This window comes from Mycobacterium dioxanotrophicus (genome assembly GCF_002157835.1).
GTDB classification, from domain to species: Bacteria; Actinomycetota; Actinomycetes; order Mycobacteriales; family Mycobacteriaceae; genus Mycobacterium; species Mycobacterium dioxanotrophicus.
This window is the reverse complement of sequence record NZ_CP020809.1, coordinates 5,815,157-5,872,827: the sequence shown is the minus strand read 5'-3', so window position 1 is coordinate 5,872,827 and position 57,671 is coordinate 5,815,157. Positions and strand designations below refer to the sequence as shown.

Below are 57,671 nucleotides of genomic sequence, written 5' to 3'. Positions count from 1 at the left end.
CGGCACGGTGTTCTTCCCGGCCGGCGACTACGCGCTGTCCGGTTCGATCGGCGACGGCGCGGACGGTTTCGCGCGGATCTGCCTGCTCGGCGCGGGTGAGCGGGCTGCGCGACTTCGCGTTACGAGCGACGTCGCGCCCATCAGCGGGCGCTGGACGGAATGCCGCATCGAAAACCTCAGGGTTGACGCGGACTTTCGCGGGTCACCGGCGTTCGATGTGGAGCTCGACAAGAGCTATGTCAGGCACTGCTGGCTCAGCGGCTGGACCGGGTACGGCATGCGGGTCAATGCCACCACCGACGGGCTGCTGAACTGGATCGACGACAACTTCATCGAACAGTGCAGCGGCTACGGCATCTACACCACTTATCACTTCTACGACTCCTGGATCGTCAACAACAACATCGGGTCGACGGGTCCCAACTTGTCGATCGAGGCAGGTCCGGTCCGCATCATCGCCAACCACCTCAACGGCGCGCCGCAGAACAACATTGAGCTTCGTGGCAACAAGCAGCTGACCATCATCGGCAACATCTGCGAAGGTGCGCGGCACGAGGCGATAGTTTTCACCATGCCGCCGTGGCTGGAATCGGACAACGAGCAGGTGGCCATCGTCGGCAACAACATCACCAACGGCGGCAAGGGTGCGACGAATGTCTTTCCGGCGATCGGGATCTACTCGGTTGACGCCGATCACCGCACCATGGGATTCAACGTCACCGGCAACTTCATCGCCAACGTGGACGACGGTGCCGGATGGAGCTACGCGGTCGACGCGCAATATGTCGACAACATCGCGATATGCGGAAATCAGTGGGACAACAACGGTTACAGTGTGGCTCCCGTCCGTGCCGACGGCAGCAACGTCGGCGTCGCGGGTAACACGTCGGGGAATCGGACGGTACCGCGACGCTCGGTCCTCACGTTGACCCGCGATCACCCGTTCGATGCGGTGCCGGGCACCGATTACGTCTATGTGCTCGCCACCGGCGTCTCGACAGTCACTTTGCCGACGGCCGTAGACAACACGTGCCGCTACACCGTCAAGAACGCCACCGGCAGCACAGTGACACTTCGCGCCGCGGCGGGACAATCCATCGACGGTGCAGCCGATTTCGTGCTGGCCACCGGTGCGGCGGTCGACGTGGTCTCCGACGGGGTGAATTGGTGGCTCATATGACGCGTACCGGCAACGTGATCTTTGTTTGCCCAGCTGGGTATCGCCCAAAATGGGTGAGGCCGACGCAATTTCACCCAACGGAATTCTCGCCGTGCGCCCCGCGATTTGAATGGAATTGCCCGGCGCAATCGGCATAATCCGTTTGTATGAGTCGACATCCGAACGTGCAGGACCAGAGTGGGGAAAACCGTGCGCGGCTGCCGCGGCGCAAGGTGCTGGGGGGACTGGCGGCCGCGGGGGTCGCCTCCACTCTGGTGGCGGCCTGCAACGACAAGACCGGGGGCAACACCTCGTCGGGCGGCGGCGGGGGCGGACAGATCACCACCGACAACACCGTCAAAGGTGCCACGGAGGCAACCAAGGCGGCCAACAAGAAGGTGATGGATTCGCTGCCGTTCAACGAGCGCAGTGATTTCGAGGACGCCAAACGCGGCATGATCGCGCGACCGGACACCCTGACGATCAAGGACGCGAACGGCAACGTCGTGTGGGATCTGGAGGAGTACAAGAAGTACATCGCCGACGACAAGCCCGCGCCCGACACCGTCAACCCGAGTCTGTGGCGCAATGCCCAACTGTGCATGGAATACGGGCTCTTCGAGGTCGTTCCCGACAAGATCTACCAGGTACGTGGTTACGACTTGTCCAACATCACCTTCATCAAGGGCGACACGGGATGGATCGCCTACGACACCTTGATCTCACCCGAAACGGCGAAGGCTGCACTCGATCTGGTGAACGACAAGCTGGGTGGCCGGCCCATCGTCGCTGTCATCCACAGTCATTCCCACGTCGACCACTATGGCGGTGTGCGTGGCATCATCAACCAGGCCGACGTCGACTCCGGCAAGGTGAAAGTCATTGCACCGCAGGCCTTCGTCGAAGATGCGGTGAGCGAGAACGTGATCGCGGGCAATGCCATGTCGCGGCGTGCCGTCTACATGTACGGCGCACTGCTACCGCGCAATGTGCAGGGCGGGGTGAACGGCGGCCTCGGCATGACGGTGTCCACCGGTGTGCCCAGCTTGATCATCCCCACCGACATCATCACCACCACCGGTCAGAAGATGACCATCGACGGTGTCGACATGGAGTTCCAGATGACGCCCGGCACCGAGGCGCCCACCGAGATGAACACGTTCTTCCCGCAGTTCAAAGCCATGTGGATGGCGGAGAACACCACCAACACCATGCACAATCTGCTGACCCTGCGTGGCGCGCAGGTGCGCGATGCCCGTATCTGGGCGAAGTTCCTCGACGACACGATCCGGGTCTACGGTCCCAACACCGAGGTGAAGTTCCAGAGCCACCACTGGCCCATGTGGGGCCACGACAAAATCATCGACTACTGGAAACGCCAGCGCGACATGTACAAATACATGCACGACCAGTCGGTGCGGTTGATGAACGAGGGACTCGTCGGATCCGAGATCGCCGAGGAGATGCAGTTTCCGCCCGAGCTCAACAACTTCTGGCCCGACCGCGGCTATTACGGCACGCTCAAACACAACACGAGAGCGGTCTATCAGCGGTATATGGGCTGGTACGACGGTAATCCGTCAGACCTCGACGATCTACCTCCGCAAGCGGCCGCCAAGAAGTACGTCGAGTACATGGGCGGTGAGGACGCCATCCTGGAGAAGGCCAAGAAGGACTTCGACGACGGCAACTACCGCTGGACGGCGATGGTGCTCAAGCAGGTGGTGTTTGCCAACCCGGACAGCGTGAACGGAAAGAACCTGCTGGCCGACAGCTACGAGCAGATGGGCTATCAGGCCGAGTCGGGGCCGTGGCGCTCGGTATACCTGCAGGGCGCATACGAGTTGCGCAACGGGGTGCCGACCGCCGGTGGTACCGACACCGCAAGCCCCGACACCATCGATGCCATGCCGCCGGAGATGATGTTCGACTACCTTGCGGTTCGGCTCAACGGTCCCAAGGCCGCGGGGAAGAAGATCGCGCTCAACGTCGATTTCACCGACCTCAAGAAGCAGTACGGCCTCACGGTGGAAAACGGCGTGCTGAACTACTCGGACGGGTTCCTGCCGCAATCGGATGCCACGCTGAAGCTGACCAAGGCCACGATGAACGATATCCAGCTCGGCAAGGTGACGCTCGCCGATGCCATATCGGCGAACAACGTGGCGCTCGAGGGCAACCGGCAGTCGGTGGACGATTTCGTCGGCCTGCTCGACACATTCAATCTCTGGTTCAACATCGTGACGCCGTGAGCCGTTACTAACGGCCGTGAAAATAGCCCTTATACTTCACAGCCGTGCAGCCAACCGGAACCTCAGCCATGCACCCCGTGCCGTGGTTTCTGGCCACCACTCCGTCACCAAGCTCGGACATGTTGCCGCGCAATGCAGTTGCGGACATTCTGGAGGCGCATCTCGGCGGCATGAGGTCGGTGTTCGTGGCCGCACCGTCGGGATTCGGCAAGACCGTTGCGGTTTCGCAGTGGGCTGCCGGGCACCGGTGTGTGGCACCCGGTTCGGTTGCGTGGCTGACGCTCACCGAGCGGGTCAACGGTAGCGGCGATGTGCTGCGCGGAATTCTGACCGCCCTGCTGAGCGCGGCGCGCGAACGCGGTGATGAAGCCCTGGCCCTGGCCGTGTCCGGGATCTTCGAATCGGCGTCCTACGGCGCCGGTGTCGCAGCACTGCGGGCCCTGGATCATCCCCGGATTGTCCTCGTCGTCGACGACTACCAACTGGCGCGGGACCGGTGGCCGGATGCCGACGTCGTGGAGTTCGTCGAGAACCGTCCGCCGTGGCTTCAGTTCGTCATGATCACCACCGATCCGGTAGGCCCGGCATGGTCGCGACTGCGCGTGCATCACAAGGTCGCGGTGATCGGCTCCGCCGAACTGGCTTTCACCCGCGGTGAAGTCGAAGCGCTCGTGGCGGCGCGTGGTGACGCCGCCGATGTCGACCGCATCATGGCCGCCACCGACGGGTGGCCCGGCGCGGTCCGACTGATTCTCGTCAGCGGTGATGACACCGAGGCCTTCACACCCGGCAGCGATCTCACCGACTACATCAGCACTGCGGTACTCGGGCGGCTTCGTCCCGACCTGGCCGCCTTCGCGCTCAAGGCGACGGTGTGTTCGCGGGTCGATGAACAGCTTGCCGCGACGCTGTCAGGTCGGACAGACAGTGCGGCACTTCTTAACGATTGCGTCGCCGCAGGCCTGTTCATAGAACGTATCGGCGCCGGGGAAAGCGCCGTATACCAGTGGCATTCGCTGTTCGTCCGGCACTGCCGGGAGATCCTCCGGCGAGCCGACCCCCAAGAGTGGTTGCGACTCAACCAGATCGCCGCACGGGAGCTGGCGCAGCGGTATCCGCTGGACGCGGTCGACCACGCGATCGTCGGCGGTGATCGCGCGGGCCGCGACATCGTCGCCGATCACTGGCTGGAGTTGCTGCTCCAATCCCGCTCCACCGCATTGGAGCAGGCGTGTCTACGGTTGACCGAGGCCTTTGGCGAGGATCCCGAGATCCTGATGATCCGTTCCAGCTGCCGGGCCATGGCAGGCGACGACGTCATGGCGACGCTACTGCTCAACCGCGCCGCGGCGATGCCGTCGGCGTCACGACGGACGCGGTTCGTCGCCGACCTCACACAACTTCTGGTGTCCGACGACCGCGAGGCCATGTCGGAGGCGGCGGGCCGGGTCGAGGTCGCCCTCACCGATCGCGATGTCGTCACACCCCGGGTGTATGCGTGTGCGTTGTTCGTCCTCGGCTGGGCAGATTCGCGCTTGCGCCGCGGTGCGACGCGCGGTTCAGAGTTGCTCGAGGCGGCGATGAACGAATGCGCCGCTTTGGGCCTGCCGGAGGTGGCGCACCGGGCTCGGCAGAGCCTGGCCTTCGCGCTCGCCCATTCGGGCGAGAGCACCCGCGCGCAGTCGGTGCTGCAACGTGCGGTGGTGCGAGCCGAATCCACTCCCGAGCTGTGGCTCTCGCACGATGGCGACGGCATCGAACGATTCACGGCCGGGTGGATTCACTTCTGGCGCGGTGAGATCGCCTCGGCCGTCGAGTATTTGATCCCGGCGAGCGCCGCCGCCGGAGTGGGCTACCCGGACACGTCGCGGATGTTTCTGGCGTTCAGCGCGGCGACGCTGCGCGACGACGATGTACTCGCCACCGCTGAGATCGCCGTCGGCCGCATGCCGGACGCGGATACCCACGGGGTGCCCTGGGTCAGCTACAAGACCGCCGGCCGGGCACGGCTGGCAGAAGCCCGCGGTGATCATCGGCTTGCGCTCGAGCTGGCCGCGAGTGTGCTCGATTCCCAACATGTTCCGATGGTCTCGGCCGTGATGTCGGGTATGTGCCGTCGTCTCGGTGTCCTCCCGCTGGCGATGCGCCTGGCACAGCAGGCGTTGGAGCCGCAGGTCCCCGCCTACATCGCAGCGTATGCGCTGAGCACCCTGGCGTATCTGGATTGGCAAGAGGGACAGGCAGACTCCGCTCACAAGCGGATGGAAGAGGCGATCTCCGTTGCCCGTCCAGAGCGGGTGCGCTATCAATTCGTCGACAATCCTGACCCGGTGTGCCGGGAGTTGCTCGCGGCGCATCTGTCGTACACGTCCTATCCGGACTTTGTCGAAGAATCACTGCTGCAGTGTGAGCGGGCGGTTACCGACGGCATACCGGCGGCGTTGACGCCCCGCGAACAGGAACTGCTGGCCTTCCTGCGGACGCCGATGACGATGCAGGACATCGCCGAGAAGATGGGGGTGTCGGTGAACACCCTCAAGACGCATCAGCGGGCCATCTACCGCAAGCTCGGTGCGACAAACCGTCGCGAAGCCATCAAGCGTGCGGGGCGCTAAATGTTCCCGGCGCGAGCAGTCCCCCGCGAGCAGTCCCCCCGCGAGCAGACATGTAGGTCCGCAAAGCGCGGCGTGTCGCGTACCGCCACGTCTGCTCGGCGGGAAAGGTGACGCACATGAGCGAGGAACTCGTGACGGTGTACGACGCCGAGGGCAATGCCACCGGCGCTGCCGCGCGGTCGCGGGTGTACGCCGAAGGACTCTGGCACGGCAGCGCCGGGGTGCTGGTCCGATCGTCCGATTGCAGGCGCATCTACGTGCACCGACGCACTCCGACCAAGGCGGTGTTCGCCGGTATGCACGACTGCCTGGCCGGCGGTGTCATCGACCCCGGTGAGACACCGCTGCAGACCGCGACCCGCGAACTGCACGAGGAACTCGGCATCACCGGGGTACCGTTGACGCCGCTCGCGTCGGCGGCATGGGACGGGCAATGGGCCGGAAAACCCATGCGGTGTCACGTGTTTGCGTTCGAGACGTACTGCGACGGCCCGATCCGGCACCAACCCGAGGAGATCAGCGCCGGCTGGTGGTGGACAGACGACGAGCTCGCCGCCCACCTGGCCGATCCGGACTGGCCGTTCGTGCCTGACACGCGGGTGCTCATCCCGCAGCTGCTGCGCTTACGTCAACACCCTTGAGCTAATGGTGCCGATGCTTCTTACTGGGTGGTACCTCACCATTCAGGAAGAGTCCCGTGCGCACCGTTTTCGAAAAGAACAGGCCCGCTGTCGGCCTCGTCGATCGCTCACTGGCAAACACCGTATTGCAGCCATTCTGGCTGGATGACGTGCAGGCCCATCCCGGCTACCCGACGTTGACCAGGGCAGCGACGCAGTATGACCTTGTCATCGTCGGCGGCGGATACACGGGTCTGTGGTCGGCGCTGCTGGCCAAACAGCGTGACCCGGGACTTCGGGTCGCCGTGCTGGAGGGGCAGACGATCGGCTGGGCAGCCTCGGGTCGCAACGGCGGTTTCGTCGACGCATCGCTCACCCACGGCGCCGAGAACGGTCGCAGCCGGTGGCCCGAAGAGATGGAGGCCCTTGAGCGGCTGGGCATGGAGAACCTCGACGGCATCGAGAAGACCGTCGATACGTTGCGTCTGGACTGCGACTTCGAGCGCACCGGGTCCATCTCGGTTGCGGTAGAGCCCTACCAGGCCGACGAATTGGCGGCCGCGCCGCTGGGACCGGGGCAGGTGTACCTGGACCGGCAGGCCATGCGTGCCGAGGTCGCTTCGCCCACCTACCTGGCCGGCGTGTGGTCCAAGGACACCTGTGCGCTGGTTCATCCCGCCAAGCTCGTGTACGAACTCGCCCGCGCTGCAGCTGAACTCGGCGCGGAGATCTACGAGCACAGCAAGGTTTGTGGACTCGGGCAGGACCGTCGTGGAGGACCGCTGACCGTACATACTGAGCGTGTTTCGGTGCGGGCCGACCGAGTGATCCTGGCAACCAACGGTTTTCCGTCATTGTTGAAGCGGTACCGCTACCACACCGTGCCGGTCTACGACTACGCGCTGATGACCGAACCGCTCTCCGAAGCGCAGCTGGCGGATATCGGCTGGCGGCATCGGCAAGGCATCGGTGACATGTCGAACCAGTTCCACTACTACCGAATGTCCAAGGACAATCGCATCCTGTGGGGCGGGTACGACGCCATCTACCACTTCGGCGGCCGCATCCGGCCTCAGTACGAGGACCGCGACGCCACCTACCGTCGACTGGCCGGTCACTTCTTCACGACGTTCCCGCAGCTGGAGGACGTCGCGTTCACCCACCGTTGGGCCGGCGTGATCGACACGTCGACGCGCTTCTGCGCCTTCTTCGGGTCCGCGTACGGAGACCGGGTCGGATACGCCGCCGGGTTCACCGGGCTGGGCGTGGCGGCAACACGTTTCGCCGCCGAGGTGATGCTCGACCGGTTCGCCGGCACGCCGACCGCGCGCACCGAACTGGGGATGGTCAAGTCGCTGCCGCTGCCGTTCCCGCCAGAGCCGTTGGCATCAGCCGGGATTCAGGCGACGCGCTGGTCGCTCGACCGTGCCGATCACCGGGAAGGCCACCGCAACGTCCTGCTGAAGGCGCTCGACTCCGTGGGTTTGGGGTTTGATTCGTGAACGAGTGCGTCAACGCCCACGCTGTGGCGCTCGACCACACCCCGCTTCCTGGCGAGGCCGTGGTGAGCGGTGCGCCGACAACGGCATACCGCGATCTGATCTCTCTGTCGAACGTGACCATCGGTGTGTGGGAACACACGCCCGGCGTCTCGCGCGACATCGAGACCGATGAGGTGTTCGTGGTTCTCAGCGGTGACGCGACCGTCGCCTTCGACGACGGCTCCCCGGCCATCGACCTGCATCCCGGCAGCGTTGTCCGGCTTCACGCCGGGCAAGGCACCACCTGGACGGTCCGCGAGACGCTGCGGAAGGTCTATGTGGCTTGAGGCGTCGGTAGCACTGGAATTCGTCGCCACGAGTGTGAATTGGCTGCGAAATCCGGCGCTCAAACTCGCAGCGGGTTCACGCTCGCGGTAGGTGTGGGTGCCGCAGTGCTTACGTCTCGGATTGCAGCCACTGGGTGGCTGCAATCCACGGCGTAACGTGTGGTTCGGACGAAGTAACACAACGCGTTTGACGCCAGGGCTGTCACGGGTGCTTCCGCGCGACCCTCAGGTCGAAAACGGTGAGCCATGTCGTGTGGGCCGGTTATCTCGACCGCCAACCTGATGCGCGATGTCCGCTGGCCGGCAACAGTGTCGCTACCGGGCGGCCGCCGCATCGACGCGCGATCCACCGGCGAGGGTCGCCGCGACCTCCCGAACCTGAGCCCGTCCGGCGCAGCGGACATTGCGGTGTCTCCTCGTTTCGATGCGGTGCGCGGCGGTGATATGGCCTCCGATTGCGATTTGTTGCGGGCCATGACACAGCAGCGGCGCAAAATGGAGCAAGTGCGTTGACATAAGCGAGGGCGGTGCGGATGGGCCGAACATTGAAGTCCGAGTCGCCTCGGCGGCGACGACGCCAGACGAACCAGGGTGTGCTGCTCTCTGAGCAGGTCATCGTCGAGGCCGCGTTGCGGGTGTTGCAGTACCACGGCGCTGCCGGTCTGACCGTCCGACGCCTCGGCGTCGCGCTGGGAGCCGATCCGACCGCCCTGTACCGCTACTTCCGTGGTATCGAAGACGTGGTGCTGGCCATCACCGACGAACTGCTGCGACGGGTGGTCGAGGGTTGGGAACCCACCGGCCAGTGGCGCGAGGATATGCGGGCACTCGGGCTGCGCGTGCACCGCGTCTACCTCGAACACCCGCAGGCCGGGGTGCTCGCGGCGAGCCGGGTTACCGGAGGCCCTTACGAGATCCAGGTCATCGAAACGGTTTTGGGGCTGCTACGGGCGGCCGGATTCCCCGAGCCCGAAGCCGTCGACGTGTATCACGCCTTCATCGACCAGATGCTGGGGTTCGCCGCACTCGACGCGGCGTTCGAGGCGCTGCCCGCCGAACATCGCCAGCGCGATGACAGCAAGTGGCGCGACACCTATGCCCGGCTGCCCGCCGAGACGCACCCGAACATCGCCGCCACCAGTCGGCTACTCGACGAGTCGATGCGACGGAGCGGGTGTGAACCGGCTCTGGACCTCCTGCTCGACGGCATTGCCGCGCGGCTGAGGACTTATGTCCGATAAGCCGATCAGCGGGTCTGCGCGGCGATGCCGTCGAGCAGTTGGCCGAGGCCGGAATGGAATTCGGTGAGCGGTCCGTCGTCGGCCTGATCGAACACGCCGGCGTCGACGGCGGCTGCCAGTGCGGGGAACCGGGACGGGTCCACCAGGCGGCGTAGTAGCGCCGGATAGGCACGATCGTCGACCACGCGCGCTTCGATGGCCAACGCCGCCGAGCCCCGTGTGAACACCAGCACGGCGATGACGGCCGTGAGCTTCTCGCGTTCGGTCAGGCCCGTGCGGGACAGCGCGGCCAGACCGGCGTCGAGCCATGCGAGCTGTCCGGGATCGGCAGGCGGTCCGGCGGAAGCGGTCTGCAGGATCCAAGGGTGGCGATGGTAGACAGCCCATAACTCGTGAGCCCAGTTCGTCAGTGCGGCACGCCAATCCGTGCCCTGCGGCGGCGACGGCGGCGGGCCGGGGCCGGCAGCGAGCATGAATGTCACCAGTTCGTCTTTGTTGGCCACGTGCCGGTACAGCGACATGGTGCCGCAGCCGAGCCGTTCCGCCAGCCGTGCCATGGACAGGGCTGCCAACCCGTCGGAGTCGGCCAGTTCGATCGCCGCCGCGACGATCGCCTCCCGGCTCAGCCCACGTGACCGGCGCGGTGTCGGGTCCTGTTGCCAGAGCAGGCGCAACGCCCGGGGGAGTGGGGGATCTGAGGCGGCCATCAACGCTCAGAGTAGCCAGTGACATCCTGTTGCGTATGCAATACGCTTTTGCGTATGACATACGCATCGCCCTTCTCGACGCGGTTCGCCACGGCGCTGGCAGTGATCGTGGCGGGATTTCTGGCGTATTCGCTACCGCCGTATCTGTCCGGAGGCACGCGCGTGCCGTCCACCTTCGGGCTGCATTACCCGCTCCTGGTCGCGCATGTATTGCTCGCCGGTGTGGCGATGGTGTGCGCGGTGGGCCAGATCTGGCCGGGGCTGCGGCGTCGTCACCCGAAGGTGCACCGCCGAACCGGACGCGTCTACGTCGCGACGGCGATTCCGGCTGCCGTATGCGCCATAGTGATCGGCGCCGCGACGCCGTTCGGCCCGATCCTGGCGGTCAGCGACGTCGCCCTCGCGGCGCTGTGGCTCTGGTTCACCGTCGACGGTTTCATCGCTGCGCGGCAGCGTCGGTACACGGTGCACCGCCGCCAAATGTTGAGCAGTGCGACGCTGGCATTCTCGATCATCACCAACAGAATTTGGACGCCCGTGCTCTACGTCTGCTTGGAACCGTTGCGCGACAGCGTCTTCGGTGGCAACGAGGAGAAATATGTCTGGCTGGTCGCGGGCGTGGGCGCTTGGTTGGGCTGGACGATACCGCTGCTGGCGCTGCGGGTGTGGCTGCGGCGGCAGCCGGTGGCGATCACTGATCGATCGGCGCGGTTGAGCCGGCCGTGATCTGATCGATCACGGCCAGCAACCCGTCGTCCTGCTCGGTGGCGGCCAGGTGACCACCGAGGGCGCGATGCAAGGCGCTGAAGTAGAGACCGTCGCCCATCAGTTTCACCGCGCGGGCCACGTTGCGGTCGCCGAGCGTCTCATGCAGGACGTTGAGCCAGTCGGCCGACACCGTCTCGATGACGGTGCGAGCGCGATCATCACCGGCCTGCTGCAGCCGGGACACCGCAACCACGGCCCGGTCCAGCGGCGTGCCCGCGTAATGCGATGTGCGGATGTAATAGCGGGCCGGACCCTCCGGGGCGGTGCGCATCCGTTGTACGTCTTCGGCGGCCAGGGCGAGCAGACGATCGCACACTGCGCCGGCGAGGCGGTCCTTCGACGGGAAGTGGTACAGCAGGCCGCCTTTTGACACACCCGCCTTTGCGGCCACCGCGTCGAGAGTGGCGTAGCGCTCGCCTTCGACGGCAAGAAGGTCCTCATAGGCGTCGAGGATGCGGTCCCGCGACGAAGCCATTCCCAGAGCTTACGACAGCGGCATTTACTGTACCGTCTGGACGGTATAGTGATGTCCCGTCACGGTGGTCAAGTGAGGGAGTTGGTGATGCGGGCGTATCGCGACGTGGTCCTGATGCCGGGCGTGTTGAACATGACTGCCTCCCAGCTGTTCGCCCGCTTGCCGCTCGGCATGCTCAACCTCGCGATCCTGCTCCACGTTCAGGCCATCAGCGGGTCCTATGCGCAGGCCGGGGCCGTGGTCGCAGGTGTCAGTGTGGGGGAGGCGCTGGCCATGCCCGTCACCGCCCGGATCGCCGGACGCGCCATGGTGGCGACGCTTGTCGTCGCGGCCCTGGCGAACGGCGCGGCGATGTTGGCGCTCGCGTTCGCCGGTGCCTCCGTGGCGCTGTTGATGGTGCTCGGGTTGCTCATCGGCGCCACCGTGCCGCCGTTGATGCCGGTGGTTCGGGCGCTCTACCCACAACTGGTTGCCCGTGACGCGGTTCGGGTGTTGTTCGCACTCGACACCACTGCGCAAGAACTGATCTGGGTCATCGGCCCGGTGGCCGCCACGTTCCTCGCGTCCACCCTTTCCACGGTCATCCCTCTGGTCGTATCCGCGGTCGTCACTGTTGTCGGGACCGGCTGGTTTCTGCTCAGTGCCAAGCATCTTCGCCTGCCGGTGACGCCAAGATCGTCGGGATTCGGCCGGGTGATGGCCAACCGCACGGTCATTCTCGCCATGGTCGCCAGCCTGACGATGGTCGCGTCGTACATGGCTCTGGAAGTCGGTATCGTCGCGCTGCTGGGCCGCACCGGCATCACGGCCGGTCTCGCGGTCGCGGTGGCCAGCGTGGGATCGGTCATCGGAGGTTTGGCGTTCGGACACCGGCGATTTGGGCTTGTGGGCCTGGTGGCCGCATTGGCGATCGTGGCGCTCGGCACCGCCGTGTTCGGCGTCATCGACAGTCTCGCACTTCAGTTCTGTGCATTGTTCGTGTCCGGCTTGGGCTTTGCGCCGGCAATGTCCGCGTTGTACATCATGGTGTCCGCCGAGATCGCCGACCATGCGGCCACGGAGGCGTTCGGCTGGCTCAACAGCGCCGCGCTGGTGGGCGGTGCGGCCGGCACCGCCATCGCCGGTGTAGCGGCCGACACGCACGGCGCCGCCGGTCCGATCGTCGTGGCGGTGGTACTGGCGGTCGTCGCCGCGTGCAGCCCGATCGCCGCCCGGTTGACCGGTCCGCTGCGCGGTCTTGCCGGACAACCCGAGGCACGAACCGACACCGGTGATCCCTTGTGCCCGTCCGCGGCTTCTGGAGGTTGACAACGGGTTGTCGGCCTCGTCAGTTTCGCCGGCAACCCTCAGAGACCGGGTGTAATCTCCGGGCGATCGCCCTTATCGGCGCTGTATCGCCAACCGGGAGTGAGGCTCGCCATGGCTACCGACTTCAACGGCAAGATCGAACTGGACATCCGGGACTCCGAACCCGACTGGGGGCCGTATGCCGCGCCAACCGCCGATGAGAACGCCCCCAACGTGCTGTATCTGGTGTGGGACGACACGGGCATCGCGACCTGGGATTGTTTCGGTGGGCTGGTGGACATGCCCGCGATGAGCCGCATCGCCGAGCGCGGCGTCCGGCTCTCGCAGTTCCACACCACCGCGCTGTGTTCACCGACCCGGGCGTCCCTGCTCACCGGCCGCAACGCCACCACCGTCGGGATGGCCACCATCGAGGAGTTCACCGACGGCTTTCCCAACTGCAACGGGCGGATTCCGTTCGACACCGCACTGCTGTCGGAGGTGCTCACCGAGAACGGGTACAACACCTACTGCGTGGGCAAGTGGCACCTGACGCCGCTGGAAGAATCGAATCTAGCTGCCACCAAACGGCATTGGCCGTGCTCGCGCGGTTTCGAACGGTTCTACGGATTCATGGGCGGCGAAACCGATCAGTGGTACCCCGATCTGGTGTACGACAACCATCCTGTCGATCCGCCGGCCACGCCCGAGGAGGGCTATCACCTCTCGAAGGATCTCGCCGACAAGACTATTGAGTTCATCCGCGACTCCAAGGTGATCGCCCCGGACAAGCCCTGGTTCACCTACCTGTGCCCCGGAGCGGGTCATGCCCCGCATCACGTGTTCAAGGAGTGGGCCGACCACTATGCGGGGCGCTTCGACATGGGCTACGAGCGCTACCGCGAGATCGTGCTGGAGAACCAGAAACGCCTCGGCATCGTTCCATCCGACACCGAGCTCTCGCCGGTCAATCCCTACGCAGATGTCAAGGGCCCCAACGGTGAACCGTGGCCGGTGCAGGACACGGTGCGACCGTGGGACACCCTCAACGACGACGAGAAGCGACTGTTCAGCCGGATGGCCGAGGTGTTCGCCGGCTTCCTGTCCTACACCGACGCCCAGATCGGGCGCATCCTGGACTACCTCGACGAATCGGGTCAACTCGACAACACCGTGATCGTGGTGATCTCCGATAACGGTGCCAGCGGTGAAGGCGGACCGAACGGATCGGTCAACGAGACCAAGTTCTTCAACGGCTACATCGACACCGCCGAGGAAGGGCTCAAGTTCATCGACCGGCTGGGCTCACCGGACACCTACAATCACTATCCGATCGGCTGGGCGATGGCGTTCAACACGCCGTACAAGTTGTTCAAGCGCTATGCCTCCCACGAGGGCGGCATCGCCGACACCGCAATCATCTCGTGGCCCAACGGGATTGCCGCGCACGGCGAGGTCCGCGACAATTACGTGAGCGTCTGCGACATCACCCCCACGGTGTACGACCTGCTCGACATCACCCCGCCGGCGACCGTTCGGGGAGTTGCGCAGAAGCCGCTGGACGGTGTCAGTTTCAAAGTGGCGCTGGATAATCCGACCGCACCGACGGGCAAGGAGACGCAGTTCTACACCATGCTCGGCACCCGCGGCATCTGGAACAAGGGCTGGTTCGCCAACACCGTGCACGCCGCGACGCCGGCCGGCTGGTCCCATTTCGACGCCGACCGCTGGGAGCTCTTCCACATCGAATCCGACCGCAGCCAATGCCACGACCTGGCCGCCGAACAGCCGGACAAACTCGAAGAACTCAAGGCGCTGTGGTTCGCCGAAGCCGGCAAGTACAACGGGCTGCCGCTGGCCGATCTGAACATCCTGGAGACGATGACGCGCTGGCGCCCATACCTGGCGGGTGCCCGGTCGACCTACACCTACTACCCGAACACGGCCGAAGTCGGTCTCGGCGCAGCCGCCGAACTGCGTGGGCAGTCGTTCAAGGTGTTGGTCGAGCTGACTGTCGAGCACCCCGACGCCCAGGGGGTGCTGTTCAAGCAGGGTGGTGCGCACGGCGGACATGTTCTCTACGTCGCCGACGGGCGACTGCACTACGTCTACAACTTCCTCGGCGAGATCGAGCAGCACCTGGTATCGCCGGACCCGATCCCGTTGGGAAGGCACATCTTCGGCGTGCGGTACGCCCGCACCGGCACGGTCGAGAACAGTCACACACCGCTGGGCGACACGGCGTTGTTCATCGACGACGTCGCGGTGGCCGAACTGCCTGCCATGCGCACCCACCCGGGCATGTTCGCGCTCGCCGGGGGTGGCATCTGCATCGGGCGCAACACCGGTTCGGCGGTGTCGAAGAACTATCGCGGTCAGTTCGGGTTCACCGGCGGAACCATCGCCCGGGTCACCGTCGATCTGTCCGGGGAACCGTACGAGGACGTCGAAGCCACCCTGGCCCTGGCCTTCTGCAAGGACTGAGCCATCGGCGCGCCTACCCTGATCGCATGCTGACCGAACTTGTCGAACTGCCCGGGGGAGCGTTCCGCATGGGTTCGACGCGCTTCTACCCGGAAGAGGCCCCGGTGCACACCGCGACGGTCGCGTCGTTCGCGATCGAGAAGTACCCCGTCACCAACGCGCAGTTCGCCGAGTTCGTCGCCGACACTGGATATCTGACCATCGCCGAACGGCCATTGGACCCAGCGTTGTATCCCGGTGTGGCCCAACAAGATCTGTTACCCGGTGCGCTGGTGTTCCGGCCGACCGCGGGTCCGGTGAACCTGCGGGACTGGCGGCAATGGTGGGACTGGGCGCCGGGCGCGGACTGGCGGTACCCGTTCGGGCCGGACCGCGACGCCGGCCAACCTGAGCATCCGGTCGTTCAGGTGGCCTATCCCGACGCCGCGGCCTATGCCGCGTGGGCCGGGCGGCGGCTGCCCACCGAAGCCGAATGGGAGTACGCCGCCCGCGGGGGAGCCGACACCGTATACGCCTGGGGCGACGATGTCATGCCCGACGGTCAGTTGATGGCCAACACCTGGCAGGGCCGGTTCCCGTACCGCAACGACGGCGCGCTGGGCTGGACCGGCACGTCACCGGTGGGTTCCTTCCCCGCCAACGACTTCGGCCTCTACGACATGATCGGCAACGTCTGGGAGTGGACGTCGACGCGGTTCTCGGCCCATCACCAGCCCGGCGCGGCCCAGCCCGCATGCTGCCCACCGGCGGATGCGGATCCCAGCGTCAACCAGACCCTCAAAGGCGGGTCACATCTGTGCGCGCCGGAGTACTGCCACCGCTACCGGCCCGCGGCGCGCTCACCGCAATCCCAGGACAGTTCGACGACGCACATCGGTTTCCGGTGCGTCGCTTCGCGAAACTGAATCCTCTGCGAAAAAACGGCCCGAGAATCGCAGCAGGTTCACACTCACGGCACGCGCACGCGAGGAGCAAAGATCAGCCTGGGGGCGTGGCCCTGCCTAGATTCACCGCGATCCGATATGTAGGCCCGTACGCACCCGCGCGCCAGGATGAGCCGGCGTCGGCCACGTGCCGACAGTCCGACACGGAGGAGCGCACGGTGACAGAGGGAACACCCGCAGACAACGCTGCGGTACCCGAGCGGGGACTGTTGGCCCGCATCGGGTCCGACTGGTGGGCAACGATTCTCGGCCTCGCGGTGACCGCACTCGCGGTGGCCGGAGTGCTGCCGAAGATCCCGTGGTGAGAGGCCGAGGCGAGCGAACCGACGGGAGACAACTATGAGCACTGTTGCCGATCGTGACGTCGCCGAGGAGTCGGCGTCGGATTTCACCAGCAGGCGTCCCCTCGACTACCTGCCCGGCCTGCTGCTGCTCGTCGCGGTAGGGGTGGCAGGCAAATACGCCGAGGTGGGCTGGCTGGCCCTGGCTAAACATCAGCACTGGCGCGTGCCCGACATCGAATATGTCCTGTGGGCCATCCTCATCGGCCTGGTGATCACCAATACCGTTGGCCTGCACCGGATTTTCCGTCCCGGGGTGCTGACTTACCAGTTCTGGCTCAAGGTCGGCATCGTCGCGCTCGGATCCAGGTTCGTGCTCGGCGACGTGCTCAAGCTCGGCGCCACGAGCCTCGTGCAGATCCTGGTCGACATGACCGTGGCCGGCACCATCATCATCCTCGCCGCGCGCCTGTTCGGGCTGTCCGGCAAGCTCGGCTCCCTGCTGGCCATCGGTACCTCGATCTGCGGGGTATCGGCCATCATCGCGTCCAAGGGCGCCATCCGTGCCCGCAACTCCGACGTCAGCTACGCCATCGCGGCGATCCTCGCGCTCGGCGCCGTGGCGCTGTTCACGCTGCCGCCACTGGGGCATGCGATCGGGCTCACCGATCACGAGTTCGGCCTCTGGGCGGGCCTCGCGGTCGACAACACCGCCGAGACCACCGCCACCGGCTACCTGTTCTCCGATGAGGCCGGCAAGATCGCGGTGCTCGTCAAGTCGGTGCGCAACGCGTTGATCGGTTTCGTGGTGCTCGGCTTCGCGCTGTACTGGGCGTCCAAGGGTGAGGCTGACGAATTGGCTCCCGGCCTGCGGGCCAAGGCCGCGTTCGTGTGGGAGAAGTTCCCCAAATTCGTGCTCGGCTTCCTCGCGGTATCGGCGGTGGCGACGGCAGGCCTGCTGAGCAAGGGGCAGCTGACCAACGTCGGGAACATCTCCAAGTGGGCGTTCCTGCTGACCTTCGCCGGGGTGGGCCTGTCCACCGACATCCGCCAGATCGCGCGCACCGGGTGGCGTCCACTCGTCGTCTCCGTGATCGGGCTGGTCGTGGTCGCCGTGGTCTCGCTCGGCCTGGTGCTGCTGACCTCACGCGTGCTGCACTGGGGTGTGGGTGGCGCGTAGATTGACCCGGTAGCGACTGTGGGCCGGACCTGCAGCGATTTGGCGCCCTGCCCGAGCTCACCTACTATGTAGGGGTTGTCTTGGGTAGACCCTGGCTGATTGCTGTTCTGAGATCAGTCTGGCGTATTCATAGACAACAAAGACCGCGCACGTCCAGGTCGGAATCTGGCGTGCATAAAAACCCAGGTCAGGAGATCGAGTGATTCAGCAGGAATCGCGGTTGAAGGTCGCCGACAACACGGGTGCCAAGGAGATCTTGTGCATCCGCGTGCTCGGTGGCTCGTCGCGACGCTATGCCGGCATCGGCGACATCATCGTGGCGACCGTCAAGGACGCCATCCCCGGCGGCAACGTCAAGCGCGGTGATGTCGTGAAGGCCGTCGTCGTGCGCACCGTCAAGGAACGTCGTCGCGCCGACGGCAGCTACATCAAGTTCGACGAGAACGCCGCAGTCATCATCAAGAACGACAACGACCCCCGCGGCACCCGCATCTTCGGGCCGGTCGGTCGCGAACTGCGCGAGAAGAAGTTCATGAAGATCGTCTCGATGGCCCCGGAGGTTTTGTAAATGAAGGTCCACAAGGGCGACACCGTTCTGGTGGTCTCCGGTAAGGACAAGGGCGCCAAGGGCAAGGTCCTGGTCGCCTACCCGGAGCGCAACAAGGTCCTCGTCGAGGGCGTCAACCGGATCAAGAAGCACACCGCGCAGTCGCAGAACGAGCGTGGGGCCTCGTCGGGCGGCATCGTCACTCAGGAGGCGCCGATCCACGTGTCCAACGTGATGGTGGTCGACTCCGACGGCAACCCGACCCGCATCGGCTACCGCGTCGATGAGGAGAGCGGCAAGAAGGTTCGCGTTTCCAAGCGCAACGGCAAGGACATCTGACTATGACCACCGCAGAGAAGACCCTTCCCCGGCTCAAGCAGCGCTACCGCGAGGAAATCCGCGAGTCGCTGCAGCAGCAGTTCGAGTACGGCAACGTCATGCAGATCCCCGGCGTGGTCAAGGTCGTCGTCAACATGGGTGTCGGTGACGCCGCCCGCGACGCCAAGCTGATCAACGGCGCGGTCAACGACCTGGCCCTGATCACCGGTCAGAAGCCCGAGATCCGCAAGGCTCGTAAGTCCATCGCCCAGTTCAAGCTCCGCGAGGGCATGCCCATCGGTGCGCGCGTCACGCTGCGCGGCGACCGCATGTGGGAGTTCCTGGACCGGCTCATCTCCATCGCGCTGCCCCGTATCCGCGACTTCCGCGGCCTCTCGGCCAAGCAGTTCGACGGCACCGGCAACTACACGTTCGGTCTGAACGAGCAGTCGATGTTCCACGAGATCGACGTGGATTCCATCGACCGGCCCCGCGGCATGGACATCACCGTCGTCACCTCGGCGACCAACGACGACGAAGGCCGTGCGCTGCTGCGGGCGCTGGGCTTCCCCTTCAAGGAGAACTGAGCACATGGCAAAGAAGGCTCTGGTCCACAAGGCCAACAAGAAGCCCAAGTTCGCGGTTCGCGCGTACACCCGCTGCAGCAAGTGCGGCCGTCCGCACGCCGTCTACCGCAAGTTCGGGCTGTGCCGCATCTGCGTGCGCGAAATGGCACACGCCGGCGAGCTGCCCGGCGTGCAGAAGTCCAGCTGGTAACAACGCACTGACGGCAGCACCCCGCGACCCGGCCATCCGGGACCCGCGGGGTGCTGTTGGTGTTCGGGGCCAGCTATCGGAATTCGCTGGATTTGGCTCTGAGCTGCCGGTTGTCTACACTTGACCGGTTGCCTGTGGCTTTTGGCCCAGGCGAGTCGGTATGTGCCGCCCGTAGGTGTCACTACTGACGTACGACCCCTGACCGAACCCGGTCAGATACGGATGAACACTTCGCAGTAGGCCCACCGTGCGATGTGCCAGGCCCCTAGGGAACCGGCGCGAGCACGCTGTATGGGAACCGCAGCGGGAGAGGTTGATTGACGCTGTCATGACAATGACGGATCCGATCGCAGACTTCCTGACACGTCTGCGCAACGCCAACTCGGCGTACCACGATGAGGTGACCCTGCCCCACTCGAAGATCAAGGCGAACATCGCCGAGATCCTCAAGAAAGAGGGCTACATCTCCGATTACCGCACTGAGGACGCCCGCGTCGGCAAGTCCCTGGTGGTGCAGCTCAAGTACGGCCCCAGCCGTGAGCGCAGCATCGCCGGCCTGCGTCGCGTGAGCAAGCCCGGTCTGCGGGTTTACGCAAAATCCACCAATCTGCCGCGCGTTCTCGGCGGCCTGGGCGTGGCGATCATCTCCACGTCCTCGGGCCTGCTCACCGACCGCCAGGCATCTCGACAGGGCGTGGGCGGCGAAGTCCTCGCTTACGTCTGGTAGGGGGAAGCAGAAATGTCGCGTATTGGAAAGCAGCCGGTTCCGGTTCCCGCCGGAGTCGACGTGACCATCGACGGTCAGAACGTTTCGGTGAAGGGGCCCAAGGGCACCCTGGTGCTCGATGTCGCCGAGCCGATTGCCGTGTCGCGCAACGATGACGGCGCGATCGTGGTGGCCCGTCCCGACGACGAGCGGCGCAACCGCTCGCTGCACGGACTCTCCCGCACCCTGATCGCCAACCTGGTCACCGGTGTGACCGAGGGCTACACCCGCAAGATGGAGATCTTCGGCGTTGGTTACCGCGTGGTGGCCAAGGGCTCGAACCTGGAGTTCGCCCTGGGCTACAGCCACCCGGTTCTGATCGAGGCACCCGAGGGCATCACCTTCGCGGTGGAGACGCCCACGAAGTTCTCGGTGTCGGGTATCGACAAGCAGAAGGTCGGCCAGATCTCCGCGGTCATCCGTCGCCTGCGTCGCCCGGACCCGTATAAGGGCAAGGGCATTCGCTACGAGGGTGAGCAGATCCGCCGCAAGGTCGGAAAGACAGGTAAGTAACCATGGCTCCCAAAACTGTTACCGCAGAAAACGCAAAGCGTAAGCCGGTGGGCCAGAACATCTCTGAGACCCGTCGCAACTCTCGTCTGCGCCGCCACGCCCGGCTGCGCAAGAAGGTCGCCGGCACCGCCCAGACCCCGCGTCTGGTGGTCAACCGGTCGGCCCGGCACATCCACGTCCAGCTCGTCGACGATCTGGAAGGCGTCACCCTGGCGGCGGCCAGCTCGATCGAGCCCGACGTCCGCGCGGTGGACGGCGACAAGAAGGCGCACAGCGTGCGTGTCGGTCAGCTGATCGCCGAGCGCGCCAAGGCTGCCGGCATCGAGGCTGTCGTGTTCGACCGTGGTGGCTACACCTACGGCGGCCGGATCGCCGCGCTGGCTGATGCCGCGCGTGAGGGTGGGCTGAAATTCTGATGACTGTTAACGAGAGGACTGCATGATGGCCGAGCAGGCTGGCGCCGCTTCGGCGCAGGACAACCGTGGCGGTCGTGGTGACCGCGACGGCCGGGGCCGCCGCGATGACCGTGGTGGCCGCGGCCGCGGCGACGACCGTGGTGAGAAGAGCAACTACATCGAGCGCGTGGTCACGATCAACCGCGTGTCCAAGGTGGTCAAGGGTGGCCGCCGGTTCAGCTTCACCGCTCTGGTGATCGTCGGCGACGGTCACGGCATGGTTGGTGTGGGCTACGGCAAGGCCAAGGAAGTTCCGGCCGCCATCGCCAAGGGTGTCGAGGAAGCGCGCAAGGGCTTCTTCCGGGTTCCGCTGATCGGCGGCACCATCACCCACCCCGTGCAGGGCGAAGCCGCTGCCGGTGTGGTGATGCTGCGTCCGGCCAGCCCCGGTACCGGTGTGATCGCCGGTGGCGCCGCCCGCGCCGTGCTGGAATGCGCTGGGGTGCACGACATCCTGGCCAAGTCGCTGGGTAGCGACAACGCGATCAACGTGGTTCACGCCACCGTTGCCGCGCTGAAGCTGCTGCAGCGTCCGGAAGAGGTGGCGGCCCGTCGCGGTCTGCCCATCGAGGATGTTGCGCCGGCCGGCATGCTGCGGGCCCGACGCGAGAGCGAAGCGCTGGCTGCTGCAGCCGCGCGTGAGGGATCGGCATAACCATGGCAGAGCTCAAGATCACCCAGGTGCGCGGGATCATCGGCGCACGCTGGAAGCAGCGCGAAAGCCTGCGGACGCTGGGACTGAAGAAGATCCGTCAGTCGGTGGTTCGTGAGGACAACGCCCAGACGCGTGGCCTCATCAACGTTGTGCATCACCTCGTCGAGGTGGAGGAAGTCAAATGAGCGTTATCAAGCTTCATGACCTGAAGCCGGCTGCGGGCTCGAAGACCGCCAAGACCCGCGTTGGTCGTGGTGAGGGCTCCAAGGGTAAGACCGCCGGTCGCGGCACCAAGGGCACCAAGGCCCGCAAGAACGTCCCGGTGACGTTCGAGGGTGGCCAGATGCCGATCCACATGCGGTTGCCGAAGCTCAAGGGCTTCAAGAACCGCTTCCGGACCGAGTATGAGGTCGTCAACGTCGGCGACATCAACAAGGCCTTCCCGCAGGGCGGCACCATCGGTGTCGACGAGCTGGTGGCCAAGGGCCTGGTTCGCAAGAACAGCCTGGTCAAGGTTCTCGGCGACGGCAAGCTGACCGCCAAGGTCGACGTCACCGCGAACAAGTTCAGCGGCAGTGCCCGTGAGGCCATCACCGCTGCAGGCGGTTCGGTCACCGAGCTGTAACTGACGGTTGACGGCGCGCTGTAACTGACGGCTCGCCGTCGCGCGGTAAGTTTCGACGTGCAAAGGGCCCTCGCTTCGGCGAGGGCCCTTTTCCGTTGCCGCCCCATCCGCGATTGTGAATCCTCTGCGAGATCGCACGTGATTTCTCGCAGAGGATTCACGGTCGCGGTGAGTTCGTATTGAATACGGATACGAGCGGGACGGGAGGCGCGGCTGTGGATGCCGATGTGATCGTGGTGGGCGGGGGACTGGCCGGGCTGGTCGCCACCCGTGAATTGACCCGGCGCGGAAAGAAAGTCGCCGTGCTCGATCAGGAGAACGCCGCCAATCTCGGCGGTCAGGCGTTCTGGTCGTTCGGCGGCATCTTCCTGGTCGGCAGCCCCGAGCAACGCCGCATGGGGATCAAGGATTCGCTCGAGTTGGCGTGGAACGACTGGCAGGGCAGCGCCGCGTTCGACCGCGTCGACGACGAAGACGCCTGGGCGGCCCAGTGGGCCCGGGCCTACGTGGAGTTCGCCGCGGGGGAGAAGCGTGCGTACCTCTCCGAGCACGGCATCACCTTCGTGCCGACCGTGGGGTGGGCCGAGCGCGGCGATCTGCGCGCCGACGGTCACGGCAATTCAGTGCCCCGGTTTCACGTCGCATGGGGTACCGGCACGGGAATCGTTGAGCCTTTTGTGAATTCGGCTCTGGCTGCTGCCGGTGACGGGCTCGTCACATTCCATCACCGGCACCGTGTCGACGAGCTGGTCTTCACCGATGGTGCCGTCACCGGTGTTCGCGGCGTGGTGTTGGCCCCCGACGACGCGCCGCGCGGCGCCCCGTCGAACCGCGACGTCGTCGGGGACTTCGAGCTGAGCGCGCAGGCCGTCGTCGTCGCCTCGGGCGGCATCGGCGCCAACCATGAAATGGTGCGGCGCTACTGGCCGTCCCGCATGGGCACGCCACCGCGGTCGATGATCACCGGGGTGCCCGCCTACGTGGACGGTCGCATGCTCGACATCGCTGCCGACGCCGGCGTGCGCCTGGTCAACCGGGACCGCATGTGGCACTACACCGAAGGCATCCAGAACTGGAATCCGATCTGGCCCGACCACGCCATCCGGATCCTGCCCGGCCCGTCATCCATGTGGTTCGACGCCATCGGTCGGCGCCTGCCCGCGCCGTATCTGCCCGGCTACGACACCCTGGGCACCTTGCGTCACCTGCGTACCGATCCCGACATCGCCGGCCACGACCATTCCTGGTTCATCCTGACCCAGAAGATCATCGAGAAGGAGTTCGCGCTGTCGGGATCGGAGCAGAATCCCGACATCACCGGCAAGAACCGGACTGCGATGCTGCGCGAACGCCTGCTGAGCCGCTCGGCGCCCGGGCCGGTCGAGGCGTTCAAACGCCATGGCGCCGACTTCGTCGTCGCCGACGATCTCGAATCGCTCGTGGCCAAGATGAACGCGCTCACCGACGAACCGCTGCTGGACGCGAAAGCCGTCCGAGCCCAGATCGAGTCCCGGGACCTGCAATTCGCCAACCCGTTCGCCAAAGATGCTCAAGTGCAAGGCATCCGCAACGCGCGGCGCTACCTCGGTGACCGCCTGGCCCGCGTCGCCGCGCCACACCGCATCCTCGATCCGTCCGCGGGCCCGTTGATCGGCGTCAAACTGCACATCCTGACCCGAAAGACGTTGGGCGGCATCCAGACCGATCTGTCCTCGCGCGCGTTCGGAACCGACGGTCAGGCCGTCGCAGGGCTCTACGCCGCGGGCGAGGCCGCCGGTTTCGGTGGCGGCGGCGTGCACGGCTACAACGCACTCGAAGGCACGTTCCTGGGTGGCTGCATCTTCTCCGGCCGCGCCGCCGGGCGAGCGGCTGCCGAAGCGCTCTGATTTTCTCGCGAGCAGACGTGAAAGCTCTCGAACTGCGGCGTGTCGGGGACTTCCATGTCTGCTCGCGCAAATCTCAGGTGAGCTGGGGTAGCACCTCGGCGGCCAGGCGTTCCATCTGCTCACGATCCTCGGCGACGTTCACCCCGGCGGGATTGAGCACGACCATCTCGGCACCGGCGTCGGCCACCTCCTGCAGCCCGCGCACCACGTCGGCCGGCGTACCCGACACCGGCACCGCCTCGATGCCGGGCATCTGGCCGTAGATCCGGTGCAGCCCGTCGACGACGCGTTCGCGGGCGCGGGCGGCATCGTCGTCGATCATCAGGTACACCCGCTTGCCGATCGTGTAGGCGGCCGGATCCTTGCCCTGCTCGTCGAGTTCGCGGCGCACCGTCTGCACCGACTCGGCGAATGTGGCGGTGGTCGACGACCCGGCTCCGAGGAACGCATCCCCGTACCGGACCGCGCGGGCGAGCGCATTGGGCGCGGTGCCACCGAACCAGATCGGGGGGTGCGGGCGCTGCACGGGCTTCGGCTGGATCGGCAGGTCCTCGACGTCCCGGAACGTGCCGTGGAACGTGATGCGCGGCTCGTCGGACCAGGCCGCTTTCATCAACTCCAAGCCCTCGTTGAAGTAGCTGACGAACGTGGCGCGGTCCACCCCGAACGCGGCGAACGGCCGGAAATTGCCGCCGTGCCCGACCCCGACGTCGAGGCGCCCGTGGCTGAGCTGGTCGACGGCCGTGATGGCCGACGCGAGTTGCAGCGGATCGTGCAGGGAGGTGATGAGCACGGCTACCCCCAGCCGAAGCCGGGTGGTGCAGGCCGCCGCATACGACAACAACTCCAGTGGCGCGACACCCGGCGCCTCGCCGATCGTCTGCTCCATGGTCCAGCCGCCCTCGAATCCCAACTCCTCGGCGCGGGCCAGATAGGCCTTCAGACCCTCATCGTCGAAGCGACCGGTCACCAGCTGCGGTATCGAAATCGAGAATCTCACCCACACCACGGTACGGCCGAACCACCAGTCGCCAGGTCGTGCCCGCCAATTCGACGACGATGTCGTGTTGTGGCCGGCCCGACGACATTTTCGTCGAACTCGCGGCGGGGTAGCTACGCGCGCTCCCCGGGCTCCTCCACGAAGCTGCTGATGGCCGGGGCCAGCGCGTCCGCATTCGCGACCAGGTCGATGTGACCGCCCGGATGGATCAGCATCTGTGCGTGCGGCATGAGGCGACTCATGATGTGCGCGTTGGCAATCGGGACGATGGGGTCGTCGGTGCCCTCCACCAGCAGCGTGGGTTGGCGGATCGCGGGCAGGGCGAACAGGCTCGTCCAGACGGCCCCGGCCAGGAGCTGGTGCAGATAGCCCATCTTCGACCCGGCATGCAGCTGGGTGCCGAAGATCTTGGCGATGTCGAAGCCGTGACCACGGGCCGCGCCGCCGTAGAGCTCACCGGCGATGGCCGACACATACTCCGGATCCCGAAAGCGTCGCGGTGTCAACATCTTCGCCAGCACCCGCGGGTGGGCCGGCACCATCAGCGCACCGGTGCCCGTCGCGACCAGCACCAGCCTGCGGCAGCGGCGCGGATTCTGGAACGCGAACTGCTGGGCCAGCGCCCCGCCCCAGGACAGGCCCAGGACGTCGACGACGTCGAAGCCGAGCTTGCTCAACACCCGTCCCAGCACCCAGGCCAGATAGGGAAAGCCGTACGGCAGCGCCGAAACCGGGGAACCGCCTGTGCCGGGCACGTCGAAGCGAGCCACCGTCAGATCGGGATCGAGCGCCGCGACGAACGGGTCGAGGACCTCCAGGCTCGCCCCGATCCCGTTGCACAGCACCAGTGGGACACCGGTTCCGGGGCGGACATCCACCCGGATGCGTTGCCCGCCTGCGGCGATGTACGTCTCGGTCATGGCCTCAGCTCTCATGGACGTAGGTTCCCGGCGCGGGGGCCAGTGGCTCGTAGCCGGCACCGCCGAGGGCTTGGGGCGCATCGACTTCCGGCCCGCTGCGCTCACCCAGCCACGCCATGTAGTGCGGCCACCACGAATCCTTCTTGGCTTCGTTCTCGGTGAGCCAATGCTCGGCGGTCGAGTCGTCGACTACGCCTGCCCGGAACGATGCCTTCGGGTTGCCCGGGGGATTGACGAGGGCGGCGATGTGGCCGCTGGTGGACAGCACGTAGGTGTTGTCCTTGCTGCCCAGCAGCTGAGCACTGCGGTAGGTGGCCTGCCATGGGCAGATGTGGTCGGCCACACCGCCGATCACGTAGGCGTCGTTGGTCACCGTGCCGAGGTCGACCGGGGTACCGAGCATGCTCACCGCACCTGGGGTGGTCAGCGAATTGTGCAGCCCCATCAACACCATCTCGCGGTGCAGGGCGGCCGTCATCCGGGTGGTGTCGGCGTTCCAGAACAGCACGTCGAAGGGTGCCGGTTCGCGGCCCTGCACATAGTTGTTCACCCAGTACCGCCACACCAGGTCGGTCGGCCGTAGCCAGGCGAACATCTCGGCCATGGCGCGCCCGTCCAGATAGCCCGCACGGGCCGATGACCGGATCGCCGCGTGCGCGGAGCGCTCACTCATCGCCGCCGAGGCGAAACCGGCCCGGTTCTGGTCGAGCACAGTGACGGCCAGTGTCAGCCCCGCGATCTTGTCGGCCTCACCGATCTCGGCGAGATGGGCAGCCACCATCGCCGCCAGAATGCCGCCCGAGCAGGTCGCCAGCAGGTGCGCACTGTCGGTGCCCGCGATCTCACGGACCGCGTCGAGCGCCTCGACGATCGAGCCACCATAGGCGTCCAATCCCCAATCCCGGTGGCGGGCTTGGGGGTTGCGCCATGAGATGGCGAACACCTGCTGGCCTTGAGCCACGAAGTACTCGATCATGCTGCGGCCCGGGGCGATGTCCATGATGTAGTACTTGTTGATCACCGGCGGCACCATCAGCAGCGGGATCTGCCGCACGGTGGGGGTCTGCGGCGCGTAGTGGATCAGCTCGAACATGCGGGTCTTGAGCACCACCGCGCCCTTGGTGATCGCCACCGTCTCACCGACGGTGTAGGCGTCGGGTTCCACCATCGCGGGCACTCTCGGCTTGGAAGCCATGTCGCGGGCGAAGGCTTTCAGGCCGCGCACCGCCGACAGGCCGCCGGTGTCGATCAGTGCCTTCCAGCCCAGTGGGCTCAGGATCGGGCTGTTGCTGGGTGAGAGGCCTTCGAGGATGTTGTCCAGCACGAAACGCATCTTGTCGCGGTCCCGCCAGTCCAGATCGGCCGCGGCGAACAGCGCCTCGGCGGTGTCAGCCGAGGCCAGGTAGGCCTGCATGGTGCGGCGCATCAACGGATTGCCCTGCCAGGCGGGATCGCTGAACCGCTTGTCGGAGCGGGCCGGAGCGCGGTCGGAGTTGCCGGTCGCGATCGTGGCGAGTTCCCGGCCGAGGCCGCCGATCTGGTCGGCGACGGTGCGGGGCTGACGGGCCAGGCTGCCCCCGAACCTGGCCCAGGACCGGTTGGGCATCATCCGGCCGGCAAAGCTGCGGGTCGAATTGACCAGTAACAGATCCAGCGGTGCGGCGAGTTCGTCGAAACGGTTGTCGGTCATGGCGATCAGTGGCTTTCGGTGGTGGGGATGGCGATTTCGCGGCGCAGGATCTTGCCGGTCGGCCCTTTGGGCAGGGCGTCGACCAGCCAGACGCGGCGCGGGTACTTGTAAGCGGCGACCCGTTCCTTGACGAAGTCGCGCAGCTCCTCGGGTGCAGTCTGGGCGCCGTCCTTGAGTGCGACTGCCGCGCCGACCTCCTCGCCGAGGGAGTCGTGCGGGATGCCGACGACGCAGGCCTCCGCGACGGCCGGGTGCTCGTAGAGCACCTCCTCGATCTCGCGGGGGTAGATGTTCAGGCCGCCGCGGATGATCATCTGCTTCTTGCGGTCGACGATGTAGAAGAAGCCGTCGTCGTCGACCTTGCCGATGTCACCGGTGCCGAACCAGCCGTCCGGCGAGATCGCCGCGGCGGTGGCCTCGGGTAGGTTCCAGTAGCCCTTCATGACGTTGTGGCCGCGGATCTGGATCTCACCGGGCTCACCCGCGGCGACCTCGGTGCCGTTGTCGTCGACGACGCGCATCTCGACACCTTCGATGGGCGTGCCGATCGAACCGGCCTTGCGCTCGCGGTCGGGGTGGTTGAAGCAGGCCACCGGCGAGGTCTCGGACAGCCCGTAGCCCTCCAGGATCGTGGTGCCGAACGTCTCCTCGAACTCGGTGAGCACCGGCACCGGCAGCGCCGCGCCGCCGGACGCGCAGATCCGCAAAGTCTTTGCGGCGCCGAGAAATTCGGGAGCAACGGCGAGCAGTGCCGAGTACATGGTCGGCACGCCCTGGAACACCGTCACGCCATCGCGTTCGATCGCTCGCAGCGCGGTACGAGGGTCGAACCGCGGGATCAGCACCAGTGTCGCACCGACCGCCACCGCGGCGTTGAGACCGCAGGTCAGGCCGAACACGTGGAACAACGGCAGGCAGCCCATGATCACGTCGTCCGGGCCCACCTCGATCAGCGTGCGCAAGGTGACCTCGGCGTTGCGGCGCAGGCCACCGTGGGTCAACTCGGCGCCCTTGGGTTTGCCGGTGGTACCGGAGGTGTGCAGCACCACCGCGGTGTCGGTGTCGGCCCGCTCGACCGGTTCGGGCTGTTCGGGCAGGTCGGCGATGAGGGCGGGCAGTGTCGCGTCGTCGACCAGCCAGGCCTGTGCGCCCGCGGCCGTGGCGCCGTCGGTGGCGGCCTCGGCGAACGCCGGCGCGCCGAACAGGGCCTTCGCCCCCGTGTTGGCCAGGTAGAACGCGACTTCCCGGGCCTTCAGCAGCGGGTTCATCGGGACGGCGATGGCGCCCCGGCGCATGATGCCGTAGTACGTCACGGCGAATGCCGCACTGTTCGGCAGCATGATGCCGACCCGATCGCCGGGGTCGATGCCGGCGCGCTCGAGGAACGTGGCCACGCGGGCCGCGGCGGTGTTGAAGTCGGCGAGGCTCAGGGTCGTATCGTCACAGCGAAGTGCCGTTCGGTCGGGGTACTTCTGTGCTGCTGCAACGAGATTGGTGCTGAGGTTGGTCACGGTCTCCTCCGGGTGCCGACGTTGTCGTTCGATACCTCAACTGTGCGGTCCGGGCTGCCGGAAGAACATGGTGGCGGGAACAACGTCGCAGGCAGTCTGCTGTGAGCGCTCACACCGAGCGCCCCGCGGGCCTATCGTGTCCTCATGCCAGCGGCGCCCGACCCGAGCATTGTGCGGCTCGCCGAGGCCGTCCTGGCTCGCGCCGATGCCCTGGCCACCGACATGGCCGAGGTCATCCGGCGCGACGTCGCGTTCTATGCGTCCAACCGCAGCCTGGTCGACGACGCCGAGCTGCACCGCAGCTGCCGGGCCCAGATGGTCTACGTGTTCGACGCACTGACCGCCGACAGCGGACCCGAACTGGCCGACGTATCGGCTGCCGAGGACACCGGGGTGCGGCGGGCGCTGGCCGGGGTGCCGTTGGCGATGGTGATGTCGGCCTACCGCGTCGGCTTCCGGTTCATGTGGGAGACGAGCCTGGCCCAAGCGCGCGACCTCGACATCAGCCCCGAGGCCATCCTCGCCACCACATCGCAGATCATGCTCGCCCAGGACTCCTTCACCCAGGCGATGACGGGCGCCTACCGCCAGCAGTTGACCCAGCAGATGCTCGGCAAGGAAGAGGAACGCTCGGCTCTGGTCGAGGCGATCCTGCAGGGCCGCATCACCGACACCCAGAACCTGTGGGATGCTGCCGACATTCTGCGGCTGCCCACGTCTGGTCCGTATGTCGTTGTGGCAGCGCAGGTTCCGGGGATCGGACGCACAGGTCTGCCGGAGATCGCGAACAAGCTCGACACCCGCGACATCCGGTCGGCGTGGCGGCTGCTGCCCGATCTGCAGGTCGGCATCGTGCACCTGCGGCGCCACGCCACCCAGGACGAGCTGTTGGACATTCTGCGGTCCGCGGCGTCGGACCGGGTGGGCGTGAGCCCGCCGTTCGACGATCTGACGGTCACCGGCGAGGCCTTGCGGTTCGCCCGGCTGGCCATCGCCGGCAGGCCGACCGACGATCAGCTGGTGCAGGTTTTCGATGGGTCACCGTTGGCGGTGGCGGCGGTCGCCGCACCCGAGGTCATGCAACGCATCGGGCATGACGTCCTCGGCGGGTTCGACGATCTGCCCGCTGAGGAACGCCAGATCCTGGTCGACACCTTTCAGGCGTGGCTGGACTCCGGCGGCTCCGCCAACGAGACGGCCGCCAAAATCTACGTGCACCCCAACACCGTGCGCCACCGTCTGCATCGCATCGAGGAGCGCACCGGCCGGTCGTTGTCGCGGCCCCGTGACATCGCCGAATTGTGTCTGGCCTTCGAGGTGCACCGCAGGCTGCCGTGAGTCGCTCGCGCAGAAACAAGGCCGCACAATCGCATTCGCCGCCCACAGAATTCTGCTGCGGTAGATTTCGGAAGAGCTGAGCGAGGGCGGCTCAGCGAGGGTTCGGCGGTTGGGGGATCAATGCGATCAGATGATGGTGCGCCACGGGCGATCATGCCGGAAGGCCACACCACGCGGTTGTTGTCGATCGACCTGATGGACGCCGACGAACGCGGCCTGCTCGACGACTGGGGCAACCGAGCTGTGCTGACGCACGCAGCAGACCTGGCGGTATCGATTCCGGAGTTGTTCGCGGTACAGGTCACCTCGCACCCGCAAGCGGTGGCGATCACGTGCGGTGCTCGCTCGATGACCTACGGCGAGCTAGATGGGGCATCTGATCGCTTGGCGCACTTGCTCGTTGGCCGCGGCGCGGCCCCGGGAGAGCGGGTGGCGATCCTGCTGCCACGCTGCGCCGAGGCGATCGTGGCGGTCCTGGCGGTGATCAAGACGGGAGCGGCGTACCTGCCGATCGATCCCGCGCATCCGGACGCGCGTGTCGGGATGGTCCTCGCCGACGCCGGGCCGGTGGCAGTGATCACCACCGCGGAGCTGCGTGCGCGACTCGACGGGTCGCGGGTGCCGGTCATCGCCATCGACGACCGCGCCGACGACGCTTCTCCCGGCGGCAGTTTGCCGGCCCCGGCCCCTGACGACATCGCCTACGTCATATACACCTCGGGAACCACCGGCGTACCCAAGGGCGTGGCCGTCACTCACCGTAATGTGACCCGGCTTTTCGAGGCTCTCGGCACCGAACTGGCGCGCGGGCAGGTCTGGACGCAATGTCACTCCCTGGCCTTCGATTATTCGGTCTGGGAAATCTGGGGCCCGCTTCTGCACGGCGGGCGGTTGCTGATCGTGCCGGAGGATGTCGTTCGCTCGTCGGAAGAATTCCACGCCCTGCTCGTCCGCGAACACGTCACGGTATTGAGTCAGACCCCGTCGGCGTTCCATGCGCTGCAAACCGCCGACGCGCTGCAGCCCGCGACGGGGCAGCTGAGTCTTCAGACCGTGATATTTGGTGGCGAAGCGCTTGCGCCGCAACGCCTTGCGTCGTGGTTTCGGAACCATGCCGAGCTACCCCGGATGATCAACATGTACGGCATCACCGAGACGACGGTGCACGCCTCCTTCCGCCGGATCGGCGTCGAAGACATCGACAAGAGCATCAGCCCGATCGGTGTGCCCTTGCCACATCTGGCCTTCTTCGTGTTGGACGGGTGGCTGCGGCCGGTGTCGGCAGGCGTCGTCGGTGAGTTGTACGTGGCGGGGGCCGGAGTGGCATGCGGATACTGGGGCCGCGCGGGTCTGACGGCATCGCGTTTTGTGGCGTGCCCGTTCGGCGACGAGGGTGCGTCCGCGCTACGCATGTACCGCACGGGTGATCGGGTCTGCTGGGGTCCTGACGGTGACCTGCAGTATCTGGGTCGCGTCGACGAGCAGGTCAACATGCGCGGTTATCGCATCGAATTGGGCGAGATCCAGGCCGCGCTGGCCGGGCTGGACGGCGTCGACCAGGCGGTGGTGATCGCCCGAGAAGACCGCCCCGGCGACATGCGCCTTGTCGGCTATGTCACCGGCGCTGCGGAGCCTGCCGAGCTGCGTGTCCAATTGGCCGATCGATTGCCCGCGTACATGGTGCCGAGCGCGCTGGTGACGCTGGAGGCGTTGCCGGTGACCGTCAACGGCAAGCTGGACACGCGTGCCCTGCCGGCACCGGAGTCCCACGGCGCCAGCCATTACCGTGCGCCGTCGGGCGCGGTCGAACAGATCCTGGCCGACGTCTACGCCCAAGTCCTCGGTGTCCAACGGGTCGGCGTGGACGACTCCTTCTTCGACCTGGGCGGAGACAGCCTCTCGTCGATGCAGGTGGTGGCCCGGGCACGGGCGGCCGGTGTCGTGTGCCGGCAACGCGATGTCGTCGTCGAGCAGACGGTCGCCCGGCTTGCGCGGGTGGCCGCTTCCGCCGAGGGACAAGCGACCGTGGCCGACACCGGCACCGGCGCGTTGATCGGCACCCCGATCATGCACTGGTTGCACGGTTTTGCCGGACCGATCGATCAGTACAACCAGACGGTGGTGGTGCAGGCCCCGCCAGGAGTGAACGAGACCGACGTCGTCGCCGTGGTGCAAGCTCTGCTGGACCGGCACGCGATCCTACGGCTGCGGGCGCGGGACGGCGACGACGGCGCGTGGTCGCTGTCGGTGCCCGAGGAAGGGTCCGTGGACGCCCGCGGCTGCGTGCATGCGGTGGATGCCTTGTCCGATGAGGCGCTGGCGGCCGCCCGATCACGGCTGAATCCCGAAGCGGGGTCGATGTTCACCGCGCTGTGGGTGCCGACGACGGGCCGGCTGGCGCTGATGATCCACCACCTCTCCGTCGATGCGCCATCGTGGCGAATTCTGCTGGAGGACTTGAACATCGCGTGGGTGCAGCACCGCAGTGGACAGCCCGTGCGGTTGCCCGCAGGCCGGACATCGTTCGCCCGGTGGGGTTCGATCCTCGCTGAGCACGCGCGCAGTGCCGAGGTGGTGCAGATGGCCGATGTATGGCGGCAACTGCTCGCAACCCCGGCCGCGCTACCCGCGGTGCAACCAGCCGTCGACACCTACGCCACCGCGGGCCATCTCCTGGTGACGTTGGACGCCGACGTCACTCGACGTCTGCTCGGGGATGTGCCTGCCGCGTTTACCGCTGGGGTGCAAGACATTCTGTTGATCGCATTCGGGTTGGCCTGGAACGAATTCCTCGGCGCCGGCGGTGCCCCGATCGGTATTGACGTCAAGGGCCACGGACGAGCCGAGCAACTGCGCGACGACGTGGATCTGTCCCGCACGGTGGGGTGGTTCACCAGCAAGTACCCGGTGGCGCTGACCATCGACGATCTGCCCTGGGCGCAGGTGGCTGACGGGGACGCAGCACTGGGCCCCGTGATTCGGGCCGCATTGCAGCGACTTCACGCCATACCGGACGGTCTGACCTACGGTCTGCTGCGGTATCTGAATCCCGAAGTCCGCGTGGACGGTTCGGAGCCTGTCATCGAATTCAACTATCTGGGGCGCTTCGATGCCGGCGCCGCCGACGTCTCCGATGAGCTGTGGCGGGTCGACGAGAACGCCATGGCAGCCATCCCCGCGGCCTCAGAGATAGACACGCCGCTGGGGCATACCGTCGAGTTCAACTCGGCCATCCTGGATACCGGCACCGGGCAGCGCCTGCACGCGACGTGGACGTGGGCGCCGTCGGCACTGAGCCAGGACCAGGTCGAGCGCCTGAACCAGTTGTGGTTCGACGCGCTCAAAGGCATCTGCGCGCATGTCGAGCGTGCCGGTGTGCCGACACACTGCACTGACTAGACGAACCTCCGCACCCGGGCGAAGTTCTCGACGAGATCGGCGGCCGCGGTGACGCTGTCGGCGGGTTTGGTCATCCGCCCGGCGAGTTCGCGAGCGCGAATTGCGTACTCCGGCGACAAGATCTGGCGCAGGTCTGCGACGAGCGTCTCGCGGGTCGTGCGGGACAGGCGGCGGTGCGTGCCCACCTTCAGCCGGCGTTTCAGCTGAGCTCCCCAGATCATCTGGTTGCCGTCCACCGAAAGGACCAGCGTGGGAACCCCGGCCCGCAGACTCGCGGCCGAGGTACCCGACCCACCGTGGTGCACGATTGCGCGGCACAGGGGAAAGATGGACGCGTAATTCACCGCGCCGACGATCTTCACGTGATCGGCATGCGCGACGTCGTCGAAGTCACTCCAGCCTGCGCCGATCAACGCACGTTCACCGAGCTCTGCGCACGCCCGACTGATCATCTCGACCGTGTCGGCGGGAGATTTCACCGGCATGCTGCCGAAGCCGAAGAAAATCGGCGGTGTTCCCGCAGAGATCCACGCCGCGGCTTCCTCATCGGCGCGGGTTGCCAGCTCCATCGTCAGCGCGCCCACAAAGGGCCGTTGATGTCTCCATGCCGCCCATTCAGCCGCCAGGCCCGGGAAGGCGACCTGGTCGTAGGCCTGGAGTTCCAAAGCTCCCTGTTCGGCAATCCGTCGCGGCGAGGGGCCTGTTGTTTTCGGTAAGCCGAGTGCGCCTCGCTGCGTGTCTTCGAGCTTCTTGCTCAGCCGCCAGATCAGCCAGTCGAACGCTCGCACCGCGACGCGAGAAGCCGGAGCCGGCAAGATCGCCACAACCTGACCGTTGGGACGCATAGGGACGTGGTGCAGTGTGACCAACGGAAGCCCGTGGTGCTCAGCCACATTGGCAGCGATCTCCTGGTATGTCTGCCCGGCGAGGACCAAGTCGGCGCCATCGGCAAGGGACGTCAGTGTCGTGCTCATCTGCGTCCACGTCCGGTTGGTCACCTCCTGGATTTCACGGCCGGCCTGCAGTTGGTCCCGGATTCTCCAAAATCTGCCGAACAGCGATGTCGTGAAGGTGAGGTACGCAGCCATCCAGGCCTGGGTCTCGGCTCCGTAGGGTACGGCGGACAGGCCTGCCGATTCTGCGAAGCCGACCAGGTCGGGCGGGACGGCGATGCCCACATCATGTCCCCTGCGCTGCAGTTCCCGGCCGATCACCACCGAAGGTTCGATGTCGCCCCGAGTCCCATAGCTTGCCAGCGCAAATTTCATCGCCGATCAGCCTAGACGCCCGTCGGCGGCGAGAGTCCCTTTCGCTGACCGTCGGACCTGCGCCGGGGCGTCGGTAGGCTCGGAGCATGTTCGACTTCCTCCCGAGCCTGCCCGGTCCCGACGATTTGCGGGCGTTGGTCCGCAAGGTCGACACCGTCCGGCACAACGGCGTCCCAAGTGCGTGTGTTCTCGAACTCGATCTGACGTCCGTGCCTCCGGAGACCGCGGGGTTCGATCCGTTGGCGATGATCTCCGTCGGAGGACGGCCTCTGGTCCTGCGTCAGGCCGTCGCGGCGATCCACCGGGCTGCAGACGATGACCGGGTGGCCGGGTTGATCGCGCGGGTACAGATTCCGGCCGCGGCAGCCGGACCGGTGCAGGAGTTGCGCGACGCGATCGCCGAGTTCGGCGCGGTCAAGCCGACCCTGGCCTGGTCGGAAACCTATCCGGGCACCTTCTCGTACTACCTAGCCTCGGCGTTCCGCGAGGTGTGGATGCAACCGTCGGGCACCGTCGGACTGGTCGGTTTCGCCACCAACGCGATGTTCTTGCGCGATGCCCTGGACAAGGTCGGGATCGAAGCGCAATTTGTGACGCGTGGTGAATACAAGTCTGCGACAAACATCTTCACGCAGGATCGCTACACCGACGCGCACCGGGAAGCCGACAGCCGGCTGATCGAGAGCCTCCAGAGCCAGGTGTGGCAGGCCATCGCGGAATCCCGGCAGGTATCGATCGACGCCATCGACGCGCTGGCTGACAAGGCGCCGCTGCTGCGCGACGATGCCGTAGCGGGCGGGCTGATCGACCGGATCGGCTTCCGCGATGAGGCGTACGCGCGCATCAGTGAACTCTGCGGTGCCGCAGCGGAATCCGATGGCGATGACAGCGCTCCGCGGTTGTACCTGTCGCGGTACGCGCGGGCGTCCACACCCAAACCGACACCTGCGATTCCCGGGCTCAAATCGAAGCCGACCGTCGCCGTGGTGACGGTGCACGGGCCGATCGTCAGTGGCAAGGGTGGTCGGCAGGTGCTGCCGTTCGGTAACTCCGGAGCCGGGGGCGACACCATCGCAGCGGCCCTGCGGGAGGCGGCAGCCCAAGACGACGTGGTGGCCATCGTGCTGCGGGTGGACAGCCCCGGCGGCTCGGTGACTGCCTCCGAGACCATCTGGCGTGAGGTGGTGCGGGCCCGCGAGGCAGGCAAGCCCGTCGTCGCGTCGATGGGAGCCGTGGCGGCATCGGGTGGCTACTACGCGGCGATGGCCGCCGACGCGATCGTCGCCAACCCGGGCACCATCACCGGGTCGATCGGGGTGCTGACCGGCAAGCTGGTGTCACGGGAGCTCAAGGACAAGCTCGGGGTCGGTTCGGATGCGGTGCGTACCAATGCCAATGCCGACGCCTGGTCCACCAACGCACCGTTCACCGATGAGCAGCACGCCCAGGTCGAGGCCGAGGCCGACCTGTTCTACCAGGACTTCGTGCAGCGGGTCGCGGACGGCCGCGGCTTGGCGGTGGAGGCCGTCCAGGACGTGGCGCGCGGCCGGGTGTGGACCGGGGCCGACGCTCACGAACGCGGGCTCGTCGACGAACTCGGCGGGCTACGCACCGCGATCCGCCGGGCCAAACTGCTGGCCGGCCTCGACGAGGACACCAAGGTCAAGATCGCGCATCTGCCCGGATCGTCGTTGCGGGACCTGTTGTCGCCCAAGCCATCCTCGCAACCGGCAGCGGCGTCGCTGCCCGAGGCGCTGGGCTCGCTGGCCGTCGCATCAGTGACCGGGGTGCTGGAACAGGCTCAGCGCTCGCTGACCGGCGCGAACGCGATGTGGTTGGGGGAGTACCGCTTCTAGAGTTCGCGTATGACGTGGTCGAATTCGGTCAGGAAGCGATCGACGTCGGACTGGCTGAACACCAGCGGGGGCCGGACTTTCAGCACGTTGGCGTATGGACCGACCACGCTGATCAGCACCCGGCGGCGCCGCATCCCGTTGACGACGGCCGAGGCGATCAACGGATCCGGGGTCTTGGTGTCGAGGTCGGTGACGAACTCGACACCGAGATACAGGCCCGCCCCGCGGACGTCGGACGGGCGCCCGGCGCGCTGCAGAGAGGCCCGCATACCGGCCAGCAGCTGGGCGCCCTTGTCGGCTGAGTTCGCCATCAGGTTCTCTTCGCGGATCACGTCGAGCACGGCTTGGGCTGCGGCGACCGGCACGTTCTCGCCACCAAAGGTGTTGAAATACGGGACATCCGAGCCGAACGCCGACATCACCGACGGCTTGGCCACCACACCGCCGATGGGCAGGCCGTTGCCCATCGGTTTGCCCATGGTGGCGATGTCGGCATCGAGGTTCCAACGCTGATGACCCCACATGGCATCGCCGGTACGGCCGAATCCCGGCTGCACCTCGTCGCTGATCACCAGACCTCCGGCGCGGTACACCACCTCGGCCGCTGCGGTGAGTGACGTGCGGTCGGCGTAGAGACCGTCCGACGAGAACAGCGGGTCGATGATCATCGCTGCCAAGGCGATACCATCGTCGGCGAGGTCAGCTATGCAGGCCGCGACCTGATCGGCGAATTCCTCCGCCACCGCAGATGCCGTGGTGCGGAACGTGTCCGGCGGCGGAACCAGCCGAACATCGGCTCGCTGTGTCCACCCGCCGCCCGACGATGGTGACCAGCCGGAGACGTCGCGGGTGTTGCCGTGGTAGGCGTGGTTCGACACGATGACGCCGGTTCCGCCGGTGACGTGGCGTGCCATTCGCATCGCGAGATCGTTGGATTCCGAACCCGTGCAGGTGAACATGACGTTGCGCAGCTCGGGTCCGTGGGTGGCGGTCAACTGCTCCGCGTAGTCGATGATGTCGCTGCACAGATACCGAGTGTTGGTGTTGAGCAGGCTCAGCTGCCGGGTGACGGCCTCGACGACCCGAGGGTGGTTGTGCCCGATGCTGGGTACGTTGTTGTAGGCATCGAGGTACTCGTCGCCGTTGACGTCGACGATTTTGGTGCCCAGCGCGCGGACCGGGCGCAGCGGATCGGTGTAGACCAGCCGATAAGCCGGGCCCATGACGTCGCGGCGGCGCTGGATCAGCTGTTGGGTGTCCGCGTCGAGCGCCGAAATATCCGATGGGTCAAGGGCGTTGAGTTCGACCGCATCGACGGGGCTGGCACCGAATTGCTGGGTGGTCATGTCAGGGTTCCTTCCGGAGGAGACCGGCCCGCAGCTCCCGTCGCAGGATCTTGCCGGTGGTGGTCAGCGGGAGTTCGGCACGGAATGTGATGGCTCGCGGGTACTGGTAGAACGCGAGCCGGGATTTGACGTGCTGCTGCAGATCGGCGGTGAGTGCGTCGTCGGGCTGCTGGTCGGCCGTGAGGACCACGAACGCGTGGATCGCCTCTCCGCGCAGTTCGTCGGGCACGCCCACGGCGGCGGCCATCGCGACGGCCGGATGTGACAGCAGGCATTCCTCGATCTCGCCGGGGCCCACCCGGTACCCGGCGGTGGAGATGATGTCATCGGCGCGGCCCTGGTAGGTGAAATTGCCTGCGTCGTCACGTCGTGCCAGGTCACCGGTGTGGATCCAGCCGTCGTGCACTTTCTCGGCCGTCTTGTCGGGCTGCCGCCAATACTGAAGGAACTGGCCGGGATTGCCTGCGCGCACACAGATTTCGCCGGGTTCGCCGGGCGCGACCGGCCTGCCGTTCGCGTCGAGCAGCTCGACGTCGAATCCGGGGAAGGTGCGTCCCATCGAATCCGGTTGGGGCCGTGCACGGTCCACGGTGGTCCCGACGATCATGTTGATCTCGGTCTGCCCGTAGAACTCGTTGATCGACGTGGTGAAGGTGCTCTCGATCCAGTCCCGCAGCGCGGTGCCCAGCGACTCACCGCCGGTGGCCAGGATGCGCACCGCCAGACCACGGGTGTCAGCGGGTGTGATTCCGGCACTGCGCAGCTGCTTGAGCGCTGTCGGCGGGACGAACGCCGCCGTCACCCGATGACGGCGCATCACCTCCAGCGTGCCGGCCGCGCTGAACTTGCCCGGGGTGGCGACCACAGGGCATCCCAGGGCCAGGGCGGTGAACAGCACATCGAAGAGGCCACCGATCCAGGCCCAGTCGGCGGGTGTCCAGAACACGTCGCCGGGTTGTGGCGCGTTCATGAACGCGGTGCGCATGCCCGGCATGTGCGCGGGCAGGATCCGGTGCCCGTGCAACGCGCCCTTGGGCTGACCGGTGGTACCCGAGGTGTAGATGATGATGGCGGGCGAGTCCGGTCCGGTGTCTGCGGTGTGCGCGAATTCCGTTGCGGGGTAGACCTCATCGAACGATCTCAGCTGCTGCGGCTGCACGCAGCGATTGTCGGGTCTCGGGCCGACCACGAACACAGTCTGCAGCGACGCGACATCGGCCAGAGCCTGCCGCACGCGCACGTAGTTGTCGGTATCGATGACCAGCACCCGGGCGCCCGAATGGGACAGCCGGTAGGCCACGGCCTCTGGCCCGAACTTCACCGACAACGGCACCGTTACCGCACCCAACCGAAATGTTCCCAGATGCGCAGTCGCCACCTCGACGCCCTGCGGCACCATCACGCCGACGCGGTCGCCGACGCGGGTGCCGCAGTCGTGAAGCAAGCCCGCGAATCGACGGCTCAGCGATGCGAGTTCGCCGAAGCTGTAGCGGGTGTGCGTGCCGCCGTGGTCGACGATCAGCGCGACGTCGGCGGGCCGCTGATCGTCGACACATGCCCGCGCGATATTCAGGGTGTCGGGGACGTGCCATGTGAACGGCGTGGCCTGCAGGTCCTGCCACAGCGCGCGGACTTCTGGCGTACTCACGGACGCATCAGACCTTCGAGATGTTGATGACCTGGATGTCGGTGAACGCGTTGAGCCCGTCGACACCGAATTCCACGCCCAGGCCCGACTGCTTGCGTCCGCCGAAGGGGACATCGGGGGACAGCGCGAAATGCTGGTTCACCCAGGCGGTTCCACTCTCCAGCCGGGAGGCCACCGCGGCTGCGCGGGCGACGTCGGTGCCCCACACCGAATTGCCAAGACCATAGGGGGTTTCGTTCACCCGGCGGACCGCATCGTCGATATCGGTGTAGCGCAGGATGGTCCGCACGGGCGCGAACGTCTCTTGCGCGATCAGCGGATTGTCGTCGTCGATGTCGGTGAGCAGCGTCGGCGGGACGAAGTAGCCGGGCCCGTCGGGAATGACGCCTTGGGCCAGGATCCGGCCGGTCTCCTGCGCGGTGCGCAGATGGCTCTGCGCGGTCTGGTACTGCTTGGCGTTCTGCACCGGGCCCATCTCGGTATCCGGATCGAGTCCGTCGCCGACCTTGATCGCCCGGACCCGCCGGGCCATCGCGTCGCAGAGTTCGTCGAAGATGGCATCGGGCGCATAGATGCGCTTGATGTTGATGCACACCTGGCCGGCGTTGAAGAAGGCCCACTGGCACAGTCCGTCGGCCACCTTCTCGACATCGGCGTCGGCCAGCACGATCGCGCCGTCGTTGCCGCCGAGCTCCAGCGTGACCCGTTTGAGGGAATCAGACCCCGAGCGCATCACGGCCTTGCCCACCGCGGTTGAGCCGGTGAAGGAAACCTTGGCGACATCAGGGTCGGTGGTCACCATGGGGCCCACCGATCCGTCGTCGCCCACGACGTTGAGGACTCCGGCAGGCACCAGATCGGCGATCAGCTCGCCCAGCAGCATGGTGTTCAGCGGTGTGGTCGGAGCGGGTTTGACCACGAGGGTGTTGCCCATCAGCAACGCCGGCGCGATCTTGTACATGGCCTGGAAGAACGGGAAGTTCCACGGCAGGATCGCCGCCACCACACCGACCGGACGGCGATGGATCTCGATGCGCGCCTCGGCATCGTCGCGGACCACCTCGGGTCCTGGACGCTGGCCGGCGAAGTACCGCGTGAACTGCACGGCGGCGTCGACGTCCGAGCGCGCCGCGGCCAGCGGCTTGCCCTGCTCCAGCGTGGTCAACCGGGCGATGTCGTCGGCTTTGGCCTCCACCACGTCGGCGATCGCGCTCAGCACCGCGGCACGGTCGGCCACGGGCAGCGCACTCCAGCCGGGAAAAGCCGCCTTGGCGGCCGCGATGGCAGCGCTGACCTGGCTGCGGTCGGCGATCGGGCCTGCGGTCACTGGCGCCGCGGTGGCCGGGTTGACGACGTCGAGCTGGCGGGCCCCGTCGACCAGTGCACCCCCGATGAGCATCCGGAACGGGTGGGTGGCCGGATCCCCCAGTGCGCAGCGACGGATCTGGTCAAGCTGAGTGGACATGTTCGGCTCCTACCGGACGGAGTGGCCACAGCGCCGAGACGTCTCGCCGTGGATGTCCCCATCATCGGGGCGGCCCTTCCCCGGTATCTGTCCGAACTCTGCACAGATGTCCTATGCGGCTCAACATAATGATTGAAGCGACCGGGTGCGGAAAGGAGCGGGAGATGACGCAGCTCGTCACCGACGACGTCGAACACCACGGGCATCGGCGGGAAATTCAGGCGTCATGGCGCCGTTCGCGTCTGGCAGGGCTGGCACCCGACGCGGAGTTGGATGCCGTCATCGGCGACGTGGACTCGTCGAGCCGGATCATGCAGGCGGCCGCCCCGGTGCTCAAGGATCTGTCGCGGCAGTTCGAAGGGTTCGAGGTCGGTACGCTGCTCGCGGACCGCTCGGCCACCTTGGTCGCACGCTGTTTCGGCACCGACGCTCTGGCCCGCGAGGTGGACCGGCTCGGTGCGCTGCCCGGTGTGGACTTCTCCGAGGCCCGGTCGGGGACCAACGCGATCGCCACGCCGTTCGAGACCCGGTCTGCGCTGTTCGTATCGCGCGAGGACCATTTCCTGGACAGCATGCGCAAGTACTTCTGCGTGGGTGTGCCCATTCTGCATCCGGTCACCCAGCGCATCGAGGGCGTGATCGACGTGATGACCAACGCCGAAGTGAGCCCGGCGTTGATGAAATCGGTCATGATGCGCGCGGCCCGCGACATTCACCAGGGTCTCATCGAGAGCTACGACGTCAATCTGATGGCGGTGTTCGCGGCGTTCAACACCTTGCGGCGCACCGCAACCGATGCGGTGGTGATGATCAACGACGACATCGTGTTGAACAACCGGCACGCCGTGGACATCCTGGCCCCCGAGGACTACGTGACCCTGCGTGGCATCGCGCTGGAGCGTCCGGGCTTCTCCGGGGTGCTAGAGCTCATGCTGAGTTCGGGTTCGGCGGCCACCGTCAAGGTCACCGACATGGGCGACCCGCACGCTGTGGTTTTCCAGCTGCGGCGCTCCGGCGAAGCGCCGCAACCGATTCCGCGCGGCACGCGGCCGCAGCGGGCGGGTTCTGAACTCGACGCTGCCATCGACCAGGCGCGCTCGGCGGTCGGGCACGTGTTTGTCACGGGCGAGCCGGGCGCCGGAAAGACCTGGGTGGCTACGCAATTGGCAGAAGGCACTGATGCCCGGTTCCTCGATGCCGGCGATGTCATCACCATCGGGGCCCAGGAATGGGTGGCCGATCTGCAGCGCACCGTCGCTGCCGCACCGGGCGTGCTCGTCGTCGACAACGTGGATCTGCTGAACCAGCAGGCGCTCTCCTGGCTGTCCCGGATCCTGCGGTCGCCGGAGGCCCGAAAGGTGGTGCTGACCGCAACCGCGCGTGACGACGCCGGCGCCGACACCGGTTATCTGCAGAGCTTGTGCACGTCGTCGGTGGGCGTCCCGCCGTTGCGGGAGCGTGCCGCCGAGTTCAACTCGTTGGCCCGCGGCATCGTCGGCGAGTTGGCGGGGAGTCAAGTCCGGCTGACCCTGTCGGCGCTTGAGGCGCTCGCAGCACACAGTTGGCCGGGCAACGTCTCGGAACTGGCCCGGGTGTTGCGTGACGTGGTGGCCCGACGCTCGGCCGGTGACATCACGGTCAACGATCTGCCCGCCCAGTTCCATGCCACCAAACAGCGCCACGGCCTGACCCAACTGCAGGAGATCGAACGCGCAGCCATCGAGTCGGCGCTCAAGGCCTGCCACAACAACAAGGTGCATGCGGCGAATCAGCTGGGGATCAGCCGGTCAACCCTGTATGCACGGATTCGTGAGTACCGGCTCGGCTGAGCCACGTATTGGCCGCAGCCACCACGTGATTCGCCCGATCGACGAGTTCTGTCCGCTGCTGCATCAAACCCGAAGGCGCACAGCAACTGTCCGAAAGTCGGACAGCTACACATGTCGAGATGCCGGAAGATGGAGCTCCGTGACCACAGACGCCTGCCCGGCACCCCTGGTACTGCGTGAGGATCGGGGGCCGGTGCGGATCCTGACCCTCAACCGCCCCGCGGCGCTCAACGCGTTGTCGGCACGGCTGATCGACCAGTTGCACACCGCGCTGCGCGAGGCCGATACCGACCATGCGGTGCGCGCCCTGGTGCTCACGGGAGCCAACGGTAATTTCGCCGCAGGTGCCGACATCGCCGAGATGGCCGACGAATCCTTCCTCGACATGTTTCTCCAGGACTACGCCAACTCCGGATGGGAGAGCACCTCGGCGGTGCGCACCCCGATCATCGCGGCGGTGGCGGGTTACGCCCTGGGCGGTGGCACAGAGCTGGCGATGATGTGCGACATGGTCTTCGCCGCTGAATCGTCGGTGTTCGGGCTGCCGGAGACCACGCTGGGGATCATCCCGGGTGCCGGTGGCACTCAGCGGTTGTCGCGGGCCGTCGGGAAATCGGTGGCGATGGACATGATCCTGACCGGCCGCCGCATCACCGGTCGGGAGGCACTAGCCATGGGATTGGCTGCACGGCTGGTGGCCGACGACGCCCTGCTCGATACCGCGGTCGAGGCGGCGTCGATCATCGCGGGCAGATCCTGGCCGGCGACGCTGATGGCCAAGGAAGCCGTGAACCACTCGTTCAACAGCACCTTGAACGAGGGCATCAGGGTGGAACGCCGGTTCTTCAACGCATTGTTCGCCACCGACGGCCAGAAGGACGGCATGGCTGCGTTTCTGGCGCGGAGGCCGAAGAACGGCTAGAACACCGATGGGCGCCCGGACCACCGGCTTGAGGGGGATGCCGGCGGTCCGGGCGTTCATTCGGTCAGCCGTGGCAACTGCGACCGTTCGGCGGCACGTCGAGCGTCGGGTTGCGGTCGAAGAACCCGTCGGCCTTGAGCGTGAAACCGGTGTAGTCCATCGGCATCACCGGCCAGTCCTCGGGGCGCGGAAAATGCGTGAGGCCGAAGGTGTGCCACAACACGATGTCCTGGCCGTCGATGTCGCGGTCGGCGGTCACCCACGTGGGCAGTCCCGCGTGGCCGTGGTTCTGGTACACGTATTCGCCGGCGGGGTAGCGTTCCTCGGGGTCGTAGCGGGTGACCCACAGGTGCTTGGTGGCGAAGTTCGCCCGCCGGTGGGTCGACGAGTTCTCGTCGGCGAGCATGAGTGGTGCATTCTGTGAATGCAGCACGTAGCCGACCGGGTTGCCGAGGCGATTGCGCTTGTCCGGGTTGCTGATCCGCCACACCCTCCCGATCGAGGCGTCCCCGGTCCGCTGCCCGTCGGACTCGCGGTACAGCCGGGTGGCGGTGCGGGTGAACGCATTTCCGTATGGGTTGTCCGGTCCCATCGGGACACGGGCCGCGTCGAGCTCGTCGACCGCGTTGGCGTCGCCGTCGACGGCCATGTCCAGGCGCGCGCAGAACATGTGCTGATGGAACGGCGCGCCAAGGCCCGGCGCCAGTTCGTTGGCATATGCCGAATCACCGTCGGGCAGTGCGGATGTGAAGACCACACCGGTGGCCTTGGCCTCCAGTTCGATGGTGCCGTCGAGATACAGGTACCAGTAGAACCCGTAGTCGTAGTTGCCGATGGTGGTGAAGAACGAGATCACCAGGCGCCGTGAGCGCCGGGACTCCGACATGCCGTTGAACATGTCGTTGTGCTTCCACAGCAGCCCGTAGTCCTCCTCGTGGATGCAGATGGCGTTGTCGATGGTGCACGGCCTGCCGTGGTCGTCGGCGATGGTCGCGTCCAGATAGTGGATCTCACCGAGACAGTCGCAGCCCAGCTTCAGCGAGTTGGTGTAGCGGCAGAACATGTATTCGCCGGTGTCGAAGTAGTTCTGGTAGAAGCGCGACGGCGACGGATCGGCGTAGAACACCACCATCTCGGCCACCGAGGCGCGGTACAGCACCGGCCGCCGCCGACCGTTGTCGAGGTACGACACCTCGTGCAGCGTCAGCCCCTCACGGCCGTCGAACCCGATGCGCACCGACCAGTTCTCCCACGTCAGCACATCGTCATCGACGGTGAAGCTCGGGCCTTCGGGTTGCGTGATCTCCAAGGGTTTCAGGGTGTTCCGCCGCGGCGACGCATGCGGTTCGGCGTCCCACTCGCCGCGTTCGGCGGGCACCGGAAGGTCGGCGTCGTCGACGATCTTCTGGACGGTCCTGGCTGTCAGGTCGACGTAGGCGACCAGGCCGTCGATCGGATGCGCCCACGGCAGATCCTTCTCGTCCTCCTGGCAGAAGCCCACCACCCGGGCCATCCGCTTGCCGATCTCGTCGGTGAACCCGAAATGCCCCGCCGACAGCGGCACCCCACGCACCTTCGCCGGGTCGATACCCCGTCGGCGCAGTGCGGCGCACCATGATTCGTCGGCGGCGACCAGTTTGTCGGCAATCTCGAACTCTTCGTCGAGCAGCGACACCTGACCGTCGCGCACCGGGTCGACGGCCGTGTTCGACACGATGCTCCGGTCGTCCAGCGAGATCACGACGCGGCTGCCCTGGCCGGTGGCCTGGTCCAGCAGATACATCCGGCAGCGCCGGTCGATGTGGTGAGCGGGGTCGCGCTGGTACGCCCGGACATCGCTCTTGTCGGGCTCGTGCAGACCCACGTACACGAACCGGGTGTCGGCGGTGACCATGCCGGCTCGTTCCAATACCTCACGGGCGCTGGTCATCTCGGCTGCGGTGAGACGCCGCAGCGGGTGGTCGGCAGGACGGTCGATCTCGTGTACCAGACGGTTCCGGTCAGCGGTGGGATCTGCGACGGTGGTCATGACGGGGTTCTCCTGAGGGTGTCGAAACGAGGTTTTCGGCTAGTCGGGCGTGTTGGCCCGCGGCCGGAGCGCGGCCACGAGGAATCCGGCCCCGATGGTCAGGACCAGCAGCACCACGACGATCCAGCCCAGCGTCGCGCTGCCCATGAGCAATGGGAGATTCTTCGCGGTGATCGCCGTCGTGACACCCAACCCGACGCAGCCCAGGCCCGGTGCGATCACGGTGTTCCAACGGCGGTTGTCGACCTTGTTGTGCCGGAAGAACATCAGGATGGCCACACAGGTGCCGAGCATCAGCAGCATCACGCCGATGGTCGCGATGCCGACCAGCCACGTGAACACCTGCGTGATGGGATCCAGGCCGAACACCACACAGATCGCGAGAAGTGCCGCAGCCGATACCGATTGGGACACCGAGGCGATATGCGGTGAGCGGTGTGTGGGGTGGCTCAGCCCGGCCTTGGCCGGCATCGCACCGGTGTTGGCGAGGCGGAAGATATAGCGGGCGATGACGTTGTGGAAGGACAGGATGCACGCGAAGACGCTGCCGATCAGCAGGTACTGCATCACCTCATAGCCGAACGTGCCGATGAACCGCTTGCCGGCATCGAGCAGCATGGTGGCCGAATCCGTTTGTGCCCGTTCGACGGCGCCGTTGTCACCCCAGGCGCTGATGATGGCCCAGGCCACCAGCGCGTAGAACCCGCCGATGACCGCAAGTGCGCCGTAGGTCGCGCGCGGGATGGTCTTGTCCGGGTTGCGCGCCTCGTCGCGGTACACCGCCGCGGCCTCGAAGCCCAGGAAGCCCGACACCGCGAACATCAGGGCCAGTGCGGGGGAGCCGGACAGGATCTGGTGCGGCTGGAACATCGCGGTGGACAGACCCTCCGGGCCGCCACCTCTGACCGTGACCGCGACCGCGAACACCAGGCAGATCAGCACCTCGGCGACCAGCACGACGCCGAGCACCTTGCCGGACACCTCGATGTTGCGGTAGCCGAGCACACCGACGACGAGCACCGACAGGGCCGAGAACAACCACCACGGGATGCTCGGGCCGCCGAACGACAACACGAAGTCGTGCAGGACGACACCCATGAACGCGTGCACCGCCACCTGGACGGCGCTGTAGGTGAGCAAGGCCAGGAACGCGGCCGCGAGGCCCCACCGGCGGCCCACGCCCTCGGTGATGTAGGAGTAGAACGCGCCTGCGCTCTTCACGTGCGGCGTCATCGCGGTGAAGCCCACCGCGAAAAAGGCCAGCACGACCGCGGCGACGACGTACATGATCGGGTACGCCGGACCGTTGCCGCTGAGTATGGCCACCGGCACGGTGGCGCTGACGGTGGTCAGCGGGGCGGCCGCCGCCATGATCATGAAGATGATCGCTCCCGCACCGAGACGACCGGCGAGTCGGTGCTCTCGCCCGGTTCCGGTGCCTTCAGAGACGTTCCCGGCGCCGATGGTGGATTCGGTTGACACTGCCCCTACCTTCTGTCGCAGTGGTGACCCGCGGGGTGTCGCGGATCACACTCATGGTCCATGAGGCGCCAGCCGCTAACTGTGCAGTGTTCGGACACGGCCGCCGGTCAGAGGTCTGCCTGGGCGTCCGAGATCTGCACAGATAGTCCCGCAGGCGGACCCTAGCGTGCAACGGATGGACGACACCTCCTCCTCGGCGGCAGCCCGTCACGAGGCGTACGCCAAGGCTGCCCTCACCGCCTACGGTCTGCCCGGAACAGCCCGGGCGCGGATGATCAGCCTGTCGGAGAACGCGACCTTCCTGGTCGAGACCGACCATCCCGTCGGCGTGCTGCGGGTCTACCGCATCGGCTATCAGAGCGAGGCGGCCATCAGGTCCGAACTGGCCTGGATCGAGGCCCTGCGGAACGATGGCATCGTCCACACACCAGGTATCCGACGTACCACCGACGGTGAGACGCTGCAGTGGATCACCGTCGACGGGGTGACGCGGGCGTGCGCGATGTTCGACCACGTGCCCGGCACGGCACCTGCCGACGACGATTTCGCCACCTATGCGTTGGTGGGGCGTACCGCGGCCGAACTGCACCGGCAGACCGACCGCTGGCAGCGACCGGCGTGGTTCACCCGGTCGACGTGGGACGTCGACCACATCCTGGGGCCCGGCGCGCCGTGGGGCCGGTGGTCCGACGGGCCGGGTTTGAACGACGACGCGATCGCGCTGCTCGAGCGAGCGGCAGGGATGGTGCGTGCCCGCCTGGCCGACTATCCGGCTCGCGGCCCCATCGCGGGGCTGGTGCACTGTGACCTGCGCGCGGCCAACCTGCTCAAAGGGGCTGACAACCGGGTATGGGTCATCGACTTCGATGACGCAGGCTTCAGCTGGTATCTCTGGGACCTGTGCAGCTCGACCACCTTCATCGAGCACCAGCCGCAGCTCGCCGACGTCATCGAGGCGTGGCTGACCGGCTATCGGGCGGTTCGCCCGCTCACCGAGCGGGACCTCGACGCGATCCCCGACCTGGTGTTCCTGCGGCGTCTGCACATCCTCGCGTGGCTCGGCAGCCACCCCGAGTCAGATCTGGCCCATACCCTCGGTGATTCCTTCACCTACGACACGGTCGAACTCGCGCAACGCTACCTGGACGGGCGGTTTCTCCGCGAATATCGTCCGTCGGCCCATGACCATTGTCCCTCGGGCGCTGCGCACGGGTAGCGACTTCGTCGAGTGTCGTTGCCGCTCAACGGCCGTCATGGAAGAAATTGTGCGGCAAGGGGTTCCAGGTAGGGACTGGCGCATGTCGGCGAAAGCCGGCCGGACAGTTCCCTATTCTGACGTCGATGACAATTGCGGCACGCCCCGGGGGCGGTGCATTGTGCCTGCCAGCGAGGTAACGTCATTCCTTGGCAACTATTGAATTGCCGGACGAGACGACGGCCTGGCCCTGCGGTGTTCACCCATCAGACCAGCCGAAAGTACAGCGCGCGGCGGGGACCGGTGTCGTCAGACACATGGAGGAACCGTGCCTGCGCACAAGAGCCCGATGAGGGGCTTCGGAGACAAGCCGGAGATCGACTACAGCGAACCCGCGGAGAGTGCGCCAGACCCGGGCGTACTCAGACGGGCGATCGCCGCATCGGCGATCGGAAACGCCACAGAATGGTTCGACTACGGCATATACGCCTACGGCGTGAGCTACATATCGGCCGCCATCTTCCCGGGTGACACCCACCAGGCCACGCTGTTGGCGCTTGCGACATTTGCGGTTTCGTTCCTCGTGCGACCGCTCGGCGGATTCGTGTGGGGACCACTGGGTGACCGGCTCGGACGCAAACATGTTCTGGCCATCACCATCGTGCTGATGGCGGGTGCGACATTCTGCGTGGGACTGGTGCCGTCCTACGCCGCGATCGGACTGTGGGCACCGGCCATCATGGTGGTGCTGCGCATGGTCCAGGGCTTCTCCACCGGCGGCGAATATGGCGGTGCGGCAACGTTTATGGCCGAGTACGCGCCCTCACGCCGCCGCGGGTTCCTCGGGAGTTTCCTGGAATTCGGCACCCTTTCCGGCTTTTCGCTCGGCGCGCTGCTGATGCTCGGCTTCTCGATGCTGCTCACCGACGACCAAATGGGTTCGTGGGGTTGGCGGTTGCCGTTCATGGTCGCGGCACCGTTGGGCTTGATCGGCGTCTATCTGCGGTCCCGACTCGAGGACACCCCGGTATTCCGTGAACTTGAGCAGTCCGGGGACAAAGAGCAGGGCGCGGTGACGCAGTTCAAGGATCTGGTGGGGGAGTACTGGGCACCCGTGTTGCGACTGGGCGGTCTCGTAGTGGCGCTCAACGTGGTCAACTACACGCTGCTCACCTACATGCCCACCTACCTGGAGCGGACCATCGGGCTGTCGAGCAATCACGCGCTGGTCGTACCGATCATCGGGATGCTCACGATGATGGTGTTCCTGCCGTTCGCCGGTCACATCTCCGACCGGGTGGGCCGCAAGCCGATGTGGTGGTTCTCGCTGATCGGGCTGTTCATCGCCGGTGTGCCGATGTTCCTGCTGATGGGCACCAACATGGTCGGCGCCGTGATCGGATTCGCGGTGCTGGGGCTGCTCTACGTGCCCCAGCTGTCGACGATCTCCGCCACCTTCCCGGCGATGTTTCCCACGCAGGTGCGCTACGCCGGTTTCGCTATCGCCTACAACGTGTCGACCTCGCTGTTCGGTGGTACCGCGCCCGCGGTCAACGACTGGTTGGTGTCGTTGACCGGGGACCATCTGGTGCCTGCCTACTACATGATGATCGCCTGCGTGATCGGGGCGATCGCACTGGTGAAGGTTCCGGAAACGGCCCGATGCCCGATCGGGGGAACCGAGATCCCCGGCACACCCGAAGCGCCGCCGCAGCTGGAATACGACGTCGAACCCAGTACGGCGTCGTAGATCTCAGCCGGCGGGCAGGCGCGCGATGAGCCGGTCGACGGCGTCCTCCATGTGCGCGAGCATCAGCTTGTCGGTGAGTGCGACGTCGCCGGATCGGATCGCGCAGGCCAGCGCATGGTGCTCGGTGACCCGGTCGCCGGGCGTGTCGTAGGTATCGGCCAAGGCGTGCAAGCACATTCGAGTCTCGACCAGGTAGGTCTGGTGCATCCTGGTCAGCCGTGCGCTGCCCGCCGATGCGACCAGAAGTTCATGGAAGCGAATGTCGGCCTCACTCAACTCATCTGGTTCGACGGCCGATTCCATCTCGTCGACGATGGTGAGCAGCCCATCGCCGACCGCGGCGTAATCGCCCTGCAGAATTTCGCGGGCCGCGGTGCGCTCGACGGCTTCGCGCGCCAGGTACATATCGCGAACCTCGGCGGGCGTCATGTCGATCACGAACACGCCGCGGTTGCGGATGGCGACCACCAGGCCCTCCTGGGCCAGTCGCGCAATGCCCTCGCGGATCGGACCGCGGCTCACCCCGAACCTGCGGGCCAGATCGGCTTCGCCGAGCTGAGATCCCGGTTCCAGTTCGCGGTGCGCGATGGCCTGACGCAGCTTGTCGGCGATGATGCTCGGCGTCGACTGCTGGTCCACCGGGCCGATGAAGTCGGTCACCGGGCCGTCCTGAACAGCGTGCCGAGGCCGGGTAGGCGCGGAACCGGGCCGATCAACTGCAGGCCCTTCCAGACCGTCACGGCGTTGGCGGTGAGCACCGGCTTTCCGACTGCCGATTCGAGTCTCTCGATGATGCTCAGCGTATGCATGGCGGTGTCGGGCACCAGCACCGCCTCGGCGTCGGGATGGTCGGCTGCCCGCACCATCTCGACCACCTCGTCGGGTGCCAGCAGGCCCACTTCGGCGGCCGTGACGATGCCGTGGCTGCCCATCGCGACCACGACGGCACCACTGGCGGACAGGAACGTCACGAAGTGCGCGGCCACATCCGCGGGATACGACGCGGCCACCGCTATGTTGCGAATGCCCAAGTAGTGCAAGGCATCTGCAAACGCGATCGACGTTGACGACGCCGGTACGCCCGCCGCGACGGCCACCTGGTCGACCTGTCGCCGTGCCCCGTCGGGGCCGAAGACGAAGCTGCCCGACGTGCACGCCCACATCATCGATTCCGCTTGCGCACCGCTCAGCCTTGCGACACCGTCGGCGAGGCGTTCGGCCTTGCCGAGGTCCAACAACGCATCCACGCGGTGGGCGTCCTCGCCGACGCTGGTGATCGCCACCGGTAACGACACAGTGGCGCCCAAACGTGCCTCCAGCGCTTCGAAATCGTCCTCTGCGCTGTGGCCGGGATAGAGGATGCCTACGGTCGGCATGCGGTCTCCTGTCGGATCATGGACGCGGTGCGGGTCTCGGTCATTCAGGCCTCCAGCAGTCGCTGACCGGGTCCCACGGCCTTGCGGCCCGCGACGGCCAGCGCTGCCCACATCGTCACCTGGTTGGCCGTCACGACGGGTTTACCCAGGTCGGCCTCGAGCCGGGTGATCAGGTCGTAGGTCGGCAGATTGGTGCAGCTGATGACGATGGCCTCGGCCTCGGGAACATCGGTGGCCCGCACCAGGTCTGCCGTGGTCTCGTACGGCACCGCCCAGATGCGCGCGGTCATCCCCAGGCCCGCTGTTGCGACGACCTCGATGCCGGCCTCCATGAGGTAGCTGGTCAGCCCGATGGTCAGGTCCGCGGTGTAGGGCGTGACGGTGGCGACCCTGTGCAGGCCGAGATGCTGCAGCGCGGTGAGCATCGCACCGCTGGTGGTCACCGCTGCCGGGGCGCCCGCCGCGCGCATCGCCGCGACCAGGGCGGCCTCGCCGGCCATGCCCTTGACGAAACTGCCCGAGGTGCATGCGTATGCGGTGACGAGCGGGGAGACCGCGAGCACGTTGGCGGCGCCGGCCACCACCTGTTCGGGCTCAGAGATGTGCACCGCCATGTCGACGGTCACGGGCATCGGCGCATACCGCAGCCGGGTGACGTAGAGACTGACGTCGTTGGGCACCCATCGCCACAGCTCCCGGTCGAGGGCGAAGTCGTATGGCGCCACAACACCTATCCCCACCTGCTGCAACGGCGGGTGAGGGGCCAAACCCTCGATCGTCATGTCCACAGTGTGAGGCCGAACGGGTCGACCGGCAACAGATTGTTGACAATCCTACGAAAAGGTTCCTAGCCTCGAAGCAATGGCCAGCCCACGTCCGGTGATCGCGGTGTTGTGTGAGCGTGCGACGGACCGCCCGGCCGGGGTCGCGGATCTCGACGTCGATGTGGACTTCCGGTACTGCGCCGCAGACGGTTTGGCCGACGCGGTGCGGGGCGCGCGGGCGTTGCTGATGTGGGATTACTTCTCCACCGCGCTGCGGGGCGCCTGGGCCAACGCCGACGCCCTGGAGTGGATCCACGTCACCGCCGCAGGCGTCGACACCCTGCTGTTCGACGAACTGCGGGATTCCGACGTCGTGGTCACCAACGCTCGGGGCGTATTCGACCGTCCCATGGCCGAATACGTGCTCGGAGCGGTCATCGCATACGCGAAGGGAAGCCAGGCCAGCCTCGATCGGCAACGGCGGCACGAGTGGCAGCACCGGGAGACCAGAACCATCGCCGGTGCGCACGCACTGGTGGTCGGAACCGGCGGCATCGGCCGGGAGATCGCCCGGTTGCTGCGGGCCGCCGGACTGGTCGTCCGCGGTGCCGGTCGCGTGGCACGCGCCGAGGACCGCGACTTCGATCAGGTCGTGGCGACAGCGGACCTGGCCGCCGCGGTCGGTTGGTGTGATCACCTGGTGTTGGCCGCCCCGCTCACCGACGCCACCCGCGGCCTGGTGGACGCAGCCGTCTTGGCGGCGATGAAATCCGACGCGCACCTGGTGAACGTCGCGCGAGGCCCGCTCGTCGACGAGTCCGCACTGCTGGCAGCACTCACCGCGGGCAGCATCGGTGGCGCCACCCTCGACGTGTTCGACACCGAACCCCTGCCGCAGGGCCATCCGCTGTGGGACGCGCCCGGCGCCGTCGTCACCGCCCACATGTCCGGGGACGCTCGCGGCTGGCGCGACAGGCTGGCCGCGCAGTTCGCCGAGAACCTGCAGCGGTGGCTCACCGGGAAGCCACTGCACAACGTCGTGGACAAGAAGCTCGGATATGTCAGGGGCGCAACGTGATTCCCTCGGCGGTCGACCTCATGGCGGCCTATCGGAACAAAACGCTCTCGCCCGTGGAGATCACCAGGGCCGCGCTGGCGGCCATCGATCGCCACAACAGCCTGGTGAATGCCTTCGTGCTGATCGACGAGGAGGGCGCACTGGCGGCGGCACAAGCGTCGGAAGCGCGGTGGCAGGCCGGGCAACCGCTGGGGCCAGCGGACGGCATCCCGACCTCGATCAAGGACGCATTGTGGACGCGGGGCTGGCCGACGCTGCGCGGCAGCTGGCTCATCGACGAGGCCGGGCCCTGGGACGAGGATGCGCCAAGCGTTGCGCGGCTGCGTGATTCGGGGGCGATCCTGCTCGGCAAGACCGCCACACCCGAGTACTCGTGGAAAGGGGTCACCGATTCGCCCCGCTACGGTGTGACCGGCAATCCGTGGAATCGGACCGCGACCGCCGGCGGGTCCAGCGGTGGCAGCGCCGCGGCCGTCGGCCTGGGCATGGGCGTGTGGTCGGTCGGCACCGACGGCGGCGGCTCGGTGCGTATACCTGCGGCGTTCACCGGCACCGTGGCGCTCAAACCGACGTATGGGCTCATCCCGCTGTATCCGCCCAGCCCGTTCGGCACGCTTTCCCACGCCGGTCCGATGGCCCGGACGGTGGCCGACGTCGCCGCGCTGCTCGACGTGGTCACCGGCTTCGACCCGCGTGACTGGTCTGCAATGCCTTCTCCCACTTCATCATTCCGCGCCGGGCTCGACGGCGGTATCGCCGGGCTGCGGGTCGCCTATTCGCCCGACCTCGGGTTCGGCTCCAACGATCCCGAGGTCGACGGCGCGGTACGGGCCGCCGTCAACGTCCTCGCCGCCGCCGGTGCGGAAATCGAGGAAGTCTCCCCCGGCTTCGACGATCCCGTGCACGCCTTCCATGTGCTGTGGTTCTCGGGCGAGGCGAAAGTGCTGGAGGGCAAGCTCACCGGTGACCGCGCCCGGCCCGTCGATCCCGGCCTGCTGCGTACCGCCGCGATCGGCGCGGGATTCTCGGCTTCGGACTACCTCGACGCGACCGCCGTCCGCATGACGCTGGGGGAGCGGATGGGACGGTTTCACCGGGACTACGACGTGCTGATCACCCCGACGTTGCCGCTCACCGCGTTCCCCGTCGGCCAGGACGTACCCGACGGCTGCGGATCACCGGACTGGACCAGCTGGACGCCGTACACCTACCCATTCAATCTGACTCAGCAGCCGGCACTTTCGGTGCCGTGCGGGTTCAGCAGGAACGGTCTGCCGATCGGTCTGCAGATCGTCGGTGCCCGGCACGCGGATGCCCTGGTGCTGCGCGTCGGACAGACCTACCAGGACGCCACCGACTGGCACCACCGGGTGCCGGCGTTGCTCATCGAGGAGGCGCAATGAGCCGATTGATCACGGTGTCGCTGGACACGCGCGGGGTGACGTGCGTGGCCCGGTTGCTCGACGACGCGGCGCCCCGCACCTGCGCGGCCGTCTGGGATGCGTTGCCGTTGTCGGCGCAGGTGTTCCACGGTAAGTACGCCCGCAACGAGATCTACACGCTGCTACCGGCGTTCGGCGCCGACCCGGGCCGGGAGAACACCACGGTGACGCCGATTCCCGGTGACCTGTGCTGGTTTTCGTTCGACTCCGACGATCTGGGCAACCCGGCCTACGGCTACGAGAACACGACCGGCACCGGCACGACGGGCGCGATCGTCGACCTGGCGCTCTTCTACGGACGCAACAACCTGCTGATCAACGGCGATCAGGGCTGGGTGCCCGGCAACGTGTTCGGTGCGATCACCGACGGGCTCGAGGAGATGGCGGCCGCGTGCCAGGACCTGTGGATGGGCGGTGCCCGTGGCGAAACACTGAGTTTCGCCAGGGCGTCTTGACCCGCACGCCGGAACTGCATTCCCGGTTGTTAAACGCGTCGTTTAACAACCGGGAATGCAGTTCCGGCGAAAGCTGCGGGAAAACTCAGCCCAGAGTGCCGCTGATGTAGACGATTTCGCCCATCGGATCTTGGTCGTCGGCCTCGGGCACGGGCAGGCCGTAGCGTGCGAACAGCTCAGCGCGGGGGACACCGGCCATCTGCCAGCCCTTGGTGCCGAGGTAGTCCGCCGCGGAATGCCGTTCGCCGTGGTAGATCAGCGACGGCATGTCCATGTTCAACCCGATCTGGCTGAAGCCGGCCGCGGCGGCGCGGGCCTTCTCAGGATCGAAATCCTTGAGGCCAGGCACGAATTCGGTTGCCAGCGTGCTGTCGGCAGCGCTGAGGGCGTCGATGTTGTCGAACAGGCGGTCCTGGGCGTCGGCCGGCAGGTAGATCAGCAGACCCTCGGCACACCACGCCGTCGGCTGCCCCGGGTCGAAACCCGCCCCACGCAGCGCGGTCGGCCAGTCTTCGCGCAGATCGATCGGCACGGTGCGGCGCTGCGCCGTCGGCGCCGCACCGAGGTCGGCCAGCACCTGGGTCTTGAACTCGATGACATCGGGCTGGTCGATCTCGTAGACGACGGTGTCGTCGGGCCAGGGCAACCGGTAGGCGCGCGAGTCCAGACCCGACGCGAGGATCACCGCCTGCCGGATACCGCCCTCGGTGGCGGCGACGAAGTAGTCGTCGAAAAACCTTGTGCGTACTGCCATCTCATCGATGTTCGCCCGCGCCCTGGCCGCCGCGTCCGGGGCGACGGCCGCGATGGCGTCGAAGTCCAGTTCACCGTTGACCATCTTGGTGAACGCCTCGATGCCGACGGCCCGCACCAGGGGTGCGGCGAGCGGATCGTTGATCAGACCGTGCGGTGCGCTGCTCGCGATCGCCCGCCCCGTCGCGACGAGTGTCGCCGTTGCTCCCACACTTGATGCCAGATCCCAGGTGTCGCCGTCGACCCGCGCCATCAGATCCTCATTTCCGTTCTGCGGACAGATAACCCGAATCGCCCGCGAGAACGGCGAGGTCTTCGGGGTAGTCGAATCCGTAGCCAGCGTAGGCCTCGCGGGTGGTGAGAACGGTCGACTGCCAGCCGTGCCCGGAGAGGTAGTCGCCGGCGGTGTGCCGGTCACCGGAATAGAACAGGTCCATGAGGTCGACGTCGGAACCGACCCGCTTGGACCACTCGCTGACCTTTTTCGTCCACTCCTCGGAGAGCATGTTCATGTCCATGTGTTCGGTGGCCAGCCGACTGCCCGGTGCGGAGAGTTCGGTGATGTTGTCGAAGAGCCGGTCCTGGGCCTCGGGCGGCAGATAGATCAACAGTCCCTCGGCGATCCATGCGGTGGGTGCCGACGGATCGAATCCGGCGCCGCGCAGCGCAGCAGGCCAGTCTTCACGCAGATCGATGGCCACCGTGCGACGCTCGGCGGCAGGTTCAGCGCCGAGCCCGGCCAGCGTGCGGGTCTTGAACTCGATCACCTCGG

Annotated in this window: 52 protein-coding genes (2 of these 52 running past the window's edge); 35 read left to right on the top strand and 17 right to left on the bottom strand. The window is 66.5% G+C overall.

The window, feature by feature from the left end; translation table 11 throughout:
• From BTO20_RS28555 to BTO20_RS28520, 8 genes are all read left to right on the top strand, one after another.
• Positions 1 to 1,180, top strand: partial view of a glycosyl hydrolase family 28-related protein gene (locus tag BTO20_RS28555; protein ID WP_087079298.1) — the 3' portion only. It extends 104 nt beyond the left edge of the window; 1,180 of the gene's 1,284 nt are visible here — the last part of the coding sequence; its start codon lies beyond the left edge, outside the window; the stop codon is at positions 1,178 to 1,180.
• Positions 1,181 to 1,326: 146 nt separating this feature from the next.
• Complete coding sequence (locus BTO20_RS28550; protein ID WP_232490888.1) at positions 1,327 to 3,411, top strand: alkyl/aryl-sulfatase; 2,085 nt, start codon at positions 1,327 to 1,329, stop codon at positions 3,409 to 3,411.
• Positions 3,412 to 3,455: 44 nt separating this feature from the next.
• A complete protein-coding gene (locus tag BTO20_RS28545) occupies positions 3,456 to 6,026 on the top strand; it encodes a LuxR C-terminal-related transcriptional regulator (protein ID WP_157680342.1) in 2,571 nt (856 codons plus the stop codon).
• A 116-nt stretch (positions 6,027 to 6,142) separates the two neighbouring features.
• A complete protein-coding gene (locus tag BTO20_RS28540; protein ID WP_087079296.1) occupies positions 6,143 to 6,667 on the top strand; it encodes an NUDIX hydrolase in 525 nt (174 codons plus the stop codon).
• 56 nt (positions 6,668 to 6,723) lie between these two features.
• Complete coding sequence (locus BTO20_RS28535) at positions 6,724 to 8,148, top strand: NAD(P)/FAD-dependent oxidoreductase (RefSeq protein ID WP_087079295.1); 1,425 nt, start codon at positions 6,724 to 6,726, stop codon at positions 8,146 to 8,148.
• Positions 8,145 to 8,474, top strand: coding sequence for a cupin domain-containing protein (locus BTO20_RS28530; protein ID WP_087079294.1), 330 nt, complete (start codon positions 8,145 to 8,147; stop codon positions 8,472 to 8,474). The genes BTO20_RS28535 and BTO20_RS28530 overlap by 4 nt, the downstream gene beginning before the upstream one ends.
• 246 nt (positions 8,475 to 8,720) lie before the next feature.
• The gene (locus BTO20_RS28525; protein WP_087079293.1) at positions 8,721 to 8,987 is read left to right on the top strand and encodes a hypothetical protein; all 267 of its coding nucleotides are present in this window, start codon (positions 8,721 to 8,723) and stop codon (positions 8,985 to 8,987) included.
• Between the two features lie 80 nt (positions 8,988 to 9,067).
• A complete protein-coding gene (locus tag BTO20_RS28520) occupies positions 9,068 to 9,715 on the top strand; it encodes a TetR/AcrR family transcriptional regulator (RefSeq protein WP_232490887.1) in 648 nt (215 codons plus the stop codon).
• A gap of 5 nt (positions 9,716 to 9,720) precedes the next feature.
• Here the strand turns inward: BTO20_RS28520 and BTO20_RS28515 are convergent, their stop codons facing one another.
• The gene (locus BTO20_RS28515; RefSeq protein ID WP_087079291.1) at positions 9,721 to 10,422 is read right to left on the bottom strand and encodes a TetR/AcrR family transcriptional regulator; all 702 of its coding nucleotides are present in this window, start codon (positions 10,420 to 10,422) and stop codon (positions 9,721 to 9,723) included.
• 54 nt (positions 10,423 to 10,476) lie between these two features.
• On the opposite strand from BTO20_RS28515, the gene BTO20_RS28510 reads away from it, so the two are divergent.
• Positions 10,477 to 11,148 (top strand): DUF2306 domain-containing protein, encoded by a 672-nt coding sequence (locus BTO20_RS28510; protein WP_087079290.1) that lies wholly within the window; start codon positions 10,477 to 10,479, stop codon positions 11,146 to 11,148.
• On the opposite strand, the gene BTO20_RS28505 is transcribed toward BTO20_RS28510, so the two are convergent.
• The gene (locus BTO20_RS28505) at positions 11,114 to 11,665 is read right to left on the bottom strand and encodes a TetR/AcrR family transcriptional regulator (RefSeq protein ID WP_087079289.1); all 552 of its coding nucleotides are present in this window, start codon (positions 11,663 to 11,665) and stop codon (positions 11,114 to 11,116) included. The two genes, BTO20_RS28510 and BTO20_RS28505, sit on opposite strands and share 35 nt — an antisense overlap.
• Positions 11,666 to 11,737: 72 nt before the next feature.
• Between BTO20_RS28505 and BTO20_RS28500 the strand changes: the two genes are divergently transcribed.
• The 16 genes from BTO20_RS28500 to BTO20_RS28420 all read left to right on the top strand — a co-directional run bounded on the left by BTO20_RS28500 (position 11,738) and on the right by BTO20_RS28420 (position 24,383).
• Complete coding sequence (locus BTO20_RS28500) at positions 11,738 to 12,973, top strand: MFS transporter (RefSeq protein ID WP_232490886.1); 1,236 nt, start codon at positions 11,738 to 11,740, stop codon at positions 12,971 to 12,973.
• Positions 12,974 to 13,084: 111 nt separating this feature from the next.
• Positions 13,085 to 15,436 carry an arylsulfatase gene (locus tag BTO20_RS28495; RefSeq protein ID WP_087079287.1) on the top strand — a complete coding sequence of 784 codons (2,352 nt, stop codon included), beginning with the start codon at positions 13,085 to 13,087 and terminating at the stop codon, positions 15,434 to 15,436.
• A 26-nt stretch (positions 15,437 to 15,462) separates the two neighbouring features.
• Complete coding sequence (locus BTO20_RS28490) at positions 15,463 to 16,341, top strand: formylglycine-generating enzyme family protein (protein ID WP_087079286.1); 879 nt, start codon at positions 15,463 to 15,465, stop codon at positions 16,339 to 16,341.
• A 197-nt stretch (positions 16,342 to 16,538) separates the two neighbouring features.
• On the top strand, positions 16,539 to 16,685 hold the full coding sequence (locus tag BTO20_RS39970) for a hypothetical protein (RefSeq protein WP_087079285.1): 147 nt from the start codon (positions 16,539 to 16,541) through the stop codon (positions 16,683 to 16,685).
• 34 nt (positions 16,686 to 16,719) lie between these two features.
• Positions 16,720 to 17,841: a YeiH family protein gene (locus BTO20_RS28480; RefSeq protein WP_087079284.1), complete on the top strand. Its 1,122-nt coding sequence runs from the start codon at positions 16,720 to 16,722 to the stop codon at positions 17,839 to 17,841.
• A gap of 199 nt (positions 17,842 to 18,040) precedes the next feature.
• Positions 18,041 to 18,409, top strand: a complete 369-nt coding sequence (gene rplN, locus BTO20_RS28475) for a 50S ribosomal protein L14 (RefSeq protein WP_087079283.1) — start codon at positions 18,041 to 18,043, stop codon at positions 18,407 to 18,409.
• The gene (rplX, locus tag BTO20_RS28470) at positions 18,410 to 18,727 is read left to right on the top strand and encodes a 50S ribosomal protein L24 (RefSeq protein ID WP_029369081.1); all 318 of its coding nucleotides are present in this window, start codon (positions 18,410 to 18,412) and stop codon (positions 18,725 to 18,727) included.
• A 2-nt stretch (positions 18,728 to 18,729) separates the two neighbouring features.
• Positions 18,730 to 19,293 (top strand): 50S ribosomal protein L5, encoded by a 564-nt coding sequence (rplE, locus tag BTO20_RS28465; protein WP_029369080.1) that lies wholly within the window; start codon positions 18,730 to 18,732, stop codon positions 19,291 to 19,293.
• A gap of 4 nt (positions 19,294 to 19,297) precedes the next feature.
• Positions 19,298 to 19,483: a type Z 30S ribosomal protein S14 gene (locus tag BTO20_RS28460; protein ID WP_062827996.1), complete on the top strand. Its 186-nt coding sequence runs from the start codon at positions 19,298 to 19,300 to the stop codon at positions 19,481 to 19,483.
• Between the two features lie 328 nt (positions 19,484 to 19,811).
• Positions 19,812 to 20,210 (top strand): 30S ribosomal protein S8, encoded by a 399-nt coding sequence (gene rpsH / locus BTO20_RS28450; RefSeq protein WP_029369016.1) that lies wholly within the window; start codon positions 19,812 to 19,814, stop codon positions 20,208 to 20,210.
• Between the two features lie 12 nt (positions 20,211 to 20,222).
• On the top strand, positions 20,223 to 20,762 hold the full coding sequence (gene rplF / locus BTO20_RS28445) for a 50S ribosomal protein L6 (RefSeq protein WP_064946109.1): 540 nt from the start codon (positions 20,223 to 20,225) through the stop codon (positions 20,760 to 20,762).
• Positions 20,763 to 20,764: 2 nt separating this feature from the next.
• Positions 20,765 to 21,178, top strand: coding sequence for a 50S ribosomal protein L18 (gene rplR / locus BTO20_RS28440; RefSeq protein WP_064946108.1), 414 nt, complete (start codon positions 20,765 to 20,767; stop codon positions 21,176 to 21,178).
• 25 nt (positions 21,179 to 21,203) lie between these two features.
• The gene (rpsE, locus tag BTO20_RS28435) at positions 21,204 to 21,872 is read left to right on the top strand and encodes a 30S ribosomal protein S5 (RefSeq protein WP_018601820.1); all 669 of its coding nucleotides are present in this window, start codon (positions 21,204 to 21,206) and stop codon (positions 21,870 to 21,872) included.
• A 2-nt stretch (positions 21,873 to 21,874) separates the two neighbouring features.
• Positions 21,875 to 22,057: a 50S ribosomal protein L30 gene (gene rpmD / locus BTO20_RS28430; RefSeq protein ID WP_018601819.1), complete on the top strand. Its 183-nt coding sequence runs from the start codon at positions 21,875 to 21,877 to the stop codon at positions 22,055 to 22,057.
• Positions 22,054 to 22,497, top strand: a complete 444-nt coding sequence (gene rplO / locus BTO20_RS28425; protein ID WP_083166388.1) for a 50S ribosomal protein L15 — start codon at positions 22,054 to 22,056, stop codon at positions 22,495 to 22,497. Before rpmD ends, rplO begins: the two co-directional genes overlap by 4 nt.
• A 215-nt stretch (positions 22,498 to 22,712) precedes the next feature.
• Positions 22,713 to 24,383 carry an FAD-binding dehydrogenase gene (locus tag BTO20_RS28420; RefSeq protein WP_087079282.1) on the top strand — a complete coding sequence of 557 codons (1,671 nt, stop codon included), beginning with the start codon at positions 22,713 to 22,715 and terminating at the stop codon, positions 24,381 to 24,383.
• 73 nt (positions 24,384 to 24,456) lie between these two features.
• Here the strand turns inward: BTO20_RS28420 and BTO20_RS28415 are convergent, their stop codons facing one another.
• The 4 genes from BTO20_RS28415 to BTO20_RS28400 all read right to left on the bottom strand — a co-directional run bounded on the left by BTO20_RS28415 (position 24,457) and on the right by BTO20_RS28400 (position 29,504).
• Entirely contained in the window at positions 24,457 to 25,383 is a 927-nt protein-coding gene (locus BTO20_RS28415; RefSeq protein ID WP_087082814.1) for an LLM class flavin-dependent oxidoreductase, read from the bottom strand.
• A 113-nt stretch (positions 25,384 to 25,496) separates the two neighbouring features.
• Positions 25,497 to 26,303 (bottom strand): poly(3-hydroxyalkanoate) depolymerase, encoded by an 807-nt coding sequence (phaZ, locus tag BTO20_RS28410; protein ID WP_232490885.1) that lies wholly within the window; start codon positions 26,301 to 26,303, stop codon positions 25,497 to 25,499.
• A gap of 4 nt (positions 26,304 to 26,307) precedes the next feature.
• Positions 26,308 to 27,993 (bottom strand): PHA/PHB synthase family protein, encoded by a 1,686-nt coding sequence (locus BTO20_RS28405; protein ID WP_087079280.1) that lies wholly within the window; start codon positions 27,991 to 27,993, stop codon positions 26,308 to 26,310.
• Between the two features lie 5 nt (positions 27,994 to 27,998).
• Positions 27,999 to 29,504 carry a long-chain-fatty-acid--CoA ligase gene (locus BTO20_RS28400; RefSeq protein ID WP_087079279.1) on the bottom strand — a complete coding sequence of 502 codons (1,506 nt, stop codon included), beginning with the start codon at positions 29,502 to 29,504 and terminating at the stop codon, positions 27,999 to 28,001.
• Between the two features lie 144 nt (positions 29,505 to 29,648).
• Between BTO20_RS28400 and BTO20_RS28395 the strand changes: the two genes are divergently transcribed.
• Positions 29,649 to 30,842, top strand: coding sequence for a PucR family transcriptional regulator (locus tag BTO20_RS28395; protein ID WP_087079278.1), 1,194 nt, complete (start codon positions 29,649 to 29,651; stop codon positions 30,840 to 30,842).
• 177 nt (positions 30,843 to 31,019) lie between these two features.
• Positions 31,020 to 34,241 (top strand): amino acid adenylation domain-containing protein, encoded by a 3,222-nt coding sequence (locus BTO20_RS28390; RefSeq protein WP_408632211.1) that lies wholly within the window; start codon positions 31,020 to 31,022, stop codon positions 34,239 to 34,241.
• Here the strand turns inward: BTO20_RS28390 and BTO20_RS28385 are convergent.
• On the bottom strand, positions 34,238 to 35,509 hold the full coding sequence (locus tag BTO20_RS28385) for a glycosyltransferase (protein ID WP_157680341.1): 1,272 nt from the start codon (positions 35,507 to 35,509) through the stop codon (positions 34,238 to 34,240). The genes BTO20_RS28390 and BTO20_RS28385 overlap by 4 nt on opposite strands.
• A gap of 86 nt (positions 35,510 to 35,595) precedes the next feature.
• On the opposite strand from BTO20_RS28385, the gene sppA reads away from it, so the two are divergent.
• Positions 35,596 to 37,365, top strand: a complete 1,770-nt coding sequence (gene sppA / locus BTO20_RS28380) for a signal peptide peptidase SppA (RefSeq protein ID WP_087079276.1) — start codon at positions 35,596 to 35,598, stop codon at positions 37,363 to 37,365.
• Here the strand turns inward: sppA and BTO20_RS28375 are convergent.
• Genes BTO20_RS28375 through BTO20_RS28365 form a run of 3 tightly spaced genes read right to left on the bottom strand, consistent with a single transcriptional unit; the run spans position 37,362 to position 41,824 of the window.
• Entirely contained in the window at positions 37,362 to 38,711 is a 1,350-nt protein-coding gene (locus tag BTO20_RS28375) for an aspartate aminotransferase family protein (RefSeq protein ID WP_087079275.1), read from the bottom strand. The two genes, sppA and BTO20_RS28375, sit on opposite strands and share 4 nt — an antisense overlap.
• Before the next feature lies 1 nt (position 38,712).
• Positions 38,713 to 40,359, bottom strand: coding sequence for an AMP-binding protein (locus tag BTO20_RS28370; RefSeq protein ID WP_232490884.1), 1,647 nt, complete (start codon positions 40,357 to 40,359; stop codon positions 38,713 to 38,715).
• Positions 40,360 to 40,366: 7 nt separating this feature from the next.
• Positions 40,367 to 41,824, bottom strand: coding sequence for an aldehyde dehydrogenase family protein (locus BTO20_RS28365; RefSeq protein ID WP_087079273.1), 1,458 nt, complete (start codon positions 41,822 to 41,824; stop codon positions 40,367 to 40,369).
• Positions 41,825 to 41,988: 164 nt separating this feature from the next.
• On the opposite strand from BTO20_RS28365, the gene BTO20_RS28360 reads away from it, so the two are divergent.
• Positions 41,989 to 43,653, top strand: a complete 1,665-nt coding sequence (locus BTO20_RS28360; RefSeq protein ID WP_198344093.1) for a sigma-54-dependent Fis family transcriptional regulator — start codon at positions 41,989 to 41,991, stop codon at positions 43,651 to 43,653.
• A 139-nt stretch (positions 43,654 to 43,792) separates the two neighbouring features.
• Positions 43,793 to 44,575, top strand: coding sequence for an enoyl-CoA hydratase-related protein (locus BTO20_RS28355; protein WP_232490883.1), 783 nt, complete (start codon positions 43,793 to 43,795; stop codon positions 44,573 to 44,575).
• A gap of 64 nt (positions 44,576 to 44,639) precedes the next feature.
• Here BTO20_RS28355 and BTO20_RS28350 read toward each other — a convergent pair whose 3' ends face one another.
• Together BTO20_RS28350 and BTO20_RS28345 are read right to left on the bottom strand one after the other, a co-directional pair.
• A complete protein-coding gene (locus BTO20_RS28350; RefSeq protein ID WP_087079270.1) occupies positions 44,640 to 46,604 on the bottom strand; it encodes a primary-amine oxidase in 1,965 nt (654 codons plus the stop codon).
• 39 nt (positions 46,605 to 46,643) lie between these two features.
• Positions 46,644 to 48,086, bottom strand: coding sequence for an APC family permease (locus BTO20_RS28345; RefSeq protein WP_087079269.1), 1,443 nt, complete (start codon positions 48,084 to 48,086; stop codon positions 46,644 to 46,646).
• Between the two features lie 175 nt (positions 48,087 to 48,261).
• On the opposite strand from BTO20_RS28345, the gene BTO20_RS28340 reads away from it, so the two are divergent.
• The gene (locus BTO20_RS28340) at positions 48,262 to 49,302 is read left to right on the top strand and encodes a phosphotransferase enzyme family protein (RefSeq protein WP_087079268.1); all 1,041 of its coding nucleotides are present in this window, start codon (positions 48,262 to 48,264) and stop codon (positions 49,300 to 49,302) included.
• A gap of 328 nt (positions 49,303 to 49,630) precedes the next feature.
• Positions 49,631 to 51,031, top strand: a complete 1,401-nt coding sequence (locus BTO20_RS28335; RefSeq protein WP_157680439.1) for an MFS transporter — start codon at positions 49,631 to 49,633, stop codon at positions 51,029 to 51,031.
• Between the two features lie 3 nt (positions 51,032 to 51,034).
• On the opposite strand, the gene BTO20_RS28330 is transcribed toward BTO20_RS28335, so the two are convergent.
• Genes BTO20_RS28330 through BTO20_RS28320 form a run of 3 tightly spaced genes read right to left on the bottom strand, consistent with a single transcriptional unit; the run spans position 51,035 to position 53,189 of the window.
• Positions 51,035 to 51,691: a GntR family transcriptional regulator gene (locus BTO20_RS28330; protein WP_087079267.1), complete on the bottom strand. Its 657-nt coding sequence runs from the start codon at positions 51,689 to 51,691 to the stop codon at positions 51,035 to 51,037.
• Positions 51,688 to 52,407: a maleate cis-trans isomerase family protein gene (locus tag BTO20_RS28325; RefSeq protein WP_198344092.1), complete on the bottom strand. Its 720-nt coding sequence runs from the start codon at positions 52,405 to 52,407 to the stop codon at positions 51,688 to 51,690. Before BTO20_RS28325 ends, BTO20_RS28330 begins: the two co-directional genes overlap by 4 nt.
• A gap of 44 nt (positions 52,408 to 52,451) precedes the next feature.
• Positions 52,452 to 53,189 carry a maleate cis-trans isomerase family protein gene (locus tag BTO20_RS28320; RefSeq protein ID WP_198344091.1) on the bottom strand — a complete coding sequence of 246 codons (738 nt, stop codon included), beginning with the start codon at positions 53,187 to 53,189 and terminating at the stop codon, positions 52,452 to 52,454.
• Between the two features lie 79 nt (positions 53,190 to 53,268).
• On the opposite strand from BTO20_RS28320, the gene BTO20_RS28315 reads away from it, so the two are divergent.
• Genes BTO20_RS28315 through BTO20_RS28305 form a run of 3 tightly spaced genes read left to right on the top strand, consistent with a single transcriptional unit; the run spans position 53,269 to position 56,146 of the window.
• The gene (locus tag BTO20_RS28315) at positions 53,269 to 54,249 is read left to right on the top strand and encodes a D-2-hydroxyacid dehydrogenase (RefSeq protein ID WP_087079266.1); all 981 of its coding nucleotides are present in this window, start codon (positions 53,269 to 53,271) and stop codon (positions 54,247 to 54,249) included.
• Between the two features lie 20 nt (positions 54,250 to 54,269).
• A complete protein-coding gene (locus tag BTO20_RS28310; protein ID WP_198344579.1) occupies positions 54,270 to 55,652 on the top strand; it encodes an amidase in 1,383 nt (460 codons plus the stop codon).
• Positions 55,649 to 56,146, top strand: a complete 498-nt coding sequence (locus BTO20_RS28305; RefSeq protein ID WP_087079264.1) for a DUF3830 family protein — start codon at positions 55,649 to 55,651, stop codon at positions 56,144 to 56,146. The genes BTO20_RS28310 and BTO20_RS28305 overlap by 4 nt, the downstream gene beginning before the upstream one ends.
• A gap of 85 nt (positions 56,147 to 56,231) precedes the next feature.
• On the opposite strand, the gene BTO20_RS28300 is transcribed toward BTO20_RS28305, so the two are convergent.
• Positions 56,232 to 57,152, bottom strand: coding sequence for a class I SAM-dependent methyltransferase (locus tag BTO20_RS28300; RefSeq protein ID WP_087079263.1), 921 nt, complete (start codon positions 57,150 to 57,152; stop codon positions 56,232 to 56,234).
• A 7-nt stretch (positions 57,153 to 57,159) separates the two neighbouring features.
• On the bottom strand, positions 57,160 to 57,671 hold the 3' portion of the coding sequence (locus BTO20_RS28295) for a class I SAM-dependent methyltransferase (RefSeq protein WP_087079262.1). The gene runs 385 nt beyond the window's last position; the window shows 512 of its 897 coding nt (coding positions 386-897); its start codon lies beyond the right edge, outside the window — the gene reads right to left on this strand; its stop codon occupies positions 57,160 to 57,162.

Coding starts and splice junctions, on each gene's coding strand:
- rplX (WP_029369081.1), top strand. CDS start 18,410: ATGAAGGTCCACAAGGGCGACACCGTTCTGGTGGTCTCCGGTAAGGAC.
- rplO (WP_083166388.1), top strand. CDS start 22,054: ATGAGCGTTATCAAGCTTCATGACCTGAAGCCGGCTGCGGGCTCGAAG.
- BTO20_RS28340 (WP_087079268.1), top strand. CDS start 48,262: ATGGACGACACCTCCTCCTCGGCGGCAGCCCGTCACGAGGCGTACGCC.
- BTO20_RS28335 (WP_157680439.1), top strand. CDS start 49,631: ATGAGGGGCTTCGGAGACAAGCCGGAGATCGACTACAGCGAACCCGCG.
- rpsE (WP_018601820.1), top strand. CDS start 21,204: ATGGCCGAGCAGGCTGGCGCCGCTTCGGCGCAGGACAACCGTGGCGGT.
- rpmD (WP_018601819.1), top strand. CDS start 21,875: ATGGCAGAGCTCAAGATCACCCAGGTGCGCGGGATCATCGGCGCACGC.
- phaZ (WP_232490885.1), bottom strand. CDS start 26,303: ATGACCGAGACGTACATCGCCGCAGGCGGGCAACGCATCCGGGTGGAT.
- BTO20_RS28365 (WP_087079273.1), bottom strand. CDS start 41,824: ATGTCCACTCAGCTTGACCAGATCCGTCGCTGCGCACTGGGGGATCCG.
- BTO20_RS28385 (WP_157680341.1), bottom strand. CDS start 35,509: ATGAAATTTGCGCTGGCAAGCTATGGGACTCGGGGCGACATCGAACCT.
- BTO20_RS28510 (WP_087079290.1), top strand. CDS start 10,477: ATGACATACGCATCGCCCTTCTCGACGCGGTTCGCCACGGCGCTGGCA.
- BTO20_RS28375 (WP_087079275.1), bottom strand. CDS start 38,711: ATGACCACCCAGCAATTCGGTGCCAGCCCCGTCGATGCGGTCGAACTC.
- BTO20_RS28300 (WP_087079263.1), bottom strand. CDS start 57,152: ATGGCGCGGGTCGACGGCGACACCTGGGATCTGGCATCAAGTGTGGGA.
- BTO20_RS28495 (WP_087079287.1), top strand. CDS start 13,085: ATGGCTACCGACTTCAACGGCAAGATCGAACTGGACATCCGGGACTCC.
- BTO20_RS28360 (WP_198344093.1), top strand. CDS start 41,989: ATGACGCAGCTCGTCACCGACGACGTCGAACACCACGGGCATCGGCGG.
- BTO20_RS28305 (WP_087079264.1), top strand. CDS start 55,649: ATGAGCCGATTGATCACGGTGTCGCTGGACACGCGCGGGGTGACGTGC.
- BTO20_RS28490 (WP_087079286.1), top strand. CDS start 15,463: ATGCTGACCGAACTTGTCGAACTGCCCGGGGGAGCGTTCCGCATGGGT.
- BTO20_RS28550 (WP_232490888.1), top strand. CDS start 1,327: ATGAGTCGACATCCGAACGTGCAGGACCAGAGTGGGGAAAACCGTGCG.
- rplE (WP_029369080.1), top strand. CDS start 18,730: ATGACCACCGCAGAGAAGACCCTTCCCCGGCTCAAGCAGCGCTACCGC.
- rplF (WP_064946109.1), top strand. CDS start 20,223: ATGTCGCGTATTGGAAAGCAGCCGGTTCCGGTTCCCGCCGGAGTCGAC.
- BTO20_RS28315 (WP_087079266.1), top strand. CDS start 53,269: ATGGCCAGCCCACGTCCGGTGATCGCGGTGTTGTGTGAGCGTGCGACG.
- rpsH (WP_029369016.1), top strand. CDS start 19,812: ATGACAATGACGGATCCGATCGCAGACTTCCTGACACGTCTGCGCAAC.
- BTO20_RS28480 (WP_087079284.1), top strand. CDS start 16,720: ATGAGCACTGTTGCCGATCGTGACGTCGCCGAGGAGTCGGCGTCGGAT.
- BTO20_RS28310 (WP_198344579.1), top strand. CDS start 54,270: ATGGCGGCCTATCGGAACAAAACGCTCTCGCCCGTGGAGATCACCAGG.
- sppA (WP_087079276.1), top strand. CDS start 35,596: ATGTTCGACTTCCTCCCGAGCCTGCCCGGTCCCGACGATTTGCGGGCG.
- rplR (WP_064946108.1), top strand. CDS start 20,765: ATGGCTCCCAAAACTGTTACCGCAGAAAACGCAAAGCGTAAGCCGGTG.
- BTO20_RS28505 (WP_087079289.1), bottom strand. CDS start 11,665: ATGGCTTCGTCGCGGGACCGCATCCTCGACGCCTATGAGGACCTTCTT.
- BTO20_RS28395 (WP_087079278.1), top strand. CDS start 29,649: ATGCCAGCGGCGCCCGACCCGAGCATTGTGCGGCTCGCCGAGGCCGTC.
- BTO20_RS28320 (WP_198344091.1), bottom strand. CDS start 53,189: ATGACGATCGAGGGTTTGGCCCCTCACCCGCCGTTGCAGCAGGTGGGG.
- BTO20_RS28540 (WP_087079296.1), top strand. CDS start 6,143: ATGAGCGAGGAACTCGTGACGGTGTACGACGCCGAGGGCAATGCCACC.
- BTO20_RS28515 (WP_087079291.1), bottom strand. CDS start 10,422: ATGGCCGCCTCAGATCCCCCACTCCCCCGGGCGTTGCGCCTGCTCTGG.
- BTO20_RS28405 (WP_087079280.1), bottom strand. CDS start 27,993: ATGACCGACAACCGTTTCGACGAACTCGCCGCACCGCTGGATCTGTTA.
- BTO20_RS28325 (WP_198344092.1), bottom strand. CDS start 52,407: ATGCCGACCGTAGGCATCCTCTATCCCGGCCACAGCGCAGAGGACGAT.
- BTO20_RS28525 (WP_087079293.1), top strand. CDS start 8,721: ATGTCGTGTGGGCCGGTTATCTCGACCGCCAACCTGATGCGCGATGTC.
- BTO20_RS28460 (WP_062827996.1), top strand. CDS start 19,298: ATGGCAAAGAAGGCTCTGGTCCACAAGGCCAACAAGAAGCCCAAGTTC.
- BTO20_RS28350 (WP_087079270.1), bottom strand. CDS start 46,604: ATGACCACCGTCGCAGATCCCACCGCTGACCGGAACCGTCTGGTACAC.